Genomic DNA, 56,023 nt, shown 5'->3' with positions numbered 1-56,023 from the left:
CATAACATCTTCGGCTTCCAACGCGAAGTGGCTGAGGGTGGCATGGCCCAGTACATGCGTATTCCCAAGACCGCCATCGTACACAAGATCCCAGAGTCGGTGTCGTTGGAGGATTCGGCGCTGATCGAGCCGATGTCCTGTGCGATTCACACTGTCAACCGTGGCGACATCCAACTCGATGATGTGCTGGTGATTGCCGGTGCCGGCCCCCTGGGCCTGTGCATGGTTCAGGTAGCGGCCTTGAAAACCCCGAAGAAACTGGTGGTGATCGACATGGTCGACGAGCGCCTGGAACTGGCGAAAAAATTTGGCGCCGACGTGGTGATCAACCCGTCCAGGGACAACGCCCGCGAGATCATCAACGGTCTCACCGATAACTACGGCTGCGACGTGTACATCGAAACTACCGGTGTGCCCGTGGGCGTGACCCAAGGTCTGGAGCTGATCCGTAAGCTGGGGCGTTTTGTCGAGTTCAGCGTGTTTGGCGCCGAAACCAGCGCCGATTGGTCGATCATCGGCGACCGCAAGGAGCTGGACGTACGCGGCGCGCACTTGGGACCGTATTGCTACCCGGTGGCCATCGACCTGTTCGAACGCGGCCTGATCACGTCCAAGGGCATCGTCACCCATGACTTCCCGTTGGATAACTGGGCCGAAGCGTTCGAGCTGGCCAATTCGGTGAAGTCGATCAAAGTGTTGTTGAAACCGGTCCAGCCATCCCATGAGTAACAGTATGCAATACGTCATCGGTGTGGACATCGGCACGCAAAGCACCAAGGCGCTGCTGGTAGATGGCGAGGGCCGGGTCATCGCCCAGCACAGACAAGGCTATCGCGTGGATACCCCGAAAGTGCGCTGGGCCGAGCAATGGCCGCAGGTCTGGCTGGACGCGGTCGAAAGCTGCGTCGCCCAGTGCATGGCCAAGGCCAGTGTCGCCAGGGAGGGCGTCAAAGCGCTGTGCATCAGTAGCCTTTACGGCGGTTCGGGGATTGCCGTGGATGCAGTGATCAAGCCGCTGCACCCGTGCCTGATCTGGATGGATCGGCGAGCGGGCGAGCAGGTGGAGTGGGTGCGTGAGCATGTCGACCTGGAGCGTCTCTTTCAGGTCACCGGCAACTCGGTGGACAGCTACTACGGCTTCACCAAGATGCTCTGGCTCAAGCAGCACCAGCCCGAGATCTGGGCCAACACCCGCTACCTGCTGCCGCCCAACAGCTACATCAACTATTGCCTGACCGGCGAGCTGGCAGTTGATCACAGCAGCGCCGGCAACATCGGTGGCGTCTATGACGTGACCGCGCGCGGCTGGTCGGCCGAGATGCTGGAGGCGCTGCAGATTCCGTTGGCGATGATGCCCGAGCGCTTGCTGTATTCCGGCGAAGTGGTCGGCGGTTTGCTGCCGGAGTGGGCGGGGCGACTGGGCTTGCCAGCGGGGATACCGATCCTCGCGGGTGGCGTCGATGCCGCCATGGCGACCCTGGCGGCCGGGGTCACGCAGCCGGGCAATCATGTGGCGATGATCGGCACGAGCATGTGCTGGGGGTATCTCAACCAACAGGTGGACGCGCGGCATGGTCTGGTGAGTATGCCTCACGTCTACAACGGCCATCAGGACCTGTACATCTTCGGCGGCGCTATCACCGCCGGGGCCTCGATCAGTTGGTTTCGCGAACAGTTCTGCCAGGCTGAAGAGCAACAGGCGCGGCAGAGTGGCGAGGACAGCCTGTGGTTACTGGAACAGAGCGCCGCGAAGATCCCGGCGGGCAGTGAAGGGCTGTTGTTCCTGCCTTACCTGATGGGTGAGCGCAGCCCGGTGTGGGACGACCACGCCAGCGGCAGTTTTGTCGGCCTGAACTTGTATCACAGCCGTATCCACCTGTATCGGGCGGTGTTGGAAGGGGTGAGTTTTGCCCTGCGGCACAACATCGAGGCGGGCACGCGGGGCGCGCATTCTCTCGATCCACGACTGATTGTGGTGGGTGGGGCGAGCCATTCGGATTTGTGGATGCAAATCATCGCCGACATCACTCGTTACCCGGTGTACACCATCGTCCAGGAAGTGGAAGCGGCCCTCGGCGCCGCGTTGCTGGCCGCCCACACGGTGGGCCTGGTGGACGAACGCCAGATGCAGCAGGGTTGGGTGCAACTGAAAAAACGGGCGCAGCCAATCCCACAAAACGTCACGGCTTATGACCTTGCTTTTGCCGATTACCTGCGCTTGTACCCGGCGTTGAAACCCATCATGCACAGCCTGCAAGCGCAATAGAGGAGGGTATATGAGCAGCATTCGCTTCGATTTTCGCGAGCAACGCATCTTAGTGACCGGAGCCAGCAGCGGCATCGGTCTGGAAATTGTCAGGCAGTTGCTGGCTTGTGGGGCCGAGGTGTTTGCCATGGGACGCAATCGCGAGGTGTTGCGTTCGTTGCAGGCTCAGGGCTGTGAAGCGCTGCCGGTTGACGTCGCTGACAGCGCGGCATTGGAGCTAGCCTTGCAAACCTTGCCGGTGATGCACGGGCTGGTCAATTGCGCAGGCATATCGGTGCTGGAATCGGCCCATGAAATCACCGCCGAAGGCTTTGACCGGGTCATGGCCGTCAATGCCCGGGCGGCGGCGCTGATTGCCAGTCGGGTCGCTTCAGTCATGATTGATGGGCGGGTCCGCGGTTCGATCGTCAATCTGTCGAGCCAGGCGTCATTGGTTGCGCTGGAGGAACATTTGGCCTATTGCGCCTCGAAGGCTGCAATGGATGCCATGACCCGGGTGCAATGTGCGGAGTGGGGCCGCCATGGTATTCGCGTCAATAGTGTCAACCCGACGGTGACCCTCACGCCCATGGCGGAACGGGCCTGGGCACTGCCTGAAAATCGCGACCCGGTGCTGGCTGCCATTCCCTTGGGACGGTTTGCCGAACCCGCTGAAATCGCGTGGCCGGTACTGTTTCTACTCAGCAGCGCGGCGAGCATGATCAGCGGCGTGAGCCTGCCAATCGACGGCGGATACACCTGTCGTTAACCCACTCTCCATCTCTTACGGACTGCGACGCTCATGACCTCCAAGCTGGAACAACTCAAACAAATGACCACCGTGGTTGCTGACACCGGCGACTTCGAAGCAATCGCTCGCGTGAAACCCGTTGACGCTACTACCAATCCTTCCCTGCTGCTGAAAGCAGCGGCCATTCCCGGCTATGCCGAGTTGCTGAATGATTGTGTTCACCACTGCAAGGGCGACGTGGGTTTGGCCAGCGACCGTTTTGGCGTGGCGGTAGGGCAAGAAATTCTGAAGGTTGTACCGGGTCGTATTTCCACTGAAGTGGATGCGCGCTTGTCGTTCGACACTGACGCGGTACTGAAGCGCGCGCACCGTCTGATCGAGCTGTATGACGAAGCCGGTATTGGCCGTGAACGCGTGCTGATCAAGGTCGCGTCCACTTGGGAAGGCATCCGCGCTGCCGAGAAACTGGAGCGCGAAGGTATTCAGACAAACCTGACCCTGCTGTTTTCCTTCGCCCAGGCGGTTGCCTGTGCGGAGGCCGGGGTGTTCCTGATTTCGCCGTTTGTAGGCCGGATCTACGACTGGTACAAAAAGGCCAACGGTAACGATTTCATCGGTTCCGATGATCCGGGCGTGCAGTCGGTGACGCGTATCTATAACTACTACAAGGCCAACGACTTCAAGACCGTGGTCATGGGTGCCAGCTTCCGTAACCTGAATCAGATCGAGCAGTTAGCTGGTTGTGATCGCCTGACTATCAGCCCGGAGTTGCTGGAAAAACTCGCCGCCGACACTGGCAAGCTTGAGCGCAAGCTGGCACCAGGCGCGGCTGCGGAGCCCCGTCAAAGCATGACCGAGAGTCAGTTCCGCTGGGAGTCCAACGAGGACGCCATGGCGACCGAGAAGCTGGCCGAGGGTATTCGCCAGTTCGCTCGCGACCAGGAAAAACTCGAAGTCTTACTCGCAACCAGAGCCTGATCCTGACTTGAGGCACCGACCTGGCAGTCTAACCGTATTGGGTCGGCCTTTCTTTTATTCCATTCAACTCTCTGGAGATTAGCGATGCCAAGCCGTCGTGAGCGTGCCAACGCCATTCGTGCCCTCAGCATGGATGCCGTGCAAAAAGCCAACAGCGGGCATCCCGGTGCCCCTATGGGTATGGCGGATATCGCCGAAGTACTTTGGCGTGACTACCTGAAGCACAACCCGAGCAATCCATCGTTCGCCGACCGTGACCGCTTCGTGCTGTCGAACGGCCACGGCTCGATGCTGATCTACTCGCTGCTGCACCTGACCGGCTACGATCTGTCGATCGATGACCTGAAAAGCTTCCGCCAACTGCACAGCCGTACCCCGGGCCACCCGGAATTCGGCTACACCCCAGGCGTAGAAACCACCACCGGTCCACTGGGCCAAGGCCTGGCCAGCGCCGTAGGTTTCGCCCTGGCTGAAAAAGTCCTGGCGGCGCAGTTCAACCGTCCCGGCCACAACGTCGTCGACCATCACACCTACGTGTTCCTGGGTGATGGCTGCATGATGGAAGGCATCTCCCACGAAGTCGGCTCCCTGGCCGGTACTTTGGGCCTGGGCAAACTGATCGCCTTCTACGATGACAACGGCATCTCCATCGACGGCGAAGTCGAAGGCTGGTTCACCGATGACACCCCGAAGCGTTTCGAAGCCTACAACTGGCAGGTGATCTGCAACGTAGACGGTCACGACCCGGAAGAGATCAAGACTGCGATCGAAACCGCGCGCAAAAGCGATCAGCCAACCCTGATCTGCTGCAAGACCACCATTGGTTTCGGTTCGCCAAACAAGCAAGGTAAAGAAGACTGCCACGGCGCCCCGTTGGGTGACGCGGAAATTGCTCTGACCCGTGCTGCACTGAAATGGAACCACGGTCCGTTCGAAATCCCGGCCGACATCTATGCCGAGTGGGACGCCAAGGAAGCCGGCCGCGCGGCCGAAGCCGAGTGGGATCAGCGTTTCGCTGCCTACTCCGCCGCTTTCCCTGAGCTGGCCAACGAACTGGTCCGTCGCCTGGGCGGCGATCTGCCGGAAGACTTCGCGGAAAAAGCCTCGGCTTATATTGCTGAAGTCGCGGCCAAGGGCGAAACCATCGCCAGCCGTAAAGCCAGCCAGAACGCACTGAATGCCTACGGCCCGCTGTTGCCTGAACTGCTCGGCGGCTCCGCTGACCTGGCCGGTTCCAACCTGACCCTGTGGAAAGGTTGCAAAGGTGTTTCGGCTGAAGACGCCAGCGGCAACTACATGTACTACGGCGTTCGCGAATTCGGCATGAGCGCGATCATGAACGGCGTGGCGTTGCACGGCGGTCTGGTGCCTTACGGCGCAACCTTCCTGATGTTCATGGAATACGCGCGCAACGCAGTACGCATGGCCTCGCTGATGAAGGAACGCGTGGTGTTCGTCTACACCCACGACTCCATCGGTCTGGGAGAAGACGGCCCGACTCACCAGCCGATCGAGCAGCTGACCAGCCTGCGCAGCACACCGAACCTCGACACCTGGCGTCCAGCCGATGCCGTTGAATCGGCCGTTTGCTGGAAAGAGGCCATCGAGCGCAAGGACGGCCCTTCGGCGCTGATCTTCTCGCGTCAGAACCTGCAGCACCAGGAACGCAGCGCGCTGCAGATAGCCGACATCGCCCGTGGCGGTTACGTGTTGAAGGACTGCGCAGGCGAGCCTGAGCTGATCCTGATCTCTACCGGTTCGGAAGTCGGCCTGGCGGTTCAGGCTTACGACAAGCTGACCGAGCAAGGTCGCAAAGTGCGCGTTGTTTCGATGCCGTGCACCAGCGTGTTCGATGCTCAAGACGCCGGCTACAAGCAAGCGGTTCTGCCGTTGCAGGTCAGCGCCCGTATCGCCATCGAAGCCGCTCATGCAGACTTTTGGTACAAGTACGTGGGCCTGGAAGGCCGCGTGATCGGCATGACCACCTACGGCGAGTCGGCGCCTGCGCCGGCGCTGTATGAGCACTTCGGCATTACCCTCGAAAACGTGCTTGAAACGGCGCAGTCCCTGCTGGCCAAGTCGCCGGTGGAGGAATAACCATGCGGGCGGATGTCGATCGCGAAGCCCTCGGTACCAGGGCGACGCCACTTACAGCGAGGTCGCAGCTGGCTTCTGAGCAGCGACCTTCCACCAAACATTATCTGCAACCGCTAGATGCAACCAGCCTGCCGTCCTGGCAGGCTCTGCAAAAGCACCGCCTCGCCATGCAGCGCTTCAATATGCGTGACGCATTCGAGGCTGACGCCGGACGTTTCAACGCGTTCAGCGCGTCCAGTTGCGGCCTCTTTCTGGACTACTCGAAGAACCTGATCACCCGAGAAACCCGCGATTTGTTGATCCAGCTGGCTCGAGAATCGGGGCTTGGTGAGGCGATCCAGGCGATGTATGTCGGCGAGCAGGTCAACACCTCTGAACGTCGTCCCGCCTTGCATACGGCCTTGCGTCGTCCGGTGGGTGATCGCTTGATCGTCGACGGACGCAACCTGATGCGCGACGTCCATGACGCCCTTGGGAAAATGACCGAAATCGTCGGCCGCATCCATGACAGATTATGGCGTGGCTACAGTGATAGAGCGATCACAGACGTGGTCAATATCGGTATTGGTGGTTCCTTTCTTGGGCCGGAACTGGTGTCTGAGGCGCTCTTGCCCTACCGCCACCCGTCGGGCGTGCGCTGTCATTATCTGGCGAACATCGATGGCAGTGAATTCCATGAGTTGACTGCACGTCTGGACGCCGAAACCACGTTGTTCATCGTTTCCAGCAAATCTTTCGCGACCCTGGAGACCCTGAAAAATGCCGAGGCAGCGCGTGCCTGGTACCTGAATAGCGGCGGCAATGAGCAAAAGCTCTACCGACATTTCATCGCCGTCACCAGTAACAACCAGGCGGCCATCGACTTCGGTATTCGCGAGAAAAACATCTTCCCAATGTGGGATTGGGTCGGCGGTCGCTATTCGTTATGGTCTGCGATCGGTTTGCCAATTGCCTTGGCCATCGGCATGACCAACTTCAAGGAGTTGCTCTCCGGTGCCAATGCCATGGATTGTCATTTCCTCAACGAGCCGCTCGAAAGCAATATGCCGGTGTTGTTGGCGATGCTTGGCATCTGGTACCGCAACTTCTGGGATGCCCAGGCCTATGCGTTCCTGCCCTACGATCATTACTTGCGAAACTTCGTAAAGCACCTGCAGCAGATGGATATGGAGTCCAGCGGCAAGAGCATTCGTCAGGATGGCTCCGCAGTGTCCTGCGGGACCGGGCCAGTGATCTGGGGCGGTGTCGGCTGCAATGGGCAACATGCGTATCACCAATTGCTGCACCAAGGGACGGCGCTGATACCGGCGGACTTTATCGTCCCGGTCGTCAGTCACAAACCGCTGGCCGATCACCATCACTGGTTGTACGCAAACTGCCTGTCGCAGAGCCAGGCGCTGATGTGCGGCAAGAACCTGAAAGAGGCCGAGGCCGAATTGCGGGCTAAGGGGCTGTCGAAAGCCAATGTACAGCGCCTGGCCCCGCACAAAGTGATCCCGGGCAACCGCCCCAGCAACACTCTGGTGATGGAAACCCTCGATCCCCGACGTCTCGGCGCATTGATCGCGCTGTATGAACACAAGGTATTTGTGCAGGGCGTAATCTGGGGGATCAACTCGTTCGATCAGTGGGGCGTTGAGTTAGGGAAAGAGCTGGGAACGAGCGTCTATAGCTGCCTGACAGGTTTCGACCCACCGCCCGCCGCCGACTGTTCGACTCAGGGCCTGATCGATTATTTCCGCGGACGTCATCGGGGTTAGAGCCTCATAAGACTGTGCGGGACTAACGCCTTCCGGTCTTGGAGGAAGGTAAAAACTTATGACGGTTGATTAATTCATTGTTTAAATAACCTGTGTATTGCAATCGTTAGCTCACCGTGGTCACTGTGCACTGGCAATACCTGGATTTTTCTCATGCTTTTGGTTCAGGTTATGCGGTGCCTTTTTATCTGCTTTCACTGGACGACAGCTCGGGGGGCAGCGTGGAAGGCATGGCACAGTTTTATAACGAGTATGGCCATGCCCTGAAATTTGACGGGGAGCATGGCTATACGCGGATGAGTCAGCTCTACGTAGAGTGGAACAAGATGCCGGCATTGAATGGCGGCTCGTTCTGGGCAGACCGTCGTGACTACAGTGCTGCAACCATCGCGCCGTTGTAGATTCCAAAGAAGAAAGAGAAGTACAACAAAACTGCGAATAGTTGCCTGAAACTTGCCGCCTCGGCCACCCAGTGTATGGCGGGATAGGTGGTGAAGATGCACAGCAAGGAAATCGCCAGCAACAGAGGCCGACGGCCAATGCGGTCGGAGATTGCGCCGCCGATGGGCAGCCAAATCAAATTGCTCAGGCCGACGAAGAGCGTGACCACCAGGCTGTCGGTGGTGCTCTGGTTTAGCACAGACCTGCCTAAAGTGGGGGGTGTAGACGGTAATCAGGTAGAAGGTGGTAGTGGTCATAAACGCCAGCAGACCGCCTGCCAGGACTGTGCGTCAGTTGTCTCGCTCAGACTGAAGCGTTGGTGGAAGACTAAAAAGCGCGCGCGCAGAGATTCGATCAGCGACTACAGGTATCGGGTTTGTTTGTGATGGCTTGCAGCATCAGGCCCAGAAGTTGGCATACGGAGCTCAGCCGTTCTCCAACTCACCTGCAATCACCACCTTATCGCGAGATTTTTGCGGGTTCGCCAAGCGGTCCAGCAGCATCTGTACCGCGCTGCTACCAGCCAGCGATGCATCGTGAACGACACAAGCGATCGGTATCCCGAAGATATCGGCGAACGGCAGACGGTCGATGCCGCAGATTGTGATGCTGTCTTGAGGTATATTTCGGGCGCGCAACGCTTTCAATGCGCCCAGAGTAATCAGCTGGTTGAAACCTATGATTGCGTCCGGTGCAGACCGGTCCTGCAAGTAGGCGAGTGTGTTCTGATAGGACGGCTCGAGGGTGTAATCGCCCGGGTATATATCGACCTGCACCGTCGGATGTTCCGCCAGCACAGCGTGCAATCCTTTGAGTCGTTCCACGGTAATCCGTGAGTGCTTAGGCCCGGTCAATACCAGCAAACGCTTCATACTGGGGGCATGGGCGAGCAGGTATTGCGCGGCCTTCAAGCCGCTGTCGTAGTTGTCCAGAACCACTCGACTGAAAGGGCTGTCATGGATCGTGCGGTCCAGCAGCACCACTGGCGTCTTGCCACTGCTCAGCCGCTCAAGATAATCGGGTTGATAGTCGGGCTCGTCCGACACCGGCGACAGAATGATCCCCGCCACCCGGTAACCCAGCAGGGTGGCCACGGCACTGTTTTCCAAATCTTCAAGCTTGTCGGTGTCCAACAGCATGATGGTGTAACCGTGCTTCTTCGCCTCTCGGGAAATGGCCTTGATCATCTCGCTGTAGAACGGGTTGTCAACCGACGCGGTGATTACCCCGATGATTAAGCTTTCGCTGCGTTTGAGCCCTCGAGCAAACGTGTTGGGCACGTAGTCCAGTTCACGGGCCACCTCAAGGATTTTCGCCAGCGTAGCTGGCTTGACCAGGTTTGGCTTGCTCAAGGCCCTTGAGACCGTGGTGGTGGTCATGTTGACCCGCTTGGCGATGTCGCTGACGGTGACGGTTTTTTTCTTGTTCATCGGGTTGCAGGGCGTGTGCCGGCCTTTGAAAAATAACATTGGCAGAGGCTAACACGGGGTGTAGCGGATCGCTTGTCGGTTTGTATGCAAACCGTAAGGCATAACATAGCGACTGAGCTGCACGCAGTGCGCTTCATTACGTTGCCCCGGTGGGGGAGAAGGACATGTACATAACTCGTGCGATGGCAAACATTTCGCCGTTTCTTTAAGCCGAGCAATGGTTGCTAATGGCCGATTCCTGCCTGCTGTGAAGGTCGGGTTTGCATAGCCAGGGGCCGAATCGCATCTGTAATCGCTTTCGCATTTGTGTCCAGAGCTTCCATGGCCATGACTGCGTTATCTGCGACATTCTCTGAAAGCCACTTCGTGATCTCTTCAATCGCCGCACTCAAGCCTCCGAGGCATTGGAGTTGATTACATCTGCGGTCTCTCGAATCGAGCAAACGAATCAGCAGATAACTCTGGCGTCCAAACAACAGACCATTGTTGCAGGAGAGGTCAGTCGAAACGTGGAGCGAGTACGCAAAGTCGCGGAAAATAGTGAACAGGAAAGCAATCAGTTACAGAGTTCGACAGAAGAACTACAGCAGGTGGGCAGAGAACTGAATTCAGCAGTTGACCACTTTCGAACGTAACCGCATTAGTCCGTTTGATGGGGGTATCTCGTATTGCGTCAACTTTGTTGCTTAGAGTAAAGCTTCGAATGACGTAATTAGGTCCAGTAGTGTTGAAAGCTCAGATGTTATTTTATTCTCCTCCAATTTAGCCATTAGCGCGTTAAGTTGTTCGCGAATAGCGTCGATAGACTGAAGCTTGCTTAAGTTTGGTAGAGTTGTTTTCAGATTCTCAACCTCATCCCATGCTAAGTGAATGTATGCATCTAGTGAAGCCACGTTCTTGTGCCCGGTAAGTTCACACACTTTTCTTTTCAAGGTTTCACTGCCTAGCATGGCGGCCTTGAAGTCCTTGAGAGTATTTACATCTGCTTTAAAGATTTCAGCGACGAATATCTTTGTTATGAAACGATGTCGGAATAAGTGAGGGCTGATAGGGTCCTCGATTCCTGAAATCCGTTTAAGAGTATGTAGCTCTGCAGTCATATGATTTGGTTGTAAAGGGGCACCTGTACTTTCGCTCACAAAAAGATAGCCATGATCAAACCCTTTTGTAAAAAATTTTCCGATCAGCGGAGCGCGATAGTCGGTGATAAAGTCCTCTAAAAGCTTAATGTCTAGCGGCGAAATTGGGATCTCACGCATTATGACTGGCTGTTGATTTGAGGGCGACTGGGAATGACCCCGTTTCACGGTCCTCACTGATAAATACCCAGTGAGTGCAGCACTATGTACCGCATCGACAGACAGTAGGCTGAGTTCCATACGACGCCCACCTGTCATTTCAAGTGCTCGGATCATTACCCTACGGCGCGCTTTGATAAACGTTGAACTACCCTGGTCTCGATGAGCAGCTAGCCGAAGTTGTCTGATATTATTTGCGTTAATAGGAAACCGTTTCGAAGTTCTAGATTCTAATGCAAGGGCAGGGTGGAATTGGACCGTGCGCTTGAAGCGAGTGCCATTTGGCGCGGTTATAGTTAATTCTTTAGTCTCAATGGATAGTTTAGGAGGGGTGGAGAAAACCTCGGAAACATATGAGATTAATTGTAGGCAGTTTCGGCCAATATTGACAACGTGATTTTGTTCGCGTTTTTTTGTTCCGTTATCCGCTCTTTCACCTAATAAAGTAGTGATAAAAAAAGCAAACTGGCTATCTGTAATTTTCAATAATGAGGTGTTTTGAGCGTAAACGTATCTCAGCAGATGGGAGATATTGGTTGCATAAGATAATAAAGTTCCTCCCCGTTGTGAACGAGATCGGCCTTGCTCATACAGTTTGAGCATCCATAAATTTGCCTCAAGACACCAAGCACCATTTGGCCAACTCAATGTTGGTATCGCCGATGCCTCGGTAACTATCACTGAGTGATTGGGAGCCACAGCGAATGGCAATGTATCACCGGGCAAAGTAACCCTGTAAAGTTTTTTCATGGGTTGTTGTCGTTGTCGTTGTCGTTGTCGTTGGAGCTAACAGTGCTCAGCATATCTATAAGCTCTCTGCGCTCCTTGTGAAACAACGCCATTAAGGTTGGGTCTTTATAGGTGTTCGCATAGTAAGCTGTTTGTGCCATTGAGATTTTAAGTATTTTAGTCAGTCTGAGTAAGTCAATATTTAATCTAGCACAATCGTGCTGAAGTCTATTAATAGCCTGCTTTTGCGTCGATCTAGGCTTTTCGGTGGTTTTTTTTATTTCGCTTGTTATTATCAAGTACACGGTGGTTCTAAGCTTGTCCACAGCTTCAAACCCACCGGGTGCTACTTTGGCACAGTAGCGCTTAAATGTGTTGAGCGAAGATGGAATGATAGATTTTTCTGGAATGGACACTCTGCAAAGATTTCCCTGGCTTCTAAGATGGAAATCAAAATTTGGCAGAGTTTTATATATGCTTGGGTTCGATTCTATTTCGTTTAGCAGTGAAATAAGGGATAATATTGATGTTGTTTGAGCATGGAAGCCATCCTCTGCAGTCATTAGATAGTCTCCCTGATGGTTGCAACTATTTTATATGATGAACCGTTTGGGCCATAGATGAAGCTTGGTTCAATTAACACTTCTCCCAATCTTAAGCTATGGTCTAGCAAGGTATCTAAAGCTTCTGCTGAGATGATGGAAAAATCCTGTACATCATATTTTTTGCGGATATAGTTCCTAAGTTCATCTGTTCCTGGCCGCGAGCTCTTTATTGCATCTGTGCCCCATTCTGCTTTGATTTCTCTAAGGGCCTTCCCGGGTGTATTTTCAGTAATGTAATGATAGACCATCTCGCTTTCTGTATGGCCAAGTACCCATCTAAGTACATCAAGGCTATCATCTTCCTGATTCCAGAAGAAAATTTGTGCGAAAAAACGCCGTAATTGGTGGTGCCGAAAATAATATCGACGACCACGATCGTCGCATTGTGACTGCGTATAATCGCAGAAATAGTCTAAGCTTGCATTGTATGAAGTATGCGAAATAGTGGTAATCCCACCATAAACGCTTGGGTGACTGAAAATAGGCTTAAGCCGGTTTAGTAAGCCTAGCGCAGTAAGTTCTTTTTGAAGTCGCTGCAACGTTTGAATCATTTCAGAGGCAATTTGTGGAATTGGACGTTCAATCGTTTCGTTTATACCTAGCGCCCCACTTTTGCGATTAATAGTAATAAGGCTCGTTAAATCCGCGCTCAAACAAGTTTCAGCGCTGGCGCTTCGCAGTTCTGATTCGCGTCTTGCTTGCAAAGTGCCAACAGTAAACTGAATGGCGCCGTAGAGCACGCGCAGCAACTCCCAGAGTCCTGGGTTTGATCTGAAGTCTTCAAAGTATTGCGATTTGGATTTTCGGACAGTTGAGAACTTCTCTTCCGCTGTTACGTTGGTCCAATAGATTACCCCGATTGATTTTAATGGCGCAGGGAGAAGACCCTGGATGCTCGACCCTGCAAATAGTCTGAACAAAGTTTCTGGGGAATATTTTGACTTGTCGGCAATGTCTAAAAAAGCATCGACTATAATTTCGCCGTAGTCGAGATAAAAGCTAATGGCACACTTCAGGCTATTGAGTATGATATTTGAGGGTGCAGATATGTAACGACCGCTCGCCGCACACCCAAATTGCTCTACTAAATGTTTCACTGAAAGCTCGGGTAGAGCCGTTTGAGGTGCATGGCTTGACCGTTGCGTTAGTCTTTTAAGTACATCTATCTCACCGGCGTAGTCAGCGAGCCTGTGTAAGTCCATATACTGGTGCTTGCCTCGGGTAGGTGCACGATCTTTCTCGATTCGACGTCTATCGATAGGGGCTAGACATAAATGTACAGGGACCGCAAAGTGAGATTTTCCCCATAGAGTATTTGGAAGAACCTCGGCGATAATTTTACGGCTGTGAGGTACATACCTGAATTTTGACATATTGCATTTTTTATAGAATCCGTTGATCCACAATGCTGCTCTACATTCAGCTATGTATTCCAGTGTTAAGTGTTCTACTTTATTTGAACTATCTTCCGTGTCTGATGGTTGATGGCATGATGCATCCTCAATGTTTTCTATTAAATATGGAACGGTCCTAAGAGCGCTTTCGATCGCGCTTTTAGGGGATTTTTGAATTATGTCACTCAGGAAGGTTTCCAGGCGTCGAGGCCAGTCATAAATCGCTGAGGAAATGTGGGAGTTTCCGGCTAAATTGGCAAGCAAATATTTTCGGTCATTTTCATTGAAAAGAGAAAGACCGTACTCTCGAAGAGAACAATGATCACAATGTAAAATAAAGTAATCGATAAGGTTTAAAATCTTTTTTACTTTTTTTCCTTTCGTGGCTTTATTAGCATATAGCCCTCTATGCGGGCTAGACCAGTCTGCTGTGCAAATCCACATTTTAAACAGATTGAGCGTTTCTTTGTAAAATGGGTCAGTTAGCTTGGCACCATCTGGCATTTGCACTTCAAAATTTATAACGATATTGCATTTGTCTCCCAAGTCTAGTTCCCAACTCGGAGAGTCATATTCGGAGTATAAAAAGGACGCTGATGTATATTTTTCTGTTTGTTTCTCTTCATATTGATCAATTAAAGATAAGCTGGCTGGCTTTTTTCTATTGGAGTTTTTCATAAATTAGCTCGTCAAGTGAGTGTAACGGGCCAAGTGCTTGAGCTTGCTCCAGTAGGTCAAGTGCTTCTAGTTGATTTTCTGGGTCGTCTTTTAGGTATTTAAATAAAAGCTCTCCAAATTCTGCCCAGTGCGCGGCGTGTCCTTGAAGGCGGTTTCCACTTTTTTCTTTGGCGTCAACCAGCGTAATTAGAACTCTAGCAATTTCTACACTAATTGAAATTACTGCTTTGCCTGATGTTGGCACGGGAGAATTTTTATCTGGTTCTCTCTGGCTATCCTTTCCCAAATTAAGGGAAAAGTTTTCCATGAACTCGACAAGTTCATCCATAGAAGCGAATCCAGATGCTTTAAGTAGATGTTTGGTGTTTTGCATGGACTGAATAATTATTCCTGTCTGAAATCTCCTAACCCAGCGGTCTCGAAAAAAGTAGAGAATGCTCTTAGGTAGATATCTTTCCAGTAAGTCTGCTTCATAGCGTAAATGGCCTAGCGCTTCAGCCATGGCGTGAACACTACCGGTCTTCAAAAAGACTATTACAGCCGCCGTTGCTCTTATCGCAGTTGGCTTCAATAAAGATGTTGCTAATTCGTTATTAATGTCTTCTTCATAGGGGAACAGCTTGTTAAGCTGGTCGCGTAAATCAACAGTTTTGAATGCCATATTGTTGGTTTTACATCGGTATTTTTGCGGGATGCCAGTGCCACTTTTAGCTGTCAGTAAAAGTTGCCGCCATGCGTCATCCCCATTATTTTTGAGGAACTCCCTTAAGGGGGATGTCATGGCTATGATTGTTTCAATTAAACTGTGGCCTTCTTCGGTTAGCTTCAAGCGCATTTCCGATCTTGCAGCACCTTTTCGATCTTTGAAACCGTGCAGGTAAGTAGGGATATCCCCTTTTTCTACTCCACGTGTGTTGCCGTGTTTGTCATATAATTCAACGCTAGCTAAAAAACTAGGAGTAATGCGAGGGTCATTTTTTATTAGCTTAAGGCAAAATGGCAGCAAGCTATCCGTGCATGCTAGCCCAAGCTTCTCTCCAACCCCTGTAGCCGGAGTATTATAACCATTCATTGATCTTAGCAATTCACCGTATCCATGCGTATCTAGAGTGGCAGCTAAATTGTCAAAGGCGCAGGGGTTGTTCGGTGAAAGTAACCATTTGTTTCCACCCGGTATCCCAGGATAAGTTCCGACCTTTACTGGAATACCAATATTACGTGAGTAATCAAAGTTTTTTATATGTTGTCTTGTTTCCGCGATTTTTTGATCGCACCATGCCTCGACGATTTCAGCGCTACGGAAAATTCTGTGTTTAATTATATTGAATGCACGATCATCTGAGATGTGCATCGGTATTTTTATAGTTAGTTTGTTTTTATACTCTGTGCCGTCTTCATCTATAATATGCGAATCCGCGCCTGGCGGATGCTCCGACTCAGGCTCTGGAAAGTCATAAGGGGGAGCAAAAAGTGAACTGGTCAATAACCAATTTTTAATGAAATATGTAATGGCTCCGCGCCATGTGTTAACCGCACTTGCATGGGTGGCGGTTTTCGCTACTTTGGATTTATAGTAGAAAATAAAAAAGTCATTGAAAAAATTCGTTGAGCCAACGTTTGTCAATAAGTCCGACGAGGTGAGCTTGCACTCATTTGAGTTCACGTATTCGCTCATTTTTGTTATTGCTTGGATTAGCCCCGTTCTTCTAGTTGAAAGGTAGTTTGTACAAATGTTGTATAGTAGTTCTGTGAAGTCACGTCCGAATTTAATATAAAAAGGTAATAGTGGTAGATTTATTTTTATTCCAGATGCGTTTTCACAGTTCCATGCGGTCCATAACCAAACTTTTTCTCCGTCGAGAGGAGCTTGTTCAAATTCCGATTGAGCAACAGCATAATTTTCTAGAATGTTTTTGCCGTTTGGACTAGGAGCGCGGAGTTCAGTGTTTCTTATGCGACACGTTAGAATGTCTAGCAATCTAATTAGAAATCCTCTGCGCGAAGGGCTTATATCGCGAAATTTTGCACTGCATAGAGCCCCTTTGAATATTGTTAGGAGACTTTCGCTATTAGGGCTTGCGATTTCACGAAGGCTGAGCGTTTGACCGGTGATCGGGCGTCAAGGTAGCGGTCTGTTCAAATCTCGCGAAACCTTACGCAGCGGCCGTTGAGCGCCTCTATCCAACACTCGATGGATACTCCTACAGCTTTGAGGTTGGCGCCGTTAAGCCCTCTTTCAAGATATACAGCCATGCGATTCACGCTGTATCGGCTTCGCCGGCAGATGTCTGGATGATTGGGGATTCCAAGGAGTGCGATTGCGATGGCCCAACCGCGTTCGGAATGCGAGGGTTCTGGCTGGATCGACAAGGCCGAAGCACCCATAGTTCTCTAGATCAATTTGCCAACGGTGTTCTTGGCGTTTGCTTGTAGTCATGCCGCTGGTAGAAGCGCTTAGCTGTACAAGCCTTCACTTATGCGGATCAACATTTCTTCGACGTAATGAAAGCCAACGGTGGTCTGAAGTAACTCAAACGGGCTTTTTCCTGCGAGATGGGATTTAGGTTTGGTGAGCCAGTGAGTCGCTTTTTCGGATGCACCGAAAACAGCGGTCGCCATCGCAAACATATGCACGGCGCGGTACATCCGATCGCTGGCACCGACGTCTAAGGGCAGATCGTCTTTTAGATAAGCTTGGAACATTTTATTTGGGATGATCCATTCCCGGTCCATAGACCTTAGGACGCCGTCATTGCAGAGCGCCTGGAGCCTAGCGGCTGGAAAGCCGGACTCTATCGATTTATGTATGGCGAGATCTGAGGCGTCAGGCGGGATACGCAAATACGTATCAAGCAGAGACCTGTAAGCCCTATGTAGGGCGGCCCGTGGGGATTCCGATGATGGCCGAATAACTGATGAGCGAACTATCGGGCTTAGCACAATCAAGCCATTTTGCATCTCGACACTGAGCTCGTCGCCAATCCCCAAGCCGGTTTGGGCAAGGAGTTCGGCAGGAAGATTGATAATTACATCTCCGCTGCCATCTTTTGGATCGATGCTCTCGACTACCCAACGGTTCTTTTCGCTCATAATCCATGCACTCGCGTTATCGTTCGAGTCGTTCGATTATGCTCGCCTTATCATGCCTACGCACGTTTGGCGCAGCGTTTTCACTTGGCGAGACTGTCTAGGTGTGCGTTAGCCATTCTCCCTGGGCGAAGGCATCGTTGGTGCGGATGGAGTGGCCGATATACAGTTTCCGCACCGCGAGTTGCGCAATAGCGAAGCCCCGCTACGGGCCTTCTTAACCGGGTGCAACGGAGACAAGTCAGAGGACCGGATCATAGTTGAAATGATTCTCGGAGTGCCTGCGCCTTTTCCGACGCCAATCTCCCAGTGAGTTGCAGCGCGGCCGTCAATTGCAATGGCCTGACGCCGGTCTTAATCAGCCGGGGTAACCAGGTGTGGGCCGCCTGCGCGCCCGCCACTTCGATGTCGATCCGAATACCGCCGTTGGCGCCCCTGGGGCCGGCGACAACACCTTGCAGGTAGAGCAAGTCTCTGTTTATTGCGGCGTCAAGACAGATTCGGTCTGTCGTCACGATCCGTGACCACATCGACGCACCGCAGTTCTTGACTTCGGCGGCCGTGTGCGTTGGTGCCATGTCGGTGCTGCTCAGCGGCATGTTCCTGGCAAGGCGTGGACGTTCTATCAACGTTGCAAGCGGCTGCAACTGACTGCACAGATTGGCTGCAACTAGGTGGTCATGTGGTCAGAAGCTTCGCTATAGAACTTCATCGACGCTGATTCGACAACGTCCTGGTGCGCTTCGAGTTCCCTTACGCAGAGGGGGCATGAAGATCAGAGAGGAGGACTTCAAGCTCTCCTCATAACAGCAATCAGCTTTAGTGACAGTGCTCGCTATACCATTTATCCAGAGCGGTTTGAGCGATAAAACCACCGACTTTTCCAAACGAGGCCGTCGCAAGACCAACTACAAACGGTGTAATGACCGCCCTGTACTTGCACAATGTCTCACTATCAAGTGCCAGCGCTTTTAACGATGCGTCATCACTCAATGCCTTTTCAATGTCTTTCTTCAACGACTCAAGTGTCTGATCTGAAAGTTCCATTATTGCCCTCCCCCTTCTGCTGAAGGAAGTTTGCCGCCCTCAGGAATTGAAGGCGCGCGGCACCAATGACGATAGAACTCTTCTAAAGAACCTGCCTGGAAATAATGACCTTTTTCTGGGGGACAAACGGTCTAGCAGTTTTGAAGCAGGCTACTAAACTGCCATCACAGTTTATTTGCCCCCATAAACCACACACCTGGAAATTCTCCATGACCAGCCTGCTAGACGCATCCGAGGAAGACGCAAAACTAGAAATACTGGACTTCTACCTGGAAACCTTGCGGGAATCAGGAAAAATGATGACCGCAAGCGCGCCCTTCAAAGTCATCGCCCAAGGCGATTCGTGGACGAATTATCTCCCGGGGAACGACCTGATTAAGTCCCTTAGGCGTACTGGTTACATGATCAGGAACTTCGGTACTGGCGGCGACACGCTCGAAAATATGATGTACGGCAGCAAGTACAGTGATGACTGGCGTAGGCAGCCATGCGAACAGCCAGAGGTGTTGGAAGCTGTAAAAGACGAGCGACCTAGGTTTTTCATTTTTTCTGGCTGTGGTAATGACATCGCTGGAGACGAGTTTGCTTCTTACTTAAACCATAAAGACTCGGCTGAGGGCCAAGTTGATGTCCTACGCACTGACTACTCTAATTACATGATAAATACTGTTTTTCGAAACGGTTATGTGAAAATGATTGAAGGCGTTCTCGCTGCGTCACAGAATACTAAAATATTGATTCACGGGTATGGTTATGCAGTACCAACAGGTAAAGGTGTCGTCAACCTTTTAGGTAAGCATATAATTGGTCCTTGGCTTAAACCTGCCCTTGTCAGTAAAGGTGTGACAAGCAACAGCGAACAGTGGAAATTAGTAAAGCGGCAAGTTGATATATTCAATGAGATGTTAGCCAGCTTAGCCAGTTCATCCAGCCCGTACCATGGAAAGGTTTTCCATATAGACTTAAGAAAGGAGATACTTCCCACAGACTGGGTGAACGAACTACATCTAAATAGAGACGGCTTCGATAAGGCCGCAGGGTTCTTCCACGCAAAAATGCGTTCCGCAATGTCCCCGGCTGAAGTATCAGACCTCGCGGCCAATCAAAAAGCGATCGCAAATTTCCTTGCCGGCGACAACGCAGAGATGGTCAGTTTGCTTACGCCTCCCTGAGCCATCACGGAGCGGGGGCGGCCTATCGATGTCGCCCTCCGCCCGTTTTTAACCGCGACCGATTCAATTCAGGCTCTATTTTAAGGGCTGCTGCTACCGCCTCACTCCTTAGGTATGGTGTCACATAGCGCGCATACACACAGAGCATCGGACAGGGATGCTCGGCCACTTCAATCATTCTCATACGTGAAACGGACTCCAATCCTAACGGCGATGTCCATTCAACGTGTCTCATCCGAAAGCGGAACATTGTCTTCACTCTGGTCACGACACCTTCATTAGGGCCAGGAAAATGACGGCTTGACCCCAGGGTGCGCACTATTTGAATGCCCGAGCCTCCGGGCGAAACCCGAACTCTTGTTCTATTCTTCCTTGAATAAATTCCAAGCGCCTGATGTTGGCCGTGGTCCTTCAATCAGTCGTATACACAAGAGAAAATACAGGGTGCAATGAGGAATAATATGAAAAATACAATAAAAATCTTAATGTTGATTCCAGTCGCACTTTCATTGATTGCGTGTCCGAAAAAAGCTGAAATCACAGCTGAGTTACCAGATCCTTGCCGCGAACACAAAACAGTTTTACTTGTTCAGCTTAAGAAAGAAAAACTATCACTGTGCAAAAATGGGACGGCCGTCAAAGAATACGATGTCGCGCTTGGGTCTGGCGGATTTGGAAAAACAAGGGAAGGAGACGACAAAACCCCCATAGGAACCTACCCCCTTGAAAAACCAAGGCCCTCAGCCGGGAAAGTGTTTCATACCTTTATTAGAATAGGTTATCCAACTCCAAAACAGATTGCTCAAGGATATACAGGGAGCGATGTAGGAATTCATGGCCCACATAAATATTGGGGATGGGCTGGGGGAGCGAACACTTGGCTTAATTGGACTAACGGCTGCGTTGCGGTTAAATCGAATCAAGATATCATTGATATTGCCCGATGGGTTGAATCTGAAAAGGTAGGAAGTGTGACGTTAGAATTATGAGTTAATGAAATATCTGATTCATTCACGATGTTCAAAGTGACCTACGATCGACCGCAGGCCACTTTGGTGTCAGCGCCGCCTGGATTACGCCGGTTGCTGGTGAAACAACACCACGCTCTGCAAGCAGAACCTTAATCTCTTCAACACGCTTACGGGTGTCGGCACCACGCTTTGCGTAGCTTCGGCAATGCGCTTGCCTAGCTCGTCCCGAACTGCCGCTTTGGTCCTGTCTACACGTTCAATTCAGTAAGGACGAAGTGTTTCAATCCCAGCCGACCAGTCGTCCCATGTATCAACCCTTTTGGCCAGCTCGATCATTTGCTCAATGTCGATTCCACGGTTCAAGCACTTGGAAACCTGCTGGTCGAGCCAGACGCTTTTCAAATTCACCAGTCGCTTGCGGAGAATCCCGGCAAGATAACTGCGGCGTGTGGCCAATGTTCCCTGCTGGCGAACCATGTGATTCGCCAAAGCGTCGACGACGTTAGTTCCCAAGTTGGTGTTTGAAACCTTGGCCAGCACGCGCAACTCAGCAAGCAGGCTGGGTGCCCCATATCGCTTTGTCAGCGCACTGACCCGCTTAAGCCCCACCTCATTTAGGTGGTGCGACTGCAGGCTCAAAATTTCATTAATGGCGACCGCGACTGTTTCCTCCGCCGCCGCAACTGGGGTCGCCCGTGCAATCTCGGCGGACAACCTATCGAGTTGCGATTGCAAATACACCAACTGTGAGCCGCCGGCACCGCCAAGCGATGCCCGGATCGATTCCAAGTGCCCGAGTACTCCTTCAGGCAAATCATATCCCAGCAAGCGGCGTTCAAAATCGAATACAACGACACTCTCTGGCCGTCGAATTAGGCCCCACTGGGTGAGCACCCGCAGATAATTATCCTTGGCGTTCCCGTTGAGGACTGCGGCTCTAGTAATCAGCGCGTCAGCAATCCCTCGTTTGAAGAACGGTTCGAGGTCCGGAGCAAATTCAGGATCGAGGAGAGAGCAGTACGGGTCTTCGTCTGTAGCCTCATCGAAGATGTATTGCGTCAGTGCATGATTATCAAGCTGATCAAGAGGAAGATCATCATACATAAGCGTGAGGTTGGTCGATGTAGGCTCACGGTTGAAAAGTTCACAATAGTAATGGGTCAGGGGATTCAGGTCGTACCCCCCAATACCTGCGGCTTCCACCAGAATCCAGTCACGGAGTTCTCCCGCCGGCAATAATGGAACAATCCGAACAGCCCATTCAGCTAACAGCGAATGTGGTGTTGTCCAAGTACCTGTATCCCAGCGTCGCCATGTGATTTTTAAGAGACGCTCATGTATGGCCATGTCCTCGGTGAGGAAGGGGCCTTCTTCATTCTTCAGCTTCAATACTGCGGCTATCAACTCATTGGTGTCCGCCTTTGCCATCGCCTGCAGCACTTGAAGCTCAGGCAATGACATGGCGACTGCACGAAGATTCTCCGGTAACTCCTCAAGTAACTCCAGATCACACGCGTGAATTGCGGCCATTGCGACTGTAGCTGTGAGACTTGGATTCCCAACGAAGCGAGTGCACAACTCGGAAATCACCTCCCGAGCCACCCCAATATTCTTGGCCTGTACCGCTGCGGCGAACACAAAGCCGAGCACTGGGCATTCCTTCAACTCGATCTGTTCAACAAGATCTTGGAGCGGTCGAGAGTCCGCCCCATGCCGGTATACTTGGCGCGCCATAGCGAACGCTTCCATGCAATCAGCGTATGGCTTGGACATTTCCCTGAGCGCGGTGACGGCCTTGGCACAACTTGCGGGGTAGAGTGGTAGTCCTTCTGCGCGATTCATGCGCATCGATACGGCCAAGTAGATCGCCGATGACAATAGTAGGGGGGCGGATGTGAGTTGGTCCTTACGTGCCAGCACACGATCCACGAGCTTACCAATAGGTTCGTCACTGGCCCCGGATTTGAGCATGATCATGGCAAATGCACGAAGCTCCATGGCAATGCCGTCTTCGGTGGTCGAGTCTAAGCCATCGCCAAGGATCGCCCAGGCTCCCTCGTTGCCAAGCGCCCACAGTGCGTAAGCCATTTTCTCTCGCAATGGCCGACCAGGTGCCTCTATGTTTTGGTAAAGCTCTAGTGCCCCTTCAAAATTGTGGGTAAGAAGCAGTCGGTCACCGTCAGCTTCAATCGAAGTGCCCTGCACATCAAAATCGCCGAATCGACCCCGCATGATTTGCCCTGTCGTGAGGGTGTTCTCCACCGTGATCCTGGTGCAGGTTTCAGCAGGTCCCATCAGTTTCTCCAGTCGATGTCAGCGTTCATCAGATTTTTGTGAAACGGTGCCATCGTTTGTTCATGACTAGGGAGATGTATGTCAACAGTGCCTTCAGAGCGACCATCGCTCAAGCCCTCAAGCCTTTGGAGGAATGGCAGGCTTGGGTTTGCCCTTATCTGGCTTCGTGATCGTAAACGCATAGGAGAACTGCGCTCTTCCTCCCGGCAAACGCTGGATGTCTATTAGCTTCCGCTCGGACTGTGCATGGCCACCTGCTTCAAGGCCTCCGCGAGACGACGATAATCGACATCGGAATGCACCGGTACGATGTCGGTGACAGCACCGCCTTGGTGAACCTCGTGGACACCAAGACTACGGACCCCGTTCAGCGTGTTTGAGAGGGTTACGGGCGCGGAATTGGAGCGCTTTTACACGTTAGGTCTAGCGTTGCCAACCAGTGGCGAAGAGCGGCAAGCGGCCCGGGGCGAATCCGGGCTAGGATCACCGTGCGGAATGCCGCCCGGCGGCAAGCGTTCGGGGGGCACCATTTCATTGTGGCGCGCAATCCTTTCTACCCAATGCTATTAGGTGATCACAAATTTTGCTGCCGAAATCATTGAGATTAAAGTTTTGCGGGTCATCATGCGCACCGCTTATGCCGTCATCCACGGCTAGGTGATAAGCCGGAACAAGCCATTGACCCGCCCGATGGCTTGCAGCGATGTAAACTAATGCAAGTCGTTGATACTGAACAGGGGTAAAACCTGGCTTTTCAGCAATATAATCGTTGATGCATTCTCCCTTGCGTTCACCTTCGGTGAACCTTGTTTTCTGACCTTTCTTCGCAGCCACTGTTCGCAATTGGACGTTCTCAATATGCAGAAACCGTCCCCTTGTACGGCTCCTGTCTATCTTTTCGAGCCGGGTCGCGATCCATGGGGTTTCAAATGTCCGGCCTTGTGGGCTAATTAATTTCCCATCCCGAGTAATGTACAGATGAGCCTCACCGTTATTTCCCCATTGTGAGATTCGATTCCAGTCCGCATCAGGCTGATTGGATTTTGACAAGGAGGCTTTGTCCTCACAAAGATTCCAGCTGACGTCGTGAATGACAAAGTACTTTGCACTTGGTCCAACCGCAGAGCGGGCAATTGGACTGTCGATATCTCCACCAAGGCTGTTAGGTTCCAGCTGCAACGACTTTAAGTACGCGCGAAAGGCGACTGGATCAAGCTGAAGTTGGGCACCAATGACGCGCTCAAAGGGGGTTGGCAGAGTTTGCAACTTGGGCCCTAACTCTCCAGCGGGCTGTGTTGGTCTAAGCAGGCATTTTGCCTGTTGCAGATCAGTACCTTGGAAGGTCAGTGATTCAAGATCGAACCCGCACCCACCAAACAGCTTGGCGGCATTTGCGGATTGAAAGGGCACGAGCGAAATGATCGCCAGGAGTGCAGCACCACCAGGTTTGCAGCGACGGAAAGTATCCATTTTCATTGTGCCCTCGACTAATGTGGTTTTAGCCAACCAACGATAGTCGAGGCGTCAAATAAAGCACGTCGTCGCTGGCATAGACTACGCGTCCGCAGCTTCAGTTTCCGATGTTGGTCTTGGAGGCTGTGCCCTGCATCTATACTCTGGCTTGCCCGACGCGGTAGCCTTCATCCAGCAAGAGCTTTGCTCGATTGCTTTGGTGGACGAGTTGAGCGTTCCAGCTCCGTGGCGTTGAAATTGCGGTTGGTGAATGGGTTGGGGTAGGCGTAAACCTGATCGAAGAGCTCGCCAATGCGAAATGACATGCAGGATCGTCCTTGGGGAATGATTCGCAACGTATCCACCCTCAATCAACTTCTTAAAGGCTGCAGGTTCTAACGAAATGAATTGATCCAAGTCCATGGAGTAGAGCTCCCTAGCTGACAGATCGTGGTAGTGGATACCCCGCGTTCCTGAACCTGCAATAAAGGATTGAAATGTAGAAGCCGGACTAGCGAGGGCGAGCTCGAAATCATACGCAAACCGTGCTCGTTGTGGCTAACTGCCATGCAGCGAGCAATACCTTTGCCTTTTCCTCCTGCTTAGCAGGCTATTGCACTGCACCATTAAGGTAGTTTCCGTCAGGAACCATTTGAATAGCCATTCTAAGGAGGGCCAAGCCGCTTAATCGCGAATTCTCCTGGCTGGACTTTCCGATCGGCAAAGATTTGGGCGAGATTGTTCCCCGCAGTGGGCGCTTCCCCGCAGCGGTGGAGAGCGCGCTGTTCTTAATGCTGCTGGTACCATGGGAAGACTGGGCCGAAATGACTGAGGTGGACTGGCGGGGTTTCCGGCTACCGTGGATCTACAACCTCGACGATGACCTGAACGCTTTCCCGACGCCACCGCCACCAACAAGTGGACGGCGACGAGTGGGAGGAATACGAGCGGCCGATGTGGGTGCGAACCTGCGCAACCGCCGAGGATGTGCGAGAAGTACTGGAAGCTAGGTGGGCGCTGCTTGCAGTGGGTACGCAGGCGTCAGAACTTTTCTCAACTCCGGTGGAGCACTTCCTAGTTCGTGCATTCCTTTCCGATGGTATTGATGAGGTGATGGCGCACCTCATCATGATTGAGGCTGCGTTTGGCGACGAGGCAGATCACAGGCGTAAGCTGCGACTGACCGGCGATAATCACGACGAATCGCCGACACGCAGGGTTGCGGCAAGACTGAGTGCCGCCATAGTCAAGCCGGGTGCAGCGAAGGAGTATCTAGACCTTTACGAGATGCGATGCACCTACGTTCACGGGCGCCCTGAAGGTCGCATCATCTCTACACAACAGCGAGTTCTCGCACGTCGGCTTGCACGCGAAGCGGCAAACGCACTGGTAGGCCTGGCTCAAGCACAGCAGTCCCGCGAAATTGTCCTGCTCGACCTGCTTAATCGCGGCGCGGCGAATCTCCCACCCAAGCCGTGACCATGCGGATAAGCCACGGGGACCTGCAATGCACATGGCCGCAAAGGAAAAAGTTAGGGGAAGAGAGGATCAGGGAAACGATCGCAAGCACGAAGGATTGTGAGCCATATTCTGGATTATTGGTGCACGACTAGGACCAAGGTCTGCCAGATACCAGCTCAGGGACTTTTGCGGTGAACAGGGCGATGTGAAGCGGACTAACTAGAGATAAGAGGTGGTCGGGTCTCTGCCTTGGATTGCTAGTTCAAGCGAGCCTGGCAAGACGGGTAAGGCCGTTTGAGTCGCATTAATTTAGATTTTTTCGCATTAATTTCGAAAACCTACAACTGCCACCGACCAGCGCCGGCCCTGATGCCGAATGGTGCGGCTGGCGAAAGGGACGCTGCGGCCAATGGGTCAGCGGTACGCCACTGGCAACGGATTGAATGGCGGCCACCTCCAGCGCTTCGCATTCAGGCAGCGGCGGGAGCAGTCCCGGCAATCGACTGGCCAACAACGTCTTGCCCGTCCCCGGCGGCCCGCTGAACAGCAGGTTATGCGCGCCCGCTGCCGCAATCAGCAGCGCACGTTTGGCTGCCATTTGCCCCTGCACTTCGTTGAGGTCGGGGTAGGGTTTGGCGGCATGCATCAAACCGTCCGATACGTAAGGCTCCACTGGCGTATGCCCGTTGAAATGCGCCACCGCCTCCAGCAGATGATCCACCGCAAACACCTTCAACCCCGACGCCAGACACGCCTCCTCGGCATTCGCTCGCGGCACCACCAATGCCCGCCCGGCCTTGCGCGCCGCGAGTGCCGCTGGCAATACCCCTCGCACCGGCCGCACAGCACCGGACAACGCCAGCTCACCGAGACACTCAACATCGTCCAGCGTCAGACACGGAACCTGCACACTCGCCGACAGAATCCCCAAGGCAATCGCCAGATCAAATCGCCCGCCATCCTTGGGCAAATCCGCCGGCGCAAGATTCAGGGTGATCCGCCGCGCCGGAAACTGCAGTCCGGAATTGATGATCGCGCTGCGCACCCGATCCTTGCTCTCCTTCACCGCCGCCTCGGGCAGGCCGACCATGGTCAGCGACGGCAGGCCGTTGGCCAGATGGACTTCGACAGTAACGGCGGGAGCATCCACGCCAATCTGGGCGCGACTGTGGACGATGGAGAGGGACATGGTCGTTCCTTGAGCTGAATCGGGGGGCCGCTTCCTGCGGGTTTTTGAAGGGTAGTTGAGCCGGGTTTCAGTGCTGGAATAGAGGTTTACAAGACGTATCAAAACCCAATGGCGTGGCACTGCTTCCCTGAATTGGAGCGTTGACTCTCGACCGGCATTGACGGATCCTCCCGTCCGAGGACTGCAACTGCGCATTCGTCGGGACTGGGCACCAGCAAAAGCTCCCCCGCATTTTTGGCAGCAGAGAAAGCTGGTTTCTCTGAAGTAGTGACGACGGGCGAGCCTGTCGGATTCGGAACCCAAGGCTGTAAAGCCAGGAGCTAAAGAATCGCTGCGACTACTCCTCCAAACACAAAAAAGGCGTCCTATGGACGCCTTTTTATTTTTGACTCAGGATCTTCTACCGGCCAGCGGGCCGCTTGGCTCAAGCTCTGGCCCACATGTAACAGCAACTTCGATAAATCGCCGTTGGTTGGCTGACATATCCCCAGCCAATCGGAGTGCTTCGAGGTGTAGTTCAACAATCTGAAGAAGCTTTGCCTTTCGCTTTTTTGGGCTCATACGCACCTCGTGCGATTGGGTTGTTGATTTCGATGTTATTGACCGTTCACAGAAATGACAAGCCGGTTGGTGTGGTCGAATTCGAACCCCAGTTTTCGGTAGTAAAAAACAACATTCGGATCAGGATCCTGAATCTCGATTTCTTTGCATCCTAACGCTCGCGCATAGTGATCTGCGACAAGCAGAGCAATCGGCGCGATCCTGCCGCGAAGTGGGTGCGCCCTGTCCGGATGCCCTTCCAACAGAACGACCTTTAAGCAGATAGAGCTTGCGCGCGGTGTCGCATAGCACATGCCGCAAAGAACCTGTTTGTACCATATCGCCAAATCCAGACCTTTCGCATCGTTACTTTTCCAGCCTGCAACATCATCCCAAGGGAAAATTGTTGGCCCCTCCCAAAGGAAGTATTGCTTTATCGCTGCTGGAGTAATTGGCTCAAAGCTGACCGCTGCTGCATCAATATTTGGGATTCTCGGGGCAATGTCCTTGAGAAAGAATTTGTAGGCGATCTTTCGCGAGTTTGATCTGAATGTCTGGTTACGAAGATCCGTTGCTTTGCCTTTCCTTCTCATTGTTTTCATCTGTTTGGATCTGGTCGCAGAAGATAGCCAGCAGAGAGGGGGCAGCGAAATCAGACGTGGGGGACGCGTTTTGTAGGACGTTACTTCTGTGAGTGGAGGATTTCGGAGTAGGGGGGGAGATAACGAAGACACAAAAAAGGTCATTTCAGTGGTATCACTGAAATGACCTTTGGTGAGGTTGCAGCGCAAAAATTTAGATCAATTGCAGAGCCTTTCTCCACCATGAGTTCACAACCGTGCGGTTTACTTGTTCTCGCTCCGTCACCATGTGTGGCACATCCTGCAACCGAATCCACGGCTGGTTATTCCAGTGCAGCAAACTCAATGTCATGTCCGGCCAGTTGAGCAGGCTCAGTTGTGGGCGTTCGCTTGTGGTGGGGTGTTGGGTGTCGCGCAGGGTGGGGATGACTTGGTGGGTGAGCCATTCGCGCAAGGCTCGGTATTCGGGGCAGTAGTGGTAGACGAGGAGGGCGTAGACGCCGGATTCGCTGATCAGCAGGGTGTTTTCGATTTGGTTGTGGATCAGGGTTTTGCGGGTTTGGTGTTGGTCGGGGTCGAGTTTTCGCAGGATGCGTTCGTTTAGGTAGATGTGGAGTAAGCGCCCGAGGTCGCGGGCGGAGAACCAGGGCTGGTTCTGGATCAGGAGGGCGTGGAGGGGGAGTTTGTGGCGAGTGAAGATGTACGGCTTTAAATAGGTTTCTTCCATGGTGCAGTTCTCAGGGTTGAGTGAAGAAACTGCCTCTAATCGTCGCCAAACGAAAAGGGTGGCAGCTATGCGCAGGTTGGCGAACCGGGAACCCCGAAATCCGGCAGACCCGAAGGTCTCCCACGCAAAGCCGCCATAACTCGAGAGGGGAAAAGCGCCCTGTACGAATGTGGTCGTCTTGCGTCGAGGATTTCCAGGTCGCCAAACCCGGTGCTGAACATTCAGCATCGGGTGAGCTTAGGAACCGGGGCTTTTCGACGCAATCGGACGGCGGTCACTCAGGTTGTAGGACGTTGCCGAGATCATTGAAGGGCTGAAGATCAAAAGATCGCAGCCTTCGGCAGCTTCTACAGGGGGAGCAGGGTTACTCGGCTGGCGGAGTCAACTTCGCTTCCATCTCGGCCACCTTCGCTTCGAGGCTTTCGAGGCGGGCGCGAGTGCGGGCCAGCACGACCATCTGACTATCAAACTCTTCCCGGCTCACCAGATCGAGTTTGCTGAACGCGCTTTGCAGCAGCATCTTGAACTGGCTTTCGATTTCGGCTTTCGGCAGCGGTGTGTCGCCGCTGAACAGACGGGAGGCGGTGCCGCTCAGGGCGTCGAGGAAGTCTTTGGGCGCGAGCATGGGGAATGTCCTGAAAACAATGGCGGGCAGTGTATCACGCAGTGTCTATAGTCAATCTCGCAGGCAGGGATGCACGCTTTTCGCGCAGGCGGACGGACGGCGACGCACCGTTGTTGTGCGTATCCGCGACGCCTTTTGCACGGGAGTGCCTGCGGCAGCGGCCAAGGGATTGAAATCAGTGGGTTTTGGCGAGATGGCAAGGTTTCTGCTTAGTCACCTGTGACCCATGCACTGATGCAGTCGCTGTGACGAATGCAGTGCGGCAGGCGGAACGGGGAGTTTCGTCTGATGCGGTTAGCTGGCGTCAGTCGGGCGGTCAAGGCCGACGATGCGTTACAAAGCCAGGCACTGCGCTTAGACTTGAGTCGGGTTTGTTTTCCTGGGGCAAGTCCACCAATTCGGGAGAGAGTTTCATGAAGCTAGTCACTGCCATCATCAAGCCGTTCAAGTTGGACGACGTGCGCGAGTCGCTGTCCGAAATCGGCGTGCAGGGCATTACCGTTACTGAAGTCAAAGGCTTCGGCCGGCAGAAGGGTCACACCGAGCTGTATCGCGGCGCGGAATATGTGGTCGATTTTCTGCCCAAGGTGAAAATCGACGTGGCCATCGACGACAAGGATCTGGATCGTGTTATCGAGGCGATAACCAAGGCTGCCAACACCGGCAAGATCGGTGACGGCAAGATCTTCGTGGTCAATCTGGAACAGGCGATTCGTATCCGTACCGGCGAAACCGATACCGACGCGATTTAAAAGCCGCCACAAACCCAACGCCCCAGGAGAAAACAATATGACTCTGCGTAAATTCGCAGGGCTAGGAGCCCTGTTGTCCATCGTAATGCCAAGCCTTGCAATGGCGGCAGACGAAGTGGCGGCCCCAGTCCTCAATTCCGGCGACACTGCCTGGATGCTCACCTCCACAGCCCTCGTGCTGTTCATGACCATCCCCGGCCTGGCGCTGTTCTACGGCGGCATGGTTCGCTCGAAAAACATTCTTTCCGTGATGATGCAGTGCTTCGCCATTACCGGTCTGATCAGCATCCTGTGGGTCATTTATGGCTACAGCATTGCGTTCGACACCACCGGCATGGAGCAGGGCGTCGTCAACTTCAACTCGTTCTTCGGCGGCATGGGCAAGGCGTTCCTCGCCGGTGTCACGCCTTCGAGCCTGACCGGCCCAGCGGCGCTGTTCCCTGAGGCGGTGTTCATCACCTTCCAGATGACCTTCGCGATCATCACCCCGGCGCTGATCGTCGGCGCGTTCGCCGAGCGGATGAAGTTCTCCGCGATGCTGATCTTCATGGGCATCTGGTTCACCCTGGTTTACGCACCGATCGCGCACATGGTCTGGTCCGGCAACGGCGGCCTGATGTGGGACTGGGGCGTGCTCGACTTCGCGGGCGGCACCGTGGTGCACATCAACGCGGGTGTGGCCGGTCTGATTGCCTGCCTGGTGTTGGGCAAGCGCAAAGGCTTCCCGACCACCCCGATGGCACCGCACAACCTCGGTTACACCCTGATGGGCGCGGCGATGCTGTGGGTCGGCTGGTTCGGCTTCAACGCCGGTTCCGCTGCGGCGGCCAATGGCACCGCCGGCATGGCGATGCTGGTCACCCAGATCGCGACCGCTGCGGCTGCGCTGGGCTGGATGTTCGCTGAGTGGGTCACCCACGGCAAACCAAGTGCTCTGGGCATCGCCTCGGGTGTGGTTGCCGGTCTGGTGGCGATTACTCCGGCTGCCGGTACCGTGGGCCCGATGGGCGCACTGGTGATCGGTCTGGCGGCGGGCGTGGTGTGCTTCTTCTGCGCCACCACCCTGAAACGCAAACTCGGTTATGACGATTCCCTCGACGCATTCGGCGTACACGGCATCGGCGGTATCCTCGGCGCGATTCTGACCGGTGTGTTCGCGGCGCCGGCTCTGGGTGGCTTCGGCACCGTTACCGATATCGGTGCGCAAGTCTGGATTCAGGTCAAAGGCGTTGGCTTCACGGTGATCTACACCGCGATCGTCACCTTCATCATCCTCAAGGTTCTGGACGCCGTGATGGGTCTGCGTGTAACCGAGGAAGAAGAGTCGGTTGGCCTCGATCTGGCACAACACAACGAACGCGGCTACAACCTGTAATTACGCGCACTAAAAAACTTGCCCGGTTCGCCGGGCATTTTTTTGTCTGGAATTTGTCATTGAAGGACAAGCTGAAAGGATTTTTCGTACGGCTTTGGTCGAGTTTACGAAGGGTGTTTTTCTGCGGGCAATGGCTTACACCGTTGCAGGAATATTAGGGCCTTTGTTTTTTCCCAGAGCGCGCTAGAATGCGCCCCGAATGTGCGGAGAACTGTATGTGGCAACAGACTCTGATAACCCTGCGGGCAAGACCCCGGGGCTTTCATCTGGTAACGGACGAGTTACTCGCCGGCCTGCCTGAACTCAAGGCATGTCGGGTCGGTCTGTTGCATTTGTGGCTGCAGCATACCTCGGCGTCGTTGACCATCAACGAGAACGCCGATCCGGCGGTTCGTCGCGACTTCGAACGATTTTTCAATCGTCTGATCCCACAAGGAGCAGACGGCTATGAGCATAACGACGAAGGCCTGGACGACCTCCCGGCGCACTTCAAGGCCAGCGTGCTTGGCTGCCAGATCAGTCTGCCGGTTTCGGCAGGGCGACTGGCACTGGGAACCTGGCAAGGCGTTTATCTGGGCGAGCACCGTGATCATGGCGGTGCCCGTAAAGTCCTCGCCACCTTGCACGGTGAAGGGGCATAGCCGCTGGTCAGCAGCGGTGAATGATTTTTTAACGGCGACTTTCGACAGTTGCCAAAGCTGGTCTATAACTAATCTGCTTTTCGCAAGTCATGAGGTAGAACATGAGCGACGATGATCTGGAAACCGACGACCTCGAAGTAGGCGACGAAGACGAGGCCGAGGAAGGCCTGGAAGCAGCAGCGGAAGACGTTGCTGACGACGATGGCGGTGACGATGCGCCGGTCCCGGCTGCCAAAGGCAAAGCCAAGGCTGCGGTGTCGGTAGATGAGTTGCCGAGCATTGAAGCCAAGAACAAGGAGCGCGACGCCCTGGCCAAGGCCATGGAAGAGTTCCTGTCGCGAGGCGGAAAAGTGCAGGAAGTGGAGGCCAATGTGGTCGCCGATCCGCCCAAGAAGCCGGACAACAAGTACGGCAGCCGCCCTATCTGAGGCGTGCCGCTTGCTTGCTGAAAAAGCCCGCCGTCGCTGCGGGCTTTTTCATGGGCGAAATAAAGGAACTGAAGTGAATGCAGTTCCCGTGTGGGAGCGAGCAGGCTCGCTCCCACAGGGGTCTAAGTGTCAGTTTGAGGTGGCATTCCAGCGGGCAAGCACCGCTGGCAAATCGGTCAGGCTGCGAATCTCGGCATCCGGCAAGCGCTCCGCTTCCCAGACCTTGCCCGCCGGGTTAAACCACACCGCGCGCAACCCTGCCTGTTGCGCCCCGGCAATGTCATCCCCCGGATGATCACCGATATGCACGGCGGTTTCGGCCGTGGCGCCACCGCGCTGCAACGCCTCGTGAAACAGTCGCGCATCCGGTTTGGCGATGCCGATGTCTTCGGCGCACAGGGCAAACTTGAAGTAATCCGCCAGCCCCAATCGGCGCACATCGGCGTTGCCGTTGGTGACCACGCCGAGTGCGTAATGGTTGGCGAGAATCTCCAGCACCGGCTCGACTTCGGGGAACACCTCGATCTGATGCCGCGCATGCAGGAACACTTCAAAGCCCTTGTCTGCCAGCTCCGACGCCTCGCCATGGCCGTAGCCAGACTCTTCCAGCGCATGGAACAGCACCCGCCGACGTAGCGCACTGATGCGATGTTTGAGTCCCGGCTCGTTGGCCAGCACTCGCTCGCGGATCGACCACAAATGCTCCACCGGCACCGCGCCCAGATTCGGCGCATGTTCGCTCAGCCATTCACGCAAAATCGCTTCGGCGCTGACGATCACCGGGGCGGTGTCCCACAGGGTGTCGTCGAGATCGAAGGTGATCAACTGGATGCTCATGAATCGTCGCCTTTCATGCGTTTGGCCCGTGGGTGGGCGCTGTCGTAGACCGCCGCCAGATGCTGGAAGTCCAGGTGGGTGTAGATCTGCGTGGTCTTGATGTCCGAGTGCCCGAGCAGCTCCTGCACCGCGCGCAGATCTTGCGAGGACTCCAGCAAGTGGCTGGCGAAGGAATGCCGCAGCATATGCGGGTGCAGGTTCTGCCCCAGTTCACGCTCACCGGCCAGTTTGACCCGCACCTGAATCGCCCGTGGCCCGAGGCGCCGACCTTGCTGGCTGACGAAAACGGCGTCGTCTGCCGGATTGGTCATGGCGCGCAACGGCAGCCACTGTTCGAGGGCTTCGCGGGCCTTTCTGCCGACCGGCAACAGACGGGTCTTGCTGCCTTTGCCGAGCACTTGAACCATGCCGTCGGCCAGATCGAGCTGATCGAGATTGAGCCCGGTCAACTCCGACAGACGCAGGCCGGAGGAGTAGAACAATTCCAGAATCGCCTGATCACGCCGCGCGAGAAAATCGTCCTCGACCGCGCCTTCAAGCAATTGCAGCGCACGGTCGGTGTCGAGGGTTTTCGGCAGGCGGCGTTCGCCTTTCGGCGGTGCCAGTCCGGTAGCCGGATCGTGGTCGCACAGACCTTCGCGATTGAGATAGTGATAGAGCCCGCGCACTGCCGAGAGCAATCGGGCGAGGCTGCGTGAGGATTGGCCTTGCGCATGCAGGCGAGCGATCAGGCTGCGCAGGCGCTGGATGTCCAGCGCGGCCCAACTGCTGATGTTCTGTTTGACGCACCAGCCGAGGACTTTATCGAGGTCGCGGCGGTAGGCCGACAGCGTGTGCGGCGACACCTGCCGCTCACTGCGCAAGTGTTCGCAGTAAGCGTCCAGTTGTCGTTCCATGTTCAGCGTACCGAGCGCAGGGAGCTGTTGACCCGTGGCAGCACGCGGCCCATGACTTCGGCGATGTAGCTGAGGAACAGCGTACCGACCGAACTCTTGTAGTGCTGCGGGTCACGGCTGGCGATGGCCAGAATCCCGTGGATGCCTTGGTGGCTGATAGCGACCACGGCGGTGGAACCGATCTGCTTGCGTTGTTCTTCGCCGAACAGAAAGTCCAGCTCATGCTCGCGCAGGGTGCCGCTGACGCTTTTGCCTTCGGTGAGCAGGCCGCCTATAGCGACTTGTGCATCGGCGTGGCTGACCCAACGGCCAACGGGTGCCGGGTTGTCGCCGAGCAGGATCAGGCTGACAAAAGGCACCTGAAAGTCCTGGCGCAGGCTGTCTTCGACACTGATGACTACGTCTTCCAGGCTGGAGGCGTCCATCAGGGCGAGGATCAGGCGACGGGTCTTGTCGAACAGGCGGTCGTTGTCGCGCGCTACGTCCATCAACTGCGAGAGGCGATGACGCATCTCGATGTTGCGCTCGCGCAGAATGGTCATCTGGCGCTCGACCAGCGATACGGTGTCGCCGCGCTGGTGAGGAATGCGCATGGCCGGCAGCAGTTCTTCGTGCTCGACGAAGAAGTCCGGATGAGCCTCCAGGTACGCGGCAACCGCTGCCGCCTCCAGGCTCTCGGACGCTGATTCGTCGGACTGTCGGGCGGGTACCTGGGGCTTATCGGTCATGGTTTCTGCTCACTCAAAGACGCACTTGTCCTTCGTATACACGCACTGCCGGGCCGGTCATCAACACCGGTTGGCCAGGGCCTGCCCATTCAATGGACAGACGCCCGCCGGGCAGGTCGATCAACAGCGGCGAATCCATCCACCCCTGACTGATGGCTGCAACAGCCGCAGCGCAAGCGCCGGTGCCACAGGCCTGGGTTTCCCCGGCGCCGCGTTCCCAGACGCGCAGTTGCGCGCGGTGGCGATCGATAACCTGGAGGAAACCGACATTGACCCGCGCCGGGAAGCGCGGATGGTGTTCGATTTTCGGCCCCAGTTCATGCACCGGCGCGCTGTTGATGTCCTGCACGCGCAGCACGGCGTGTGGGTTGCCCATCGACACGGCGGCCAGTTCGACCGTGGTGCCGTCTACTTCCAGTTGATAGCTTGCGGCCTGCGCCGGTGCTTCGAACGGAATGTCCGCCGGCACCAGGCGCGGGGCGCCCATGTTCACGCCGATCTGGCCGTCGTTACGCACGTCCAGTTCGATGATGCCGCCCTTGGTCTCGACGCGGATCTGCCGTTTGGCGGTCAGCCGCTTGTCGAGCACGAAGCGGGCGAAGCAGCGCGCACCATTGCCGCACTGCTCCACTTCGGAGCCGTCGGAATTGAAGATCCGATAACGGAAATCCACGTCCGGATTGCTCGGCGCCTCGACGATCAGCAATTGGTCGAAACCTATGCCGGTGTGCCGGTCGCCCCATTGTTTGGCGTGCTTGGGCTGAATATGCGCGTGCTGGCTGACCAGGTCGAGAACCATGAAGTCGTTGCCCAGGCCGTGCATTTTGGTAAAACGCAGCAGCATGGGTTACTCCGGCAGCAGGCTTTCGCCGGCAAACAGCTCAGCCACGGTTTCGCGGCGACGCACTTCAAAGACCTTGTCACCGTCCACCAGCACCTCGGCGGCACGGCCGCGGGTGTTGTAGTTGGAGCTCATCACAAAACCGTAGGCACCGGCCGAATGCACCGCCAGCAAGTCGCCTTCCTCCAGCGCAAGCTCACGGTCCTTGGCGAGGAAGTCACCGGTTTCGCAGATCGGGCCGACGATGTCGTATTTACGCGCAGCGGTGTCGCGGGGTTTGACCGCGGTGACGTCCATCCACGCCTGGTACAGCGCCGGGCGGATCAGGTCGTTCATCGCCGCGTCGACGATGGCGAAGTCTTTGTGTTCGGTGTGCTTGAGGTACTCGACTTGCGTCAGCAGCACACCAGCATTGGCGACGATGAAACGGCCCGGTTCGAACACCAGTGCCAGATCACGACCGTCCAGACGCTCGCGCACGGCTTTGATGTAGTCACCGGCCAATGGCGGCTCTTCATCGCGATAACGCACACCCAAACCACCACCGAGATCGATGTGGCGCAGGTGAATGCCGCAATCGCCGAGGCGATCGACCAGATCCAGCAGACGGTCGAGGGCGTCGATGAACGGCGGCAATGTAGTCAACTGCGAACCGATGTGGCAGTCGACACCAATCACTTCCAGGTTCGGCAGATGCGCGGCGCGCACGTACACGTCTTCGGCGTCGGCGATGGCGATGCCGAACTTGTTCTCTTTGAGACCGGTGGAAATGTACGGGTGGGTGCCGGCATCGACATCCGGGTTGACGCGCAGCGAGACCGGCGCGCGAACGCCCAGCTCGGCGGCCACGACTTGCAGGCGCTCCAGCTCGTCGGTGGATTCGACGTTGAAGCAATGCACGCCGACTTCCAGTGCGCGACGCATGTCGTCACGGGTCTTGCCGACCCCGGAGAACACGATCTTGTCGGCGCTGCCGCCAGCGGCCAGTACGCGTTCCAATTCACCCCGGGAGACGATGTCGAAACCGGCGCCGAGACGGGCCAGGACATTCAGCACGCCAAGGTTGGAGTTGGCTTTGACCGCAAAGCAAACCAGATGCGGCATGCCGGCCAGCGCATCGGCGAAGGCCAGGTACTGGGCTTCGATGTGCGCGCGCGAGTAAACATAGGTGGGAGTGCCGAAGCGGTCGGCGATGGCGGACAGCGCCACACCTTCCGCGAACAGCTCCCCGCCACGGTAGTTAAAAGCGTCCATGGCGATCCCTTAGTAAACGTCGTGCTTGTGTGCTTTGGAAGCAGGCTGCTTTTGCGAAGACTGGGCTTGCTCGGCCGGGTCCTGATCGTCATCGGGCAGGTACAGCGGGCCTTTTTGACCGCAGGCCGAGACAAGGCAGGCAACCGCGACGAGCGCAGCAAGGGAAGAGATCAGGCGCTTCATGGCGAAATCCTTGAAAATGCGTTAATTGCGCCGGAGTATACCGGCCACCCGGCAGCTTGCCTATGCGACGGGGTTCCCGTCCGGCGGGGCTCCTGAGAAGTGCATCATTATTACCCGTGGGAGCGAGCCTGCTCGCGAAGGGGCCGGCAAGTTCAACAGGCTCGCTGCCTGGCACACCGCTTTCGCGAGCAGGCTCGCTCCCACAGGGGCGTTGTTGGAAGGGCCAACAGGTACTTGGTCGGTATCCTTTGCAATCGGCAAGCAGCGTCCGTATCTTTCGGCGCTTGAGCCTGAGCAGACATTTTTTTGAGGTTGCCACAATGAGTTTGACCGAAGCCCGTTTTCACGATCTGGTCGATGCCACCCAGCAAACGCTGGAAGACATCTTTGACGAAAGCGATCTGGATATCGATCTGGAGAGCTCGGCCGGTGTCCTGACGGTCAAGTTCGAGAACGGCTCGCAGCTGATCTTCAGCCGTCAGGAGCCGCTGCGCCAGCTCTGGCTGGCAGCCGTGTCAGGTGGTTTCCACTTCGACTACGACGAAGAAAGCGAACGCTGGATGTGCGACAAGAGCGAAGAGCAACTGGGCGAGATGCTTGAGCGTATCGTCAAGCAACAGGCCGGCGCCGAATTCGATTTCGAAGGTCTGTGATTCTGTGACTGACACCGCTCCCGTTCGTCCGCCCAAGCCGCTTTACAGCAACATCAGCCCGGCGGTGCCTTCGCCGTGCAGCGGCGTGTGCCGGCTGGATGAGCAAAAGGTCTGCCTCGGCTGTTTCCGGCATGTCGAAGACATTCGCGAGTGGCGCTCGGCGGATGATGAGCGCCGTCGGGTGATCGTCACCCAGGCACAGCAACGCCGCACCACCGGGGCGTGACTTGTATATTTTTTGAGCTGTGATAGTGTCCGAACACGCCTCAACCCATCGAGGCCTGGTGAAAACCCCGTCTTTTTTGGCGGGGTTTTGCTTTTTTAGTGTGCAGAAGAAAGGAGTCTGCCCGGATCATGACCGCACCTTCCATCACCCTTACCCGTCTGGACGTGCAACGTCTGGAGCGCCTGATCGACAGCCTGGATGACTCGCTGCCGGGCGTGATTGCGTTGCAAACCGAACTGGACCGCGCCGATACCCTGGTCAGCCACGATGAAGTGCCCGCCGATGTCGTGACGATGAATTCCCGTGTTCACTGCCGCGAAGAAGGCAGCGGCAAGGACTATCACCTGACGCTGGTCTATCCCAAGGATGCCAACGCCGATGAGGGCAAAATCTCGATTCTGGCACCGGTCGGCAGCGCACTGCTGGGCCTGAAAGTCGGTCAACACATCGACTGGCCCGCACCGGGCGGCAAGACCCTGAAATTGACCTTGCTCGAAGTCGAATCGCAGCCGGCCAACGGTGGCGCGTTTCCGGAATAACCCCGCCTCAGGCCTGTTCGAGTGCCTCGTTCAGGGCGCGCTCCAGGTCCGCCTTGTAGCGCAGATACAGATTGCTTGAGCTCTGACCATCACCGAGCAGGCCCGAGAGGTCCAGGTCGGTGATGTAGCAGCGATAGCGTTCGGTCTCGCGGCGCTGCTCGACGATCTCCCGTGCGACCACGCTGAACAGTTGGTCGCCATGTTCCAGCTCGCTGAATTCCCGTTGATTGCAATACAAGGTGACCTGCACTTCCCCCGGTGCGGCTTTGCCGACAATCGCCTGCACGTCGTAGAACGGTTTGTTGACCGGTGTCTGCGGCGCTGGCCGTGCTTCGACCCGTCGCGCCCGTCCCGGGCCTGAAGGCAATAACTGGTAATACAACGTTTCGAGGCGGGCCGAGGGGGCGGCGTCCATCGGCAGTGAAGCTTCGCGCCGATACTGGATCGACTGCAGGAAACGCTGCAGCGGCACCAGCAGGCTTTGTTCGTCGTGATACGGCAAATGCTGTTGCCACAAGGCGTTGAACTCATCCAGCACATACAACTCGGCTTGCTGCTCGGTAATCCGGTAGAACACTTGAATGGATTCCGGCTGGCCCATCGGCAGGATCAACGCGAGGTCGTGATCTTCCAGCGCCATCGGATCCAGATGCAGCGGGCTGTAGCGCGCCTGTTCTTCACCGAGGTAATCGAGCAAGGCCGGCAGAGTCGCGAGGGCGACGTGGTTGACCTGGCCTGGCACCAATTCCAGTACGTGATAGTGCTGCTGCACCTGAATCAGGTAACGATGGTTCAATTCGCTGAGCAACAGGTTTTGCGCGGTATCGACGATTTCTTCCACGCGGCGGGCGATGAAATGCGCACGGTTGTGGCAGAAGCAGCGCACCTTCAACGACGGCTGTAACGGCCCGAGCGGCAAGTTGTTGAGGTAATCACGCAGGCAATCGAGCAGGGCGTGGGGGCCATCGAAACGGTTGACCAGCACTTCATTCCAGCTGTTAAGCGTGACCTGATCCAGCGTCAGCACGAGGTTTTCGCGCACCCCGGCGTAACTCAGCGAATCGGTGCGCTCGGTGGTCATCAGGATGTTCAGGTCGCGGTGATGCTTGAGCGGATCAACCCCGACGTTGACCAGAATCAGCACCTCGCTTGGCACCGCGGCGCGCAGCAAAGGTTCTTCGGCAACGGTGGGCAAGGGCAGGGCAATGCTTTGTTGCAGGCTGCCGAGCAGGTTGAACAGTTCGAACTCGCTCAGGTCGCTGTTGCCGGGGTGCAGGGCCAGCCGGGTACTGCTGTCGATCACGCCGTTGCGGTGACACCATGTCAGCAGTTCGAGCAATTCGCGGCTGCGCTTGATCGGCGCGAAATGTTCCCACTCCAGCGCCGTGAGGCTGCCGTTGTACAGGCCCCACTGGGTTTGCCCCGGCTCCTTCTTGTTACGCGATTGCACCAGGGTCAGGGTGTCTTCGGCCAGATCCGGAGCGATGCCTGGGTTGATGAACTCGACCTTGTCAGCCTTGCGCTCGAACGCTGCATACAGCCTGCGACCGAGGACGTTGAGGTCACGTTTGTTGATCAGGCTGACGGTCTGTTCGGTGCGGGCGAACTGGGTCAGGAAGCGGTAGCTGTAATTGAGTTCGTTGACCAGCGCGCGGCGCTCGGCGCTGACCTGCCGGACTTTCCACTGGCTGCGGCTGTCGAGCAGCGCCAGTTGTCGTTGATCCCAATGCCACTCATTGGCCAGGCGCTCCAGCAGCGAACGCTGCCAGCCTTGGCTGCGACTGCTGCCGGTGAGCTTGCGGTTGACCTTCAGATACAACGCACGGCGCACCAGTTCCAGTCGCTCCGGCTCGTTGCGCGCAGTGAGGTATTCCTCGATGCGCCGATACACGACCATGTACGGGTCAAGTTCATCCAGATCGAGCTGGTTGGCGAACACCGCTTGCTTGTAGCGCAGGCTCAGGCACTGCACTTTCGGGTGCTCGCTGGCGTAGACCTCGGTCAGCAGCAGTTTGAGCACCGACTTGTAGGGCGACTCGATGCCCTTGAACAACTGCCACAAGCCGGCGCCGATGAACTCACCCGGCGGAATCGTCGCCAGATGCCCGAGGTCGAGGGTTTCGTCGGCGCGGATGAAACGCTTGGACAGCAGCGTGTGGGTGTACAGGTCGTAGGCGCTTTCTTCGTAAACCGGCACCAGCCACCAGATTGGTGTGCGCCCGGCCAGCCAGATCGCAGTGCGGTAGAACTCGTCCAGCAGCAGATAGTGCTGGGTGGTGCCGCAGTTTTCCGAACTGAGTTGACTGTCGCGTTCACCTTTGACGAAGCGCACCGGATCAATCAGAAAGAAGTGCGCCTCCGCGCCCTGGCTCGCCGCCCAGGTTTCGAGCAACTGGCATTTCTTGCGCAGTTCCGCGAGTTCGCTTTCGCTCAGGTCCGGTGCGTGGCAGACCCACACGTCCATATCGCTTTGATCTGCCTGAGCCAGCGTGCCGAGGCTGCCCATCAGGAACAGTCCGTGAATCGGTCGCGGCGGGTTGCTGCCGTGGCGCGGCTTGTAGGAGAACGAGCGGGTCAGGCGTTGGGCTTCGGCAAGGGTATTGGCATCCGGCTCATAATTCGACAGGCCGGCGGGCGTACTGCCCGAAACATAACCCGGCAGCAGCGGATGGTTGACGTGGAAGAACAGCGGCAGCAGCGTCAGTACGCCTTGCTGACGCGTCGACAAGCCTTCCAGCGCGCGGCCAAGACGAACTTCATTGAGTTTGAGAAAACGTGCGCGTAGCTGGCTGAGAACCTTGCGGTCGATTCCCTCGTCCAGATCGGGGCGGATTTCGTGGGTGCGCGTCATGTCAGCTCAAACCGGCTCGCAGGCTCGGACGAAGAGGGTCTCGGAATGGGGGGCAGTTTAGCCTTTGCGCAGCGGGAGTTTTAAGCTGAATTTGTTTTTTGACGTCAGATTTCTATCGCGGGGAGACAGAGTGGGCCCGCGGAAATCCCGTGGCAGGAGTTCCCGTGGGCAAAGTCGGGGAGGATCAGGCGGTTTCTTGCTCTTTCAGAATCGTCAGCACGGTTTGCACATTTTGCGCAGCATCACGACCCAGGCTGGTCAGATAACCGCCATCGGGCTGGTCAGTGAGTTCTTTCTCAAAGAGGCGCTGGGCAGCGGCGATGTGTTTCGGGGCAGCGGTCTGATGAATTTTCAAACCTTCCTGGGAACTGTCCAGGTTGAAGAGTGCGAGGACTTCCAGTTCGGCAACCAACTCAGGGGTAAGCGACATAAGGACTCCAGACTTTCTAGGAATTGGACGACAGCGCCCCTAAGGTGAACCTGCCGGCGCGGACTGTCCAGTGTGCGCGTCAGGGTTTTTGTCTGGGGGCGGTTTCCAGTGTAGTCAGGGTCTGGGAGAAGGCTGGATGGATGGGTGACAAATTGTGTGGGAGCAAACCTGCTCCCACAGGTAGCGGCCCGGTTACGGCTTTTCCGGTGGCAACTCAGGCAATGCGCGCAGCGCCGCTTCATACCATTCGGTGTTGAACGGACGGTCTTCATCGAGCATCGCGTCAATCTCGTACGCCAGCACATGGGCCATCAGGTTGAGGATTTCTTCGCGCTCGACGCCCACCAAAGTGAGTTTGTTAAGCGTGGCTTTGGCCGCTGGCGGGTTGTCGCTTTCGATCTGGTTCTCGATGGCTTCGATCAACGTAGCCTCGGCGAACTCTTCTTCGTCATTGTCGTTGTCGATGTCTGTCGGCTCGCTCATGGCAGGCTCCTCAAGGAAAGGCGCCAGTTTACCCGCATTCAGCGGCGTGATGCTGCTGGCGGGATTCGCCTCGGCGATCTATAAACAGACACCGCCCACCCCGCACGGCCCGGAGGCTATGTGATGCTCAAGCTCTACGGATTCTCAGTCAGCAATTACTACAACATGGTCAAACTGGCGCTGCTGGAAAAAGGCCTGCCGTTCGAAGAGGTCACGTTCTATCCGGGGCAGACTCCGGATTCACTGGCGATCAGTCCGCGCGGCAAAGTGCCGGTGCTGGGCGTTGACGCCGGTTACATCAATGAAACCGCGATCATTCTCGAATACCTCGAACAGACCCAGAAAGGCACGCCGCTGCTGCCGAGCGACCCGTTCGAGCGTGCGCAGGTGTTGGCAATTGCCAAGGAAATCGAGCTGTACATCGAACTGCCGGGCCGCGCCTGTTACGGCGAAGCGTTTTTCGGCATGACTTTGCCGGACGCGATCAAGGAAAAGACCAAGTCCGAGTTGCTGCTGGGTTTTGCTTCGCTGGGCCGCCACGGCAAATTCGCTCCGTATGTGGCAGGCGACAGTCTGAGCATTGCCGATTTGTACTTCCTGTACAGCGTGCCGTTGGCGTGCGCGGCGGGGCAGAAGTTGTTCGGGATTGATTTGCTGGCGGAGATGCCGAAGGCCAAGGCGCTGCTGGAGCGACTTGAGCAGAATCCGCATGTGCAGAGTATTGCGGCGGACAAGGAGGCTGCGATGCCGGCGTTTTTGGCGATGATCGCGGCGAAGAAGTGAGTTCTGTGCTGATCTGAAGTCAGCATTCGCGAGCAAGCTCGCTCCCACATTTAGACTGTATTCTCAAATCCAAACTGTGGGAGCGAGCCTGCTCGCGAAGCTTTTGGTTTTTAGCGGCTGGCGATCAGGGCCTGACCGCGCACAACCGCAGCCTTGACCTGCGCCGGCGCAGTCCCGCCGATATGGTCACGGGCATTCACCGAGCCTTCGAGGGTCAGCACGGCAAACACATCCTGCTCGATCTGGTCGCTGAACTGACGCAGTTCTTCCAGGCTCATTTCTGCCAGATCCTTGCCAGTGTCGACGCCGTACTTCACCGCGTGACCAACGATTTCGTGGCAATCACGGAACGGCAGGCCACGGCGCACCAGGTAGTCCGCCAGGTCGGTCGCGGTGGAGAAGCCACGCAGCGCCGCTTCACGCATGATCGCGTGTTTCGGCTTGATCGCCGGGATCATGTCGGCAAAGGCACGCAGCGAATCGCGCAGCGTGTCGGCGGCATCGAACAGCGGCTCTTTGTCTTCCTGGTTGTCCTTGTTGTAGGCCAGCGGTTGGCCTTTCATCAGGGTCAACAGGCCCATCAGGGCGCCGAACACACGGCCGGTCTTGCCGCGTACCAGCTCAGGAACGTCGGGGTTTTTCTTTTGCGGCATGATCGAGCTACCGGTGCAGAAACGGTCCGGCAGATCGATGAACTGGAATTGCGCGCTGGTCCACAGCACCAGTTCTTCGGAGAAGCGCGACAGGTGCATCATCGCGATGCTTGCGGCCGAGCAGAATTCGATGGCGAAGTCGCGATCGGAAACGTTGTCCAGCGAGTTGCCGCCGACGGCATCGAAGCCCAGTAGTTGTGCGGTGTACTCGCGGTCGATCGGGTAGGTGGTGCCAGCCAGCGCAGCGCTGCCCAGCGGCATGCGGTTGGTGCGCTTGCGGCAGTCGACCAGACGCTCGTAGTCGCGGCTGAGCATTTCGAACCAGGCCAGCATGTGATGCCCGAAGGTCACTGGCTGAGCAGTTTGCAGGTGAGTGAAGCCCGGCATGATGCTGGCAGCTTCGCGCTCGGCTTGCTCCAGCAGGCCTTTTTGCAGGCGAGTGATTTCGGCCAGGATCAGGTCGATTTCGTCACGCAGCCACAGGCGGATATCGGTGGCAACCTGATCGTTGCGGCTGCGGCCGGTGTGCAGTTTTTTGCCGGTGACGCCAATGCGGTCGGTCAGGCGCGCTTCGATGTTCATGTGCACGTCTTCGAGGTCGATGCGCCAGTCGAACTGGCCGGCCTCGATTTCGCCCTGAATGGTCTTCAGGCCCTCGATGATGCTGTCGCGCTCGGCATCGGTCAGCACGCCGACCTTGGCCAGCATGGTGGCGTGGGCGATCGAGCCCATGATGTCGTGGCGATACAGGCGCTGGTCGAAAGTGACGGAGGCGGTGAAGCGGGCGACGAAGGCGTCGACGGGTTCACTGAAGCGGCCGCCCCAGGACTGATTGGTCTTGTCAGTGCTCATGAATTCGCTCGTATCGGCTTGAAGAAAAAAGGCGTGAAACGCTGGCGCGGATAATAACAGGGTTGCCAATCCTGTCGCTGACACCGGTCGATACGTTTTTTTCTCATCGTGTCATCCATAGTCGGCGCGTTCTCCCGGGAATTTGCGCAACGATATTTTTCGATTGAGCAATAACGTTCCGACGAGCGTCTACAGTTGGACATAAGGGTCGGTGCAAGTCAGATCGCGCAAAGGTCTGGCTGCCGACTATAAGAAGAGGGGGTGGGTGGATTGTCCTTGGACAAACACCGCGCAAAGCGCAGGAAACAGCGGGCTTCGAGCAGTACGACCCGGACACTGGCAAATATTGCTGGCCGACGTACGGCACTTTTTGGCGCTCGGGCTAGTCTTAGCGTGGATCGCGGTGACGGACGTCACTTCACCTGTCTACGCTATCCTTGTGCGAGACTCACGCAGGAATCCAGCGCAATATGAATGTCCTGATCGTTGATGACGAACCACTGGCTCGCGAGCGCCTCAGCCGAATGGTGAGCGAGCTCGAGGGTTACACAGTCCTGGAGCCCAGCGCCACGAATGGCGAAGAGGCGTTGGTGCTGATCGACAGCCACAAACCGGATATCGTGCTTATCGATATCCGCATGCCGGGCCTGGATGGCCTGCAGGTTGCTGCCCGTCTGTGCGAGCGCGAAACACCACCGGCCGTGGTGTTTTGCACCAGTCCCGATGAATTTGCCGTGGAAGCCCTGCAGGCCAGCGCCGTGGGCTATGTGGTGAAACCCGTGCGAACCGAACACCTGCATGACGCCCTGAAAAGGGCTGAGCGTCCCAACCGGACGCAACTCTCGGCCCTGACCCGCCCCGCCGCCGAAAGCGGCAATGGCCCGCGCAGTCACATCAGCGCCCGTACCCGCAAAGGCATTGAACTGATCCCGCTGGATCAGGTGGTCTACTTCATTGCCGACCACAAATACGTGACCTTGCGCCATGAAACCGGCGAAGTGCTGCTGGACGAACCGCTCAAGGCTCTGGAAGACGAATTCGGTGAACGCTTCGTGCGCATCCACCGCAACGCGCTGGTCGCCCGCGACCGCATCGAACGTCTGCAACGCACGCCGCTGGGACATTTCCAGCTGTTCCTCAAAGGCCTCAATGGTGACGCGTTGATTGTCAGCCGTCGGCATGTGGCGGGTGTGCGCAAAATGATGCAGGGCCTTTAACCCGGTCATTCCGGGTTGCTTTCATCTCGTTACCAGGCATTGCAGGCCAGGGAGGCCACGCCGTTTCTGATTCAAGTCAAAGTGGATTTGGCTGAGCTGTTATTATCCGCCGTATCTATTCAGTACGGATTGATCCATGTCCTCTCGCGAAATCCGCATCGCCACCCGTAAAAGTGCGCTGGCCCTCTGGCAGGCCGAATACGTCAAAGCCCGTCTGGAAGCGGCCCATCCGGGTCTGCTGGTGACGCTGGTGCCCATGGTCAGTCGCGGCGACAAGTTGCTCGATTCGCCGCTATCGAAAATTGGCGGCAAGGGCCTGTTCGTCAAGGAACTGGAAACCGCACTGCTGGAAAACGAAGCCGACATCGCCGTCCACTCGATGAAAGACGTGCCGATGGACTTCCCCGAAGGCCTTGGCCTGTTTTGCATCTGCGAGCGCGAAGATCCGCGTGATGCCTTCGTTTCCAATACCTACCCTAGCCTTGAGGCATTGCCGGCCGGCAGCATCGTCGGCACCTCCAGCCTGCGTCGTCAGGCGCAGTTGCTGACTCGCCGCCCGGATCTGGAAATCCGCTTCCTGCGTGGCAACGTCAACACCCGTCTGGCCAAGCTCGATGCCGGCGAGTACGACGCGATCATCCTCGCCGCAGCCGGTCTGATCCGTCTCGGTTTCGAAGACCGTATCACCTCGGCCATCAGCGTCGATGACAGCCTGCCGGCCGGTGGCCAGGGCGCAGTCGGTATCGAATGCCGCAGCGTCGACAGTGAAATCCACGCCTTGCTGGCTCCTCTGCATCATGCGGACACGTCCTCGCGCGTCACGGCTGAACGCGCCCTCAACAAGCATTTGAATGGCGGCTGCCAAGTGCCAATCGCTTGCTACGCCGTACTCGAAGGCGAGCAATTGTGGCTGCGTGGTCTGGTGGGCGAGCCGAGTGGCGGCCGACTGATCAGCGCCGAAGCCCGAGCTCCGCGCGCCGATGCCGAAGCGCTGGGTGTGAAGGTTGCCGAAGATTTGCTCAGCCAGGGCGCTGAAGAAATTCTCAAGGCAGTTTACGGCGAGGCAGGCCACGAGTGACCGGTTGGCGCCTGCTGCTGACGCGCCCTGCGGACGACTGTGCGGCGCTCGCCGAAACGTTGGCCGGGCAGGGGATTTTCAGCAGTTGCCTGCCGCTTTTGGAAATTGCACCGTTGCCGGTCTCTGACAAAATACGTCAGGCGATTACACGGCTGCCCGGTTGCAGCGCCGTGATCGTGGTGAGCAAACCGGCGGCACGCATTGCGGTGGATCTGCTCAAGGCTCATGGCTTGCAGTCACTGGCGAACCCTTGGTTCAGCGTCGGTGCAGCGACGGCGCAGATTCTCAAGGATCATGGTCTCGACGTGAGCTTCCCGGTCGAGGGTGATGACAGCGAGGCGTTGCTGCAGTTGTCGCGTCTGCGTGAGGCGGTGGCCCGGCCCGGTGCGCAAGTGTTGATCCTGCGCGGGGAGGGCGGTCGCGAGCTGCTCGCCGAGCGCCTGCGTGAGCTTGGTGCTAGTGTCGAGTATCTGGAATTGTATCGACGCGACCTGCCAGCTTATGCGCCGCAAACATTGCCGCGGCGGATCGAAGCGGAACGCTTGAACGGGCTGGTGGTCAGCAGTGGACAGGGTTTCGAGCACCTGCGTCAGATGGCCGGCGATGCCTGGCCTGTGATTGCGCAGTTGCCGTTGTTTGTACCAAGCCCGAGGGTCGCCGAGCAGGCACGTGCCGCCGGGGCCCAAACAGTTGTGGATTGCCGCGGCGCGAGTGCCGCGGCTTTGCTGACGGCGTTACGGGAGCAACCCGTGCCCGTTTTCTAATGCAAAGGATGGATACGTGAGCGAAACAGCCTTGCCTAAAGATGACGTCCAACCTGTGATTGATGCTCAGGTTGAAACTCCACCGCCGGCCAAAGAGCCGCGCCGAGGCAATGGACTGGCCATTGTCGCCCTGTTGCTCGGCGCTGCCGGCGTGGCGATCGGTGGCTGGGGTGCCTGGCAGGTGCGTCACCTGCAGACCAACACCGCACAACAGTCGGGTCAGGTGCAGGCGTTGAACGATCAGGCGCAGAGCCTGAAGCTCAACGAACAGCGCCTGACCGAGCGCCTCGCGCAGTTGCCGGGGGCCGACGAGCTCGCCGATCGCCAGCGTCTGGTGACGCAGCTTCAGGGCGATCAGCAGCGCCTCAATCAACGTCTGGAAACCGTCCTCGGCGCCAGCCGCAAGGACTGGCGACTGGCTGAGGCCGAACATCTGCTGCGTTTGGCCAGTCTGCGCCTTTCGGCCTTGCAGGACATCAGCAGCGCCCAGGCCCTGGTGCAAGGCGCTGACGAAATCCTTCGCGAACAGAACGACCCCGGCTCGTTCGCTGCACGTGAACAAGTGGCGAAAACCCTGGTCGCGCTGCGCAGCACCGCGCAGCCTGATCGCACCGGGTTGTTCCTGCGCCTGGGCGCCTTGCGTGATCAGGTTATTGACCTCACCGAACTGGCGCCGGAATACAAGGATCGCGGCGAGTCGCTGCTCGGCCTGACTGCCGATGGTGACGGCGCCAGTCGTTGGGCGCAGTGGTGGGATCAGGTCTCGCGTTACATTCGTATCGATTTCAACGCGGACAAGAATGTGAAGCCGCTGTTGGCCGGACAGAGTCTGAGCCAAGTGCGTCTGGCCTTGAGTCTGGCGCTGGAGCAGGCGCAGTGGGCGGCCCTCAATGGCCAGGCGGCGGTGTACACCCAGGCAATGGCCGAGGCGCGCGACGTCCTGAAAGGCAATTTCAATCCGGACAATCCGCAAAGCAAAGTGATGCTGGAACAAGTCGGCGAGCTGAGCAAGGAACCGGTCACCGTCAACACCCCGGATTTGACCGGCACGTTGAGTGCGGTTCAGGCCTATCTGGAACGGCGTAATGTCAATGCCGAAGAGTCGGTGAAACCTTTCGCCAAACCTGCCGCCAACACCGCGCAGGAGGCCACGCCATGAAACGCCTCTATGTGATCGTGTTTCTGGTGATAGCCGCGACGGCGGCATTGGGCCTGGCGATTGCCGAGCATTCCGGTTACGTGCTGGTTGCTTACAAGTCCTTCCGTTACGAGTCGAGCCTGTGGGCGACTCTGGCGCTGATCGCGATGCTGTGGCTGCTGATCTGGGGCATCAAGGCTTTGGTCGAGCTGGTCATGGCCTCCAGCGGCGTGGTCAATCCATGGTCGCGGCGCAACCGCAGTCGCCGGGTGCAGGTGGCCATCGAGCATGGTCAGTTGGACTTGGCTGAAGGTCGTTGGGCCAGCGCCCAGCGTCATCTATATCGAGCCGCTGAGGCCGAACGCCAACCGCTGCTGTATTACCTCGGCGCTGCCCGCGCGGCGAACGAACAAGGCAATTACGAGGAATCCGATCATCTGCTCGAGCGAGCGCTGGAGCGTCAGCCGCAGGCAGAGCTGGCGATTGCCTTGAGCCACGCACAATTGCAGACCGATCGTGGCGACACCGACGGTGCGCTAGTGACTTTGCAGGCGATGCACGAGCGTCATCCACATAATGTGCAGACGCTGCGCCAGTTGCAGCGTCTGTATCAGCAGCGCGGCGAATGGTCTGCGGTGATTCGTTTGTTGCCCGAACTGCGCAAGGACAAAGTCCTGCCACCTGCCGAACTGGCTGAGCTTGAGCGTCGTGCCTGGGGTGAAAACCTTTCACTGGCTGCACAGCGCGAAGAGGACGGCACAGTCGGCTTGCAGTCGCTCAACCGGGCATGGCAACAGCTCACCTCGGCGCAACGTCAGGAGCCGCCGCTGGTGTTGGCCTATGCCGAGCAACTGCGCCAGCTGGGTGCTCAGGTCGAGGCGGAAGAAGTGCTGCGTACCGCTCTCAAACGCAAGTACGACAGCCATCTGGCGCGTCTTTATGGTTTAGTGCGCGGCATTGATCCGGCACGCCAGCTGCAAATCGCCGAAGGCTGGCTCAAGGATCATCCGCACGATCCGAGCCTGCTCCTGACGTTGGGGCGTCTGTGTCTGCAAGCCAGCCTGTGGGGCAAGGCGCGGGACTATCTTGAAAACAGCCTGCGCGTGCAGCGCAATCCGGAAGCTTGTGCGGAACTGGCGCGCTTGCTCGCACAACTGGGCGATACCGAGCGCAGCAATCAGTTGTTTCAGGAAGGTCTGGGTCTGCTCGATGAGCGCCTTTTGGCCGCGCCGCTGCCGGTTCCGGCTCACGTTTGAAGTCGCGAGGGAGGTTGCTCCCTCGCTCACTTTTGGTGACCCTAAATTCAACTTCAGTGAGTGCTAAGGGCAAAGTCCTACAGCGGACTACACCAATTCCTCTCGAACCTGTCGGGTTTTCCCTACACCTCTGGTGAACTGTCGGCAGGGTGTCGCCTTGAAAGGCTGACACGCTTTCCTCTACCGTAACCGCCTGTCTCTACTGTTACGGAAAAGCCATGTCGTTGGCCTGCTCACGCTCCTTGTTCTTCATGGCTTTCACTGCGGGAGCCTTTGCTCTGGGAGCTTCCTATTATCTTGAATACGTGGTCGGCCTTACGCCGTGCAGTCTCTGCCTGGTGCAGCGGCTGTTCCTGACGTTGCTGTCGGCATTTTGCGGTCTGGCGGCGATCCACGGACCCAAACGTGTCGGCCTTTCGCTTTACTGGCTGCTTGCGCTGCTGACGAGCCTCGGCGGCACCACGGCGGCCTGGCGGCAGGTGCTGATACAAAGCGATCCGGTGCTGCAACTGTTGAATTGCTCACCGGCGCCCGAGACGCTGTTCAGCGGCTTTCCGTGGCTCTGCGCGCTGCAAAGGATGTCTAACGGTGGCGCAGACTGCGCGGAAATTTCCTGGACGCTGTTCGATCTGAGTGTCCCGGAGTGGAGTCTGTTGTTCTTTGTCGCGGTGTCGATTCTTGCCATTTATCAATTGTTGCGCCTGGGCTGGGGCGCTCTGCAGCGACCGCTCAGCGGCGAAGCGTCGCACTCAGCGCTGGTCCGGGATTAAACACTTGTATGAACTTTATCTCCTGCGTACCTTGAAGCCATAGGCGTGCGGGCATAATCTGGCCCGCACGTGTCATTGGATTTATGTTGCTCGATGACGCTCTGCCCGACCGTCCCCCAAGCCAAAACCAGAGGCGGGACGCGGGTGTAGAGCAGCATGACCCACAAGGGAAGAGAGATCGCCATGCTCGAAAGTTGTCAGAATGCTCAGGAACGTTGGGGTGGAGTTCATCTGCTGATCGACCGCTGGTTGCAAGAGCGGCATGAACTGGTTCGGGCCTATGATGCTCTTGGTGCGAAACCTGAGAAGTTGAGCGAGAACCGCAAGCCCTTGCAGGAATTCTGCGGTGTGCTGGTCGACTACGTATCAGCCGGGCACTTCGAAATCTACGAACAACTGACCGGTGAAGCCAAGGCGTTCAACGACAAGCGCGGCCTTGAATTGGCCGAGACAATTTATCCGCGCATCGATGTCATCACCGAAAAACTCCTCGCGTTCAACGACCTTTGCGACGAAGGCAAATGCGTTGCGGAGAAATTCAAGGAACTCGGTGGCCTGCTTCACGAACGTTTTGAACTGGAAGACTGCCTGATTGAAGTGCTGCATACGGCACACAAGGAAGAAGATTCGGTTGAGGCCTGACTGACGCTTTCAACAAAAAACGGTGCGCTCAGGCGCACCGTTTTTTTATGCCTGATCAACTCGTCGCGCCACGTAATTCGACTTCAAAAACCAACGGTGTGAACGGTGCGATCAGGTCGCCGGCACCGTCGGCGCCATAAGCCTGATCCGATGGAATCACCAGTCGCCATTTCGCACCCACCGGCATATTTTGCAGCGCGGTGCGCCAACCGGCGATCACGCTGTCGAGGTTGAACCATTGCGGCTGAGTGTTCTGATCGAACACGGTGCCGTCCGGCAAACGACCGATGTACAACACCTGGACTTTTCCATCAGGGCCTGCCTTGGCGCCGGTGCCTGGCGTCAGCTCGGTGAGCAGGATGCCGTCGGCCAGTTGCTTCACTCCCGGTTTGGCTTTTTCAGCCGTCAGGAAACGCTGCTCGTTTTCCATCGCGGCGTCGCTCGAAGGCATCGCGGCGTGCTCGGCATTTTGCGATTCATGGTCGGCCAGAATCTGTTCGATGCGCGCCTCACTCAGCGCCAGCGGCTTGCCTTGATAGGCCTGCTGCAAACCTTCTACCAGTGCCTGGATCTGCAACTGCGGGACTTCCTGACGCAAGCGTTCGCCCAGGCTGGCACCGAGACTATAGGCCAGATCATGAGCGTCGTTCGCCGTGGTTTTTTCGTCGGCGTGGGCCGCTGAAAAAATCACGCAGAGGGATAAAAAAAGGTAGCGCGACATGGGCACTCTCCGTCCTGAATTGCGGTGGATTATGCCAGCGCGAACGTCTGTAACGGTGAACTGCTTTTGACTTGTTGAAGAACATTTTCACTTCGTTGCAACGCAACGGTTTCGATACTGTCAAGATGACCTAGCGGCGGTAACTGCAGAGGTCTAGTATGAGCCGCACTCACGTCAGCCAGGAGGTAAACCATGTCGGCCACCAAGAAGCCTGTAAACACTCCGTTGCACTTACTCCAACAACTCTCGGGCAGCTTGCTCGAGCATCTGGAAAACGCTTGCTCCCAAGCCTTGGCTGATGCTGAAAAACTGCTCGCCAAACTGGAAAAGCAACGCGGCAAGGCGCAAGAAAAACTGCACAAATCCCGCACCAAATTGCAGGACGCAGCTGCCGCCGGCAAAGCCAAGGCACAGACCAAAGCCAAAGGCGCGGTGAAAGAACTTGAAGACCTGCTCGATGCGCTGAAAGAGCGTCAGTCCGACACTCGCAGCTACATTCTGCAACTCAAGCGCGATGCCCAGGAAAGCCTGAAACTGGCCCAGGGTGTTGGTCGTGTCCAGGAAGCAGTGGGCAAAGTATTGTCGTCCCGCTCGGCCAAACCAGCGGCGGCACCTGCCAAGAAAGCCGCAGCCAAACCTGCTGCAGCCAAGGCGCCGGCGAAAACCGCTGCTGCAAAACCAGCCGCTAAAGCCGCCGCAAAACCAGTGGCCAAAGCGCCCGTGAAAGCTGCAGCAAAACCCGCTGCCAAGCCTGCGGCAAAAAAACCGGCTGCGGCGAGCGCTGCGAAACCGGCGGCTAAAACCACTGCGGCAAAACCTGCTGCCGCCAAAACTGCTGCGGCAAAACCCGCTGCAAAAACAGCCGCAGTCAAAGCGACTCCAGCGAAAACCGCAGCTGCAAAACCGGCCGCTAAAACCGCAGTGAAACCAGCCGCTAAAACTGCCGCTGCAAAACCTGCCGCCAAGTCCGCCGCCAAACCAGTTGCTGCTAAAGCGGCTGCAAAACCAGCTGCCAAAGTCGCCGCAAAACCAGCTGCCAAGCCTGCTGCAAAACCTGCAGTGAAAGCCGCCGCCAAGCCTGCTGCTAAACCAGCAGTCAAGCCAGTCGCTAAACCGGCCGCCGCTGCCAAACCTGCTGCCGCAAAACCGGCTGCCAAGCCCGCAGCAAAACCAGCTGCCAAACCAGCCGCTGCCAAACCGGCCACCGCGACAGCTGCCAAGCCTGCCGCACCGGCAACCTCGGCCTCGCCAGCAGCACCTGCGCCAGCTGCCACTACCTCGACCTCTACGACTGCGCCAACGCCAGCCGCTGCGTCGAGCGTCACCAGCAACCCGACCAGCGCTTCCTAAGTACCGGTCGCCGCGATGCGCAGCACTTGCAGCGCATCGCGGTTCGGGCTGGCTCTTGGGCCTGCCAGCGCCTCCAGCCATGCCATCGACCCCGATACATTGCGCGCCCACATCTGCGCAATCCCCTCCAGCCGTGACAACAACGCACGCTCAGCCTCAAGCTCCAGCGCCTTGACTTGGTCACGCATGCCTTTCAACACCGCATCTTCCATAGCCCCCGCCTTCCATTGCATGCGCAGTGCACGCAACGGCTGCACGACCTCGATATCCCAAGGCTCGGTCAACGCCTGAAGCTGTTGCACGCGCTGTTGATCGCAGGCCACGCCGCGTTGTTCCAGCCATAAACCGCACAGCAGCAGGCACACATTGGCCCCCGCCGTTTGCAGTTGCAGGCAGGCGTCTTCCACGCCCGGGCGGGCGTAGGTGGCAAGGGAAAAGCTCCACAGGTCAGAGGACATCGTGCTACTCGCGCCAGTTGTGAGCGAAGCTGGTAGACTCCGCCGCCATTATGATCCGACTTCAGAACCTGACTTTACAGCGTGGCCCGCAACGTCTGCTAGAAGACGCCGAGCTGACCCTGCACGCCGGCCACAAAGCCGGCCTCATCGGTGCCAACGGCGCCGGCAAATCCAGCCTGTTTGCCTTGCTGCGCGGCGAGTTGCACCCCGATTCGGGCGATTGCCTGCTTCCGGCTGACTGGCGGATCGCGCACATGCGTCAGGAGGTCGATACCCTCGAGCGCCTGGCGGTCGACTATGTGCTCGATGGCGACCTGCGTCTACGTGAGGTGCAACGCGACCTTGCAGTGGCCGAAGCGGCCCATGACGGCGTGGCGCTGGCTCGCCTGCACGCCGAACTCGACAGCGCTGACGGCTACACCGCCGACGCGCGGGCGCGCAAGTTGCTCGCCGGTCTGGGTTTCACCAATGAGCAGATGGATCGCCAGGTAGGAGATTTCTCCGGTGGATGGCGGATGCGTCTGAATCTGGCGCAGGCATTGATGTGCCCATCGGACTTGCTGCTGCTCGACGAACCGACCAACCACTTGGACCTCGACGCCATCATCTGGCTCGAAGAGTGGCTGAAGAGCTATCCGGGCACCTTGCTGCTGATTTCCCACGACCGCGATTTCCTCGACGAAGTCGTCGACCATGTTGCCCACGTCGATCAACGCAAAATCACCCTGTATCGGGGCGGCTACACCGCGTTCGAACGCGCCCGTGCCGAGCGTCTGGCCCAGCAGCAACAGGCCTACGAGAAGCAACAGGCGCAGCGTGCGCACATGGAAAGCTACATCGCCCGCTTCAAGGCTCAGGCCACCAAGGCCCGTCAGGCCCAGAGCCGGATCAAGGCGCTGGAGCGCATGGAAGAGTTGTCGGCGGCTCACGTCGATTCGCCGTTCGACTTCGTGTTCCGCGAGTCGACGAAGATTTCCAGCACGTTGATTGATTTGTCCGATGCGAACCTGGGCTACGGCGACCGAACCGTGCTGGAGAAGGTCAAGCTGCAACTGACCCCCGGCGCGCGGATCGGTCTGCTCGGGCCCAACGGTGCGGGTAAATCGACGCTGATCAAGAACCTCGCCGGTGAGCTGCAACCGCTGGCCGGTCGCCTGACCCGAGGCGAGAACACCGTGGTCGGCTACTTCGCCCAGCATCAACTCGACTCACTGGACTCCAAGGCCAGCCCGTTGCTGCACTTGCAGCGTCTGGCGCCGACCGAGCGTGAGCAGACCCTGCGTGACTTCCTCGGTGGTTTCGACTTCCGTGGCGCGCGGCTCGACGAGCCGGTACTGAATTTCTCCGGTGGCGAGAAGGCGCGTCTGGCCCTGGCGTTGATCGCCTGGGAGCGGCCGAACCTGTTGCTGCTCGACGAACCGACCAACCACCTCGATCTGGAAATGCGCCTGGCGCTGACCATGGCGTTGCAGGAGTTCAGTGGCGCGGTTCTCGTGGTCTCTCACGATCGTCACTTGCTCAAGAGCACCACCGACAACTTCTATCTGGTCGCCGACGGCAAGGTCGAAGAATTCGACGGCGACCTCGAAGACTATGCGCGTTGGCTGGTGGAATACCGTCAACGCAATGCGCCGGTCAGCAACACCCCGGTGAACCCGGACAAAACCGACA

53 protein-coding genes and 4 pseudogenes (2 of these 57 running past the window's edge) are annotated in these 56,023 nt (G+C 56.5%); 29 read left to right on the top strand and 28 right to left on the bottom strand.

The annotated features are described in order from the left end of the window. From IAI51_RS09795 to IAI51_RS09765, 7 genes and pseudogenes are all read left to right on the top strand, one after another. On the top strand, positions 1-729 hold the 3' portion of the coding sequence (locus IAI51_RS09795; protein WP_187678278.1) for an alcohol dehydrogenase catalytic domain-containing protein. It extends 363 nt beyond the left edge of the window; 729 of the gene's 1,092 nt are visible here — the last part of the coding sequence; its start codon lies beyond the left edge, outside the window; the stop codon is at positions 727-729. Positions 730-733: 4 nt separating this feature from the next. Continuing rightward, the gene (locus IAI51_RS09790) at positions 734-2,266 is read left to right on the top strand and encodes an FGGY-family carbohydrate kinase (protein WP_187678277.1); all 1,533 of its coding nucleotides are present in this window, start codon (positions 734-736) and stop codon (positions 2,264-2,266) included. A 10-nt stretch (positions 2,267-2,276) separates the two neighbouring features. Then, positions 2,277-3,014 (top strand): SDR family oxidoreductase, encoded by a 738-nt coding sequence (locus IAI51_RS09785; RefSeq protein WP_187678276.1) that lies wholly within the window; start codon positions 2,277-2,279, stop codon positions 3,012-3,014. Between the two features lie 33 nt (positions 3,015-3,047). Next, positions 3,048-3,974, top strand: a complete 927-nt coding sequence (tal, locus tag IAI51_RS09780; protein ID WP_187678275.1) for a transaldolase — start codon at positions 3,048-3,050, stop codon at positions 3,972-3,974. 84 nt (positions 3,975-4,058) lie between these two features. Then, positions 4,059-6,071 (top strand): transketolase, encoded by a 2,013-nt coding sequence (tkt, locus tag IAI51_RS09775; RefSeq protein ID WP_187678274.1) that lies wholly within the window; start codon positions 4,059-4,061, stop codon positions 6,069-6,071. Between the two features lie 2 nt (positions 6,072-6,073). After that, a complete protein-coding gene (gene pgi, locus IAI51_RS09770; protein WP_262410324.1) occupies positions 6,074-7,831 on the top strand; it encodes a glucose-6-phosphate isomerase in 1,758 nt (585 codons plus the stop codon). A 188-nt stretch (positions 7,832-8,019) separates the two neighbouring features. Further along, positions 8,020-8,208: pseudogene (locus tag IAI51_RS09765) on the top strand (maltoporin); the annotation flags it as partial. Here the strand turns inward: IAI51_RS09765 and IAI51_RS09760 are convergent. Together IAI51_RS09760 and IAI51_RS09755 are read right to left on the bottom strand one after the other, a co-directional pair. Continuing rightward, positions 8,205-8,562 (bottom strand): annotated as a pseudogene (locus IAI51_RS09760) (MFS transporter); the annotation flags it as partial. The pseudogenes IAI51_RS09765 and IAI51_RS09760 sit on opposite strands and share 4 nt — an antisense overlap. A 135-nt stretch (positions 8,563-8,697) precedes the next feature. Then, positions 8,698-9,702, bottom strand: coding sequence for a LacI family DNA-binding transcriptional regulator (locus IAI51_RS09755; RefSeq protein WP_187678273.1), 1,005 nt, complete (start codon positions 9,700-9,702; stop codon positions 8,698-8,700). Positions 9,703-9,818: 116 nt separating this feature from the next. Between IAI51_RS09755 and IAI51_RS28220 the strand changes: the two are divergent. Further along, positions 9,819-9,911, top strand: a pseudogene (locus IAI51_RS28220) (AraC family transcriptional regulator); the annotation flags it as partial. A gap of 477 nt (positions 9,912-10,388) precedes the next feature. Here the strand turns inward: IAI51_RS28220 and IAI51_RS09750 are convergent. The 4 genes from IAI51_RS09750 to IAI51_RS09735 are packed head-to-tail and all read right to left on the bottom strand — an operon-like array spanning position 10,389 to position 16,081. After that, positions 10,389-11,750: a tyrosine-type recombinase/integrase gene (locus tag IAI51_RS09750; RefSeq protein ID WP_187678272.1), complete on the bottom strand. Its 1,362-nt coding sequence runs from the start codon at positions 11,748-11,750 to the stop codon at positions 10,389-10,391. Next, positions 11,747-12,292: a hypothetical protein gene (locus IAI51_RS09745; RefSeq protein WP_187678271.1), complete on the bottom strand. Its 546-nt coding sequence runs from the start codon at positions 12,290-12,292 to the stop codon at positions 11,747-11,749. The genes IAI51_RS09750 and IAI51_RS09745 overlap by 4 nt, the downstream gene beginning before the upstream one ends. Next, a complete protein-coding gene (locus IAI51_RS09740; RefSeq protein ID WP_187678270.1) occupies positions 12,292-14,406 on the bottom strand; it encodes a hypothetical protein in 2,115 nt (704 codons plus the stop codon). Before IAI51_RS09740 ends, IAI51_RS09745 begins: the two co-directional genes overlap by 1 nt. Continuing rightward, positions 14,390-16,081: a hypothetical protein gene (locus IAI51_RS09735; protein WP_187678269.1), complete on the bottom strand. Its 1,692-nt coding sequence runs from the start codon at positions 16,079-16,081 to the stop codon at positions 14,390-14,392. Before IAI51_RS09735 ends, IAI51_RS09740 begins: the two co-directional genes overlap by 17 nt. Positions 16,082-16,647: 566 nt before the next feature. On the opposite strand from IAI51_RS09735, the gene IAI51_RS28215 reads away from it, so the two are divergent. Further along, positions 16,648-16,839, top strand: a complete 192-nt coding sequence (locus IAI51_RS28215; RefSeq protein WP_187678289.1) for an HAD hydrolase-like protein — start codon at positions 16,648-16,650, stop codon at positions 16,837-16,839. A gap of 21 nt (positions 16,840-16,860) precedes the next feature. On the opposite strand, the gene IAI51_RS09725 is transcribed toward IAI51_RS28215, so the two are convergent. From IAI51_RS09725 to IAI51_RS09715, 3 genes are all read right to left on the bottom strand, one after another. Beyond that, the gene (locus IAI51_RS09725; RefSeq protein WP_187678268.1) at positions 16,861-17,496 is read right to left on the bottom strand and encodes an antitoxin Xre/MbcA/ParS toxin-binding domain-containing protein; all 636 of its coding nucleotides are present in this window, start codon (positions 17,494-17,496) and stop codon (positions 16,861-16,863) included. Between the two features lie 251 nt (positions 17,497-17,747). Beyond that, positions 17,748-18,071: a hypothetical protein gene (locus tag IAI51_RS09720; RefSeq protein WP_187678267.1), complete on the bottom strand. Its 324-nt coding sequence runs from the start codon at positions 18,069-18,071 to the stop codon at positions 17,748-17,750. 241 nt (positions 18,072-18,312) lie between these two features. Then, positions 18,313-18,540 carry a hypothetical protein gene (locus IAI51_RS09715; protein WP_187678266.1) on the bottom strand — a complete coding sequence of 76 codons (228 nt, stop codon included), beginning with the start codon at positions 18,538-18,540 and terminating at the stop codon, positions 18,313-18,315. 209 nt (positions 18,541-18,749) lie between these two features. Here IAI51_RS09715 and IAI51_RS09710 point away from each other — a divergent pair, with 209 nt between their 5' ends. Both IAI51_RS09710 and IAI51_RS09705 read left to right on the top strand, forming a co-directional pair. Continuing rightward, positions 18,750-19,712 (top strand): hypothetical protein, encoded by a 963-nt coding sequence (locus IAI51_RS09710; RefSeq protein ID WP_187678265.1) that lies wholly within the window; start codon positions 18,750-18,752, stop codon positions 19,710-19,712. A gap of 461 nt (positions 19,713-20,173) precedes the next feature. Beyond that, positions 20,174-20,701, top strand: a complete 528-nt coding sequence (locus tag IAI51_RS09705; protein WP_187678264.1) for a murein L,D-transpeptidase family protein — start codon at positions 20,174-20,176, stop codon at positions 20,699-20,701. A gap of 243 nt (positions 20,702-20,944) precedes the next feature. On the opposite strand, the gene IAI51_RS09700 is transcribed toward IAI51_RS09705, so the two are convergent. The 3 genes from IAI51_RS09700 to IAI51_RS09690 form a co-directional block, all read right to left on the bottom strand. After that, a complete protein-coding gene (locus tag IAI51_RS09700; RefSeq protein ID WP_187678263.1) occupies positions 20,945-22,978 on the bottom strand; it encodes a hypothetical protein in 2,034 nt (677 codons plus the stop codon). 531 nt (positions 22,979-23,509) lie between these two features. Further along, positions 23,510-24,454 (bottom strand): hypothetical protein, encoded by a 945-nt coding sequence (locus tag IAI51_RS09695; protein WP_187678262.1) that lies wholly within the window; start codon positions 24,452-24,454, stop codon positions 23,510-23,512. Between the two features lie 164 nt (positions 24,455-24,618). Continuing rightward, positions 24,619-24,756 carry a hypothetical protein gene (locus tag IAI51_RS09690; protein WP_187678261.1) on the bottom strand — a complete coding sequence of 46 codons (138 nt, stop codon included), beginning with the start codon at positions 24,754-24,756 and terminating at the stop codon, positions 24,619-24,621. 628 nt (positions 24,757-25,384) lie between these two features. On the opposite strand from IAI51_RS09690, the gene IAI51_RS09685 reads away from it, so the two are divergent. Continuing rightward, positions 25,385-25,909 (top strand): hypothetical protein, encoded by a 525-nt coding sequence (locus tag IAI51_RS09685; protein ID WP_187678260.1) that lies wholly within the window; start codon positions 25,385-25,387, stop codon positions 25,907-25,909. A 319-nt stretch (positions 25,910-26,228) separates the two neighbouring features. Here IAI51_RS09685 and IAI51_RS09680 read toward each other — a convergent pair. The 4 genes and pseudogenes from IAI51_RS09680 to IAI51_RS09665 form a co-directional block, all read right to left on the bottom strand. Then, positions 26,229-27,080 (bottom strand): annotated as a pseudogene (locus IAI51_RS09680) (YifB family Mg chelatase-like AAA ATPase); the annotation flags it as partial. Positions 27,081-27,676: 596 nt separating this feature from the next. Beyond that, a complete protein-coding gene (locus tag IAI51_RS09675) occupies positions 27,677-28,222 on the bottom strand; it encodes an N-acetyltransferase (protein WP_316249760.1) in 546 nt (181 codons plus the stop codon). 193 nt (positions 28,223-28,415) lie between these two features. Further along, positions 28,416-28,928 carry a Bro-N domain-containing protein gene (locus IAI51_RS09670; protein WP_187678259.1) on the bottom strand — a complete coding sequence of 171 codons (513 nt, stop codon included), beginning with the start codon at positions 28,926-28,928 and terminating at the stop codon, positions 28,416-28,418. A 364-nt stretch (positions 28,929-29,292) separates the two neighbouring features. Then, positions 29,293-29,553, bottom strand: a complete 261-nt coding sequence (locus IAI51_RS09665) for an accessory factor UbiK family protein (RefSeq protein ID WP_007920416.1) — start codon at positions 29,551-29,553, stop codon at positions 29,293-29,295. A gap of 413 nt (positions 29,554-29,966) precedes the next feature. Here IAI51_RS09665 and glnK point away from each other — a divergent pair, with 413 nt between their 5' ends. The 4 genes from glnK to sutA all read left to right on the top strand — a co-directional run bounded on the left by glnK (position 29,967) and on the right by sutA (position 32,749). Then, a complete protein-coding gene (gene glnK, locus IAI51_RS09660) occupies positions 29,967-30,305 on the top strand; it encodes a P-II family nitrogen regulator (protein WP_002555808.1) in 339 nt (112 codons plus the stop codon). Between the two features lie 37 nt (positions 30,306-30,342). Further along, complete coding sequence (locus tag IAI51_RS09655) at positions 30,343-31,680, top strand: ammonium transporter (RefSeq protein WP_007920417.1); 1,338 nt, start codon at positions 30,343-30,345, stop codon at positions 31,678-31,680. A 215-nt stretch (positions 31,681-31,895) separates the two neighbouring features. Continuing rightward, entirely contained in the window at positions 31,896-32,321 is a 426-nt protein-coding gene (locus IAI51_RS09650; protein WP_100846853.1) for a secondary thiamine-phosphate synthase enzyme YjbQ, read from the top strand. Between the two features lie 101 nt (positions 32,322-32,422). Next, the gene (sutA, locus tag IAI51_RS09645; RefSeq protein ID WP_187678258.1) at positions 32,423-32,749 is read left to right on the top strand and encodes a transcriptional regulator SutA; all 327 of its coding nucleotides are present in this window, start codon (positions 32,423-32,425) and stop codon (positions 32,747-32,749) included. A gap of 129 nt (positions 32,750-32,878) precedes the next feature. Here sutA and IAI51_RS09640 read toward each other — a convergent pair whose 3' ends face one another. The 6 genes from IAI51_RS09640 to lptM are packed head-to-tail and all read right to left on the bottom strand — an operon-like array spanning position 32,879 to position 37,488. Next, positions 32,879-33,586: an HAD family hydrolase gene (locus IAI51_RS09640; protein WP_187678257.1), complete on the bottom strand. Its 708-nt coding sequence runs from the start codon at positions 33,584-33,586 to the stop codon at positions 32,879-32,881. After that, the gene (gene xerC, locus IAI51_RS09635; RefSeq protein WP_187678256.1) at positions 33,583-34,482 is read right to left on the bottom strand and encodes a tyrosine recombinase XerC; all 900 of its coding nucleotides are present in this window, start codon (positions 34,480-34,482) and stop codon (positions 33,583-33,585) included. Before xerC ends, IAI51_RS09640 begins: the two co-directional genes overlap by 4 nt. Before the next feature lie 2 nt (positions 34,483-34,484). Beyond that, complete coding sequence (locus IAI51_RS09630) at positions 34,485-35,210, bottom strand: DUF484 family protein (protein WP_187678255.1); 726 nt, start codon at positions 35,208-35,210, stop codon at positions 34,485-34,487. A 13-nt stretch (positions 35,211-35,223) separates the two neighbouring features. Next, positions 35,224-36,054 (bottom strand): diaminopimelate epimerase, encoded by an 831-nt coding sequence (gene dapF, locus IAI51_RS09625; RefSeq protein WP_187678254.1) that lies wholly within the window; start codon positions 36,052-36,054, stop codon positions 35,224-35,226. 3 nt (positions 36,055-36,057) lie between these two features. Further along, the gene (gene lysA, locus IAI51_RS09620) at positions 36,058-37,305 is read right to left on the bottom strand and encodes a diaminopimelate decarboxylase (protein WP_187678253.1); all 1,248 of its coding nucleotides are present in this window, start codon (positions 37,303-37,305) and stop codon (positions 36,058-36,060) included. Positions 37,306-37,314: 9 nt separating this feature from the next. Next, positions 37,315-37,488, bottom strand: a complete 174-nt coding sequence (gene lptM, locus IAI51_RS09615) for an LPS translocon maturation chaperone LptM (protein ID WP_042561715.1) — start codon at positions 37,486-37,488, stop codon at positions 37,315-37,317. 320 nt (positions 37,489-37,808) lie between these two features. Here lptM and cyaY point away from each other — a divergent pair, with 320 nt between their 5' ends. The 3 genes from cyaY to rnk all read left to right on the top strand — a co-directional run bounded on the left by cyaY (position 37,809) and on the right by rnk (position 38,906). After that, entirely contained in the window at positions 37,809-38,141 is a 333-nt protein-coding gene (cyaY, locus tag IAI51_RS09610; RefSeq protein WP_187678252.1) for an iron donor protein CyaY, read from the top strand. Positions 38,142-38,145: 4 nt separating this feature from the next. Continuing rightward, positions 38,146-38,367: a DUF1289 domain-containing protein gene (locus IAI51_RS09605; protein ID WP_187678251.1), complete on the top strand. Its 222-nt coding sequence runs from the start codon at positions 38,146-38,148 to the stop codon at positions 38,365-38,367. A gap of 128 nt (positions 38,368-38,495) precedes the next feature. After that, positions 38,496-38,906 (top strand): nucleoside diphosphate kinase regulator, encoded by a 411-nt coding sequence (gene rnk / locus IAI51_RS09600; RefSeq protein ID WP_187678250.1) that lies wholly within the window; start codon positions 38,496-38,498, stop codon positions 38,904-38,906. Positions 38,907-38,913: 7 nt separating this feature from the next. On the opposite strand, the gene IAI51_RS09595 is transcribed toward rnk, so the two are convergent. From IAI51_RS09595 to IAI51_RS09585, 3 genes are all read right to left on the bottom strand, one after another. Further along, entirely contained in the window at positions 38,914-41,757 is a 2,844-nt protein-coding gene (locus IAI51_RS09595) for a class I adenylate cyclase (protein WP_187678249.1), read from the bottom strand. 184 nt (positions 41,758-41,941) lie between these two features. Next, complete coding sequence (locus IAI51_RS09590) at positions 41,942-42,187, bottom strand: TIGR02647 family protein (protein WP_016772594.1); 246 nt, start codon at positions 42,185-42,187, stop codon at positions 41,942-41,944. 192 nt (positions 42,188-42,379) lie between these two features. Beyond that, positions 42,380-42,670: a hypothetical protein gene (locus IAI51_RS09585; RefSeq protein ID WP_187678248.1), complete on the bottom strand. Its 291-nt coding sequence runs from the start codon at positions 42,668-42,670 to the stop codon at positions 42,380-42,382. 123 nt (positions 42,671-42,793) lie between these two features. Here IAI51_RS09585 and IAI51_RS09580 point away from each other — a divergent pair, with 123 nt between their 5' ends. Continuing rightward, positions 42,794-43,453, top strand: a complete 660-nt coding sequence (locus IAI51_RS09580; protein ID WP_187678247.1) for a glutathione S-transferase family protein — start codon at positions 42,794-42,796, stop codon at positions 43,451-43,453. A gap of 110 nt (positions 43,454-43,563) precedes the next feature. Here the strand turns inward: IAI51_RS09580 and argH are convergent, their stop codons facing one another. Next, positions 43,564-44,958: an argininosuccinate lyase gene (argH, locus tag IAI51_RS09575; protein WP_187678246.1), complete on the bottom strand. Its 1,395-nt coding sequence runs from the start codon at positions 44,956-44,958 to the stop codon at positions 43,564-43,566. A 470-nt stretch (positions 44,959-45,428) separates the two neighbouring features. Between argH and IAI51_RS09570 the strand changes: the two genes are divergently transcribed. From IAI51_RS09570 to rsd, 7 genes are all read left to right on the top strand, one after another. Next, complete coding sequence (locus IAI51_RS09570; RefSeq protein ID WP_187678245.1) at positions 45,429-46,175, top strand: LytR/AlgR family response regulator transcription factor; 747 nt, start codon at positions 45,429-45,431, stop codon at positions 46,173-46,175. Positions 46,176-46,311: 136 nt separating this feature from the next. Then, positions 46,312-47,253, top strand: coding sequence for a hydroxymethylbilane synthase (gene hemC, locus IAI51_RS09565; protein ID WP_187678244.1), 942 nt, complete (start codon positions 46,312-46,314; stop codon positions 47,251-47,253). After that, complete coding sequence (locus IAI51_RS09560) at positions 47,250-48,017, top strand: uroporphyrinogen-III synthase (RefSeq protein WP_187678243.1); 768 nt, start codon at positions 47,250-47,252, stop codon at positions 48,015-48,017. Before hemC ends, IAI51_RS09560 begins: the two co-directional genes overlap by 4 nt. Before the next feature lie 16 nt (positions 48,018-48,033). Beyond that, positions 48,034-49,176 (top strand): uroporphyrinogen-III C-methyltransferase, encoded by a 1,143-nt coding sequence (locus tag IAI51_RS09555; protein ID WP_187678242.1) that lies wholly within the window; start codon positions 48,034-48,036, stop codon positions 49,174-49,176. Further along, positions 49,173-50,411, top strand: coding sequence for a heme biosynthesis protein HemY (locus tag IAI51_RS09550; RefSeq protein ID WP_187678241.1), 1,239 nt, complete (start codon positions 49,173-49,175; stop codon positions 50,409-50,411). The genes IAI51_RS09555 and IAI51_RS09550 overlap by 4 nt, the downstream gene beginning before the upstream one ends. Before the next feature lie 218 nt (positions 50,412-50,629). Next, the gene (locus IAI51_RS09545) at positions 50,630-51,181 is read left to right on the top strand and encodes a disulfide bond formation protein B (RefSeq protein WP_187678240.1); all 552 of its coding nucleotides are present in this window, start codon (positions 50,630-50,632) and stop codon (positions 51,179-51,181) included. 183 nt (positions 51,182-51,364) lie between these two features. Then, positions 51,365-51,823: a sigma D regulator gene (gene rsd, locus IAI51_RS09540; protein ID WP_187678287.1), complete on the top strand. Its 459-nt coding sequence runs from the start codon at positions 51,365-51,367 to the stop codon at positions 51,821-51,823. A 55-nt stretch (positions 51,824-51,878) separates the two neighbouring features. Here rsd and IAI51_RS09535 read toward each other — a convergent pair whose 3' ends face one another. Continuing rightward, a complete protein-coding gene (locus IAI51_RS09535; RefSeq protein ID WP_187678239.1) occupies positions 51,879-52,544 on the bottom strand; it encodes an FKBP-type peptidyl-prolyl cis-trans isomerase in 666 nt (221 codons plus the stop codon). Positions 52,545-52,736: 192 nt separating this feature from the next. Here IAI51_RS09535 and IAI51_RS09530 point away from each other — a divergent pair, with 192 nt between their 5' ends. Continuing rightward, on the top strand, positions 52,737-53,894 hold the full coding sequence (locus IAI51_RS09530) for an AlgP family protein (protein WP_187678238.1): 1,158 nt from the start codon (positions 52,737-52,739) through the stop codon (positions 53,892-53,894). On the opposite strand, the gene IAI51_RS09525 is transcribed toward IAI51_RS09530, so the two are convergent. Next, complete coding sequence (locus tag IAI51_RS09525; protein ID WP_187678237.1) at positions 53,891-54,352, bottom strand: TIGR02444 family protein; 462 nt, start codon at positions 54,350-54,352, stop codon at positions 53,891-53,893. The genes IAI51_RS09530 and IAI51_RS09525 overlap by 4 nt on opposite strands. A 50-nt stretch (positions 54,353-54,402) precedes the next feature. Here IAI51_RS09525 and IAI51_RS09520 point away from each other — a divergent pair, with 50 nt between their 5' ends. Beyond that, positions 54,403-56,023 carry the 5' portion of an ATP-binding cassette domain-containing protein gene (locus IAI51_RS09520; protein ID WP_187678236.1) on the top strand. Its footprint extends 290 nt past the window's final position, so 1,621 of the gene's 1,911 nt are visible here — the first part of the coding sequence; the start codon lies at positions 54,403-54,405; its stop codon lies beyond the right edge, outside the window.

This window comes from Pseudomonas sp. N40(2020) (assembly GCF_014472415.1).
Lineage (GTDB): Bacteria > Pseudomonadota > Gammaproteobacteria > Pseudomonadales > Pseudomonadaceae > Aquipseudomonas.
The sequence above is the reverse complement of the archived record's forward strand: the minus strand, read 5'-3'. Positions and strand labels throughout refer to the sequence as shown.

What these genes read in the sequence shown, in the direction of transcription:
- IAI51_RS09720 (WP_187678267.1), bottom strand. Translation starts at nt 18,071, where the DNA reads ATGGCACCAACGCACACGGCCGCCGAAGTCAAGAACTGCGGTGCGTCG.
- hemC (WP_187678244.1), top strand. Translation starts at nt 46,312, where the DNA reads ATGTCCTCTCGCGAAATCCGCATCGCCACCCGTAAAAGTGCGCTGGCC.
- IAI51_RS09590 (WP_016772594.1), bottom strand. Translation starts at nt 42,187, where the DNA reads ATGTCGCTTACCCCTGAGTTGGTTGCCGAACTGGAAGTCCTCGCACTC.
- sutA (WP_187678258.1), top strand. Translation starts at nt 32,423, where the DNA reads ATGAGCGACGATGATCTGGAAACCGACGACCTCGAAGTAGGCGACGAA.
- lysA (WP_187678253.1), bottom strand. Translation starts at nt 37,305, where the DNA reads ATGGACGCTTTTAACTACCGTGGCGGGGAGCTGTTCGCGGAAGGTGTG.
- IAI51_RS09525 (WP_187678237.1), bottom strand. Translation starts at nt 54,352, where the DNA reads ATGTCCTCTGACCTGTGGAGCTTTTCCCTTGCCACCTACGCCCGCCCG.
- IAI51_RS09580 (WP_187678247.1), top strand. Translation starts at nt 42,794, where the DNA reads ATGCTCAAGCTCTACGGATTCTCAGTCAGCAATTACTACAACATGGTC.
- IAI51_RS09695 (WP_187678262.1), bottom strand. Translation starts at nt 24,454, where the DNA reads ATGAAAATGGATACTTTCCGTCGCTGCAAACCTGGTGGTGCTGCACTC.
- IAI51_RS09710 (WP_187678265.1), top strand. Translation starts at nt 18,750, where the DNA reads ATGACCAGCCTGCTAGACGCATCCGAGGAAGACGCAAAACTAGAAATA.
- IAI51_RS09630 (WP_187678255.1), bottom strand. Translation starts at nt 35,210, where the DNA reads ATGACCGATAAGCCCCAGGTACCCGCCCGACAGTCCGACGAATCAGCG.
- IAI51_RS09690 (WP_187678261.1), bottom strand. Translation starts at nt 24,756, where the DNA reads ATGTCATTTCGCATTGGCGAGCTCTTCGATCAGGTTTACGCCTACCCC.
- tkt (WP_187678274.1), top strand. Translation starts at nt 4,059, where the DNA reads ATGCCAAGCCGTCGTGAGCGTGCCAACGCCATTCGTGCCCTCAGCATG.
- IAI51_RS09530 (WP_187678238.1), top strand. Translation starts at nt 52,737, where the DNA reads ATGTCGGCCACCAAGAAGCCTGTAAACACTCCGTTGCACTTACTCCAA.
- IAI51_RS09670 (WP_187678259.1), bottom strand. Translation starts at nt 28,928, where the DNA reads ATGGAAGAAACCTATTTAAAGCCGTACATCTTCACTCGCCACAAACTC.
- IAI51_RS09595 (WP_187678249.1), bottom strand. Translation starts at nt 41,757, where the DNA reads ATGACGCGCACCCACGAAATCCGCCCCGATCTGGACGAGGGAATCGAC.
- glnK (WP_002555808.1), top strand. Translation starts at nt 29,967, where the DNA reads ATGAAGCTAGTCACTGCCATCATCAAGCCGTTCAAGTTGGACGACGTG.
- rsd (WP_187678287.1), top strand. Translation starts at nt 51,365, where the DNA reads ATGCTCGAAAGTTGTCAGAATGCTCAGGAACGTTGGGGTGGAGTTCAT.
- IAI51_RS09755 (WP_187678273.1), bottom strand. Translation starts at nt 9,702, where the DNA reads ATGAACAAGAAAAAAACCGTCACCGTCAGCGACATCGCCAAGCGGGTC.
- IAI51_RS09545 (WP_187678240.1), top strand. Translation starts at nt 50,630, where the DNA reads ATGTCGTTGGCCTGCTCACGCTCCTTGTTCTTCATGGCTTTCACTGCG.
- IAI51_RS09570 (WP_187678245.1), top strand. Translation starts at nt 45,429, where the DNA reads ATGAATGTCCTGATCGTTGATGACGAACCACTGGCTCGCGAGCGCCTC.
- IAI51_RS09700 (WP_187678263.1), bottom strand. Translation starts at nt 22,978, where the DNA reads ATGGGACCTGCTGAAACCTGCACCAGGATCACGGTGGAGAACACCCTC.
- IAI51_RS09705 (WP_187678264.1), top strand. Translation starts at nt 20,174, where the DNA reads ATGAAAAATACAATAAAAATCTTAATGTTGATTCCAGTCGCACTTTCA.
- IAI51_RS09790 (WP_187678277.1), top strand. Translation starts at nt 734, where the DNA reads ATGCAATACGTCATCGGTGTGGACATCGGCACGCAAAGCACCAAGGCG.
- IAI51_RS09585 (WP_187678248.1), bottom strand. Translation starts at nt 42,670, where the DNA reads ATGAGCGAGCCGACAGACATCGACAACGACAATGACGAAGAAGAGTTC.
- IAI51_RS09550 (WP_187678241.1), top strand. Translation starts at nt 49,173, where the DNA reads ATGAAACGCCTCTATGTGATCGTGTTTCTGGTGATAGCCGCGACGGCG.
- IAI51_RS09655 (WP_007920417.1), top strand. Translation starts at nt 30,343, where the DNA reads ATGACTCTGCGTAAATTCGCAGGGCTAGGAGCCCTGTTGTCCATCGTA.
- tal (WP_187678275.1), top strand. Translation starts at nt 3,048, where the DNA reads ATGACCTCCAAGCTGGAACAACTCAAACAAATGACCACCGTGGTTGCT.
- IAI51_RS09740 (WP_187678270.1), bottom strand. Translation starts at nt 14,406, where the DNA reads ATGAAAAACTCCAATAGAAAAAAGCCAGCCAGCTTATCTTTAATTGAT.
- IAI51_RS09785 (WP_187678276.1), top strand. Translation starts at nt 2,277, where the DNA reads ATGAGCAGCATTCGCTTCGATTTTCGCGAGCAACGCATCTTAGTGACC.
- IAI51_RS09650 (WP_100846853.1), top strand. Translation starts at nt 31,896, where the DNA reads ATGTGGCAACAGACTCTGATAACCCTGCGGGCAAGACCCCGGGGCTTT.
- IAI51_RS09745 (WP_187678271.1), bottom strand. Translation starts at nt 12,292, where the DNA reads ATGACTGCAGAGGATGGCTTCCATGCTCAAACAACATCAATATTATCC.
- IAI51_RS09735 (WP_187678269.1), bottom strand. Translation starts at nt 16,081, where the DNA reads ATGAGCGAATACGTGAACTCAAATGAGTGCAAGCTCACCTCGTCGGAC.
- IAI51_RS09675 (WP_316249760.1), bottom strand. Translation starts at nt 28,222, where the DNA reads ATGAAAACAATGAGAAGGAAAGGCAAAGCAACGGATCTTCGTAACCAG.
- pgi (WP_262410324.1), top strand. Translation starts at nt 6,074, where the DNA reads ATGCGGGCGGATGTCGATCGCGAAGCCCTCGGTACCAGGGCGACGCCA.
- xerC (WP_187678256.1), bottom strand. Translation starts at nt 34,482, where the DNA reads ATGGAACGACAACTGGACGCTTACTGCGAACACTTGCGCAGTGAGCGG.
- rnk (WP_187678250.1), top strand. Translation starts at nt 38,496, where the DNA reads ATGACCGCACCTTCCATCACCCTTACCCGTCTGGACGTGCAACGTCTG.
- dapF (WP_187678254.1), bottom strand. Translation starts at nt 36,054, where the DNA reads ATGCTGCTGCGTTTTACCAAAATGCACGGCCTGGGCAACGACTTCATG.
- IAI51_RS09665 (WP_007920416.1), bottom strand. Translation starts at nt 29,553, where the DNA reads ATGCTCGCGCCCAAAGACTTCCTCGACGCCCTGAGCGGCACCGCCTCC.
- argH (WP_187678246.1), bottom strand. Translation starts at nt 44,958, where the DNA reads ATGAGCACTGACAAGACCAATCAGTCCTGGGGCGGCCGCTTCAGTGAA.
- cyaY (WP_187678252.1), top strand. Translation starts at nt 37,809, where the DNA reads ATGAGTTTGACCGAAGCCCGTTTTCACGATCTGGTCGATGCCACCCAG.
- IAI51_RS09640 (WP_187678257.1), bottom strand. Translation starts at nt 33,586, where the DNA reads ATGAGCATCCAGTTGATCACCTTCGATCTCGACGACACCCTGTGGGAC.
- lptM (WP_042561715.1), bottom strand. Translation starts at nt 37,488, where the DNA reads ATGAAGCGCCTGATCTCTTCCCTTGCTGCGCTCGTCGCGGTTGCCTGC.
- IAI51_RS09750 (WP_187678272.1), bottom strand. Translation starts at nt 11,750, where the DNA reads ATGAAAAAACTTTACAGGGTTACTTTGCCCGGTGATACATTGCCATTC.
- IAI51_RS09725 (WP_187678268.1), bottom strand. Translation starts at nt 17,496, where the DNA reads ATGAGCGAAAAGAACCGTTGGGTAGTCGAGAGCATCGATCCAAAAGAT.
- IAI51_RS09685 (WP_187678260.1), top strand. Translation starts at nt 25,385, where the DNA reads ATGTGGGTGCGAACCTGCGCAACCGCCGAGGATGTGCGAGAAGTACTG.
- IAI51_RS09535 (WP_187678239.1), bottom strand. Translation starts at nt 52,544, where the DNA reads ATGTCGCGCTACCTTTTTTTATCCCTCTGCGTGATTTTTTCAGCGGCC.
- IAI51_RS09715 (WP_187678266.1), bottom strand. Translation starts at nt 18,540, where the DNA reads ATGGAACTTTCAGATCAGACACTTGAGTCGTTGAAGAAAGACATTGAA.